Origin of the sequence: Emticicia sp. SJ17W-69 (assembly GCF_051209875.1) — a bacterium.
In the GTDB taxonomy this organism is placed as follows: domain Bacteria; phylum Bacteroidota; class Bacteroidia; order Cytophagales; family Spirosomataceae; genus Emticicia.
Map to the genome: position 1 here is coordinate 3,402,618 of NZ_JBNTQY010000001.1, position 57,671 is coordinate 3,460,288.

Here is a 57,671-nt window from a genome sequence, read left to right on the forward strand (position 1 = left end):
CCTAATCCTATCCCTAATTCCTAACACCTAATTCCTAAACCCTATCTTCTAATTCTTCAAAAATCCTCACCGTTTCAATCGCTTCTTTTACATCATGTACTCGAAGAATATTGGCTCCTTGCATTAATGCAAACATATTCAAGGCAGTTGTGCCATTAAGGGCTTCATTAGCAGTGATTCCCAAGGTTCGCCATATCATAGATTTTCTTGAAATTCCAACCAAAAGAGGTAATTCCATTATTTGAAAAGTTGTTAAATTTCGCATCATTTCAAAGCCTTGTTTGGCGTTTTTAGCAAATCCAAAACCTGGGTCGATAATAATATCTTTTACACCCAACTGACGCAATTGATAAACTTTTTGTTGCAATTCATTAATTACATCAAGCGTAAGATCTTGATAATCATTAAGTTTGTTCATCGTTTCAGGATTTCCTCTACTGTGCATCAAAATATATGGCACATTCAAATCAGCTACGGTCTGAAACATATTTTCGTCCAAATTCCCACCCGAAATATCATTGATCATACTGGCTCCCGCTTCAATTGATTTGCGAGCCACTTCGCTTCTAAAAGTATCTATTGAAATCGCTATTTGTGGGAAATTTTTGTTAAATGATTCAATCACTGGTACAACCCTATCTAATTCTTCTGCAATACTAATATCAATCGCATGTGGTCGAGTTGAATACCCTCCAATATCAATGAATGTTGCTCCTTGATCTAACAATTCCCCTGCTTTATCAATAACAGATTGCATAAGATGACCTTCAAATCTACTTTTTTCGTAAAAGGAATCAGGAGTAATATTCAAAATACCCATCACTTTTGGTATAGAAAAATCAATCAAATGTCCGTTTATATTAATACTTTTCAATGTCATTTGCTATTGGAAGCTAAGTTTTATAATTTTGCAATACAGAAGCTATTGGCTGTTAGCGATTAGCTTTTAGCTTTCAAAGCACAGACTTTTTTTTTAAAATTTATAGCTTTTGCTATTATTTTTATAAAATTCACTTCATAATAAATTTTAATATATATGCTAATAGCTAAACGCTAACAGCCAATCGATATGAATAATACAGAATTAGAATACAAACATATAATCAGGATTTGTCAAGATTTGTTCGAGAAAAAGAACAAGGATTATGGTACATCTTGGCGTATCCTTCGTTTACCAAGTATTACTGATCAAATTTTCATCAAAGCTCAACGCATCCGTACGATTCAAGACAACGGTTTTAGTAAAGTTGATGAAGGCGAAGTGCCTGAGTTTATTGGCATCATCAATTATTGTGTAATGGCTTTGATTCAAGCTGACTTAAAAGATAGTTCCGAACTGGAAATTCCATTTATAGAGCTTCAAGAAATGTACAATAAACAAGTTTCTGAAGTAATGGAGTTACTTTTCAATAAAAACCATGATTATGGTGAAGCATGGCGAGATATGCGTGTGAGCTCGATGACTGATATTATTTTGATGAAATTGTTTAGAATCAAGCAAATTGAAGATAATCAAGGTAAAACAATTGTATCTGAAGGTATCAAATCGGGTTATCAAGATATTATTAATTATGCCGTTTTCTGTTTAATTAAATTAGGACAAGCACAAGGTCAGCAGTAAAAAGTCATTTTTTTGATTAACAATCAATTAACATTTTTTAGATAATTTCAAGATTAATTTTGCCAATAAAAATCGAAAATCACTCAATAAAATATGAAATTATTTTTTCAAATCTCACGCATCATTGTTGGTATCATTTTTATTTTTTCAGGCTTTGTAAAAGTCGTTGATCCTGTGGGAACAGGCATCAAACTTGAAGAATATTTCGAGGTTTTTTCGCAAGATTTACCAGCATTAGAAGGATTTTTTATGTTTTTTGCACATAATTCGCTTATCTTGTCGTTAATTTTTTGTGCTTTAGAAGTTATTTTGGGAGTAGCTACACTCCTATCCTACCGCATGAAAGTTACTTCATGGCTTTTATTGGGCATTATTGTTTTCTTTACTTTCTTGACTTTTTATTCTGCTTATTTTAATAAAGTTACTGATTGTGGCTGCTTTGGAGATTTCTTGAAACTAAAGCCTTGGACTTCATTTGAAAAAGACATTTTCTTGACAATTTTAATTATTTTTATATTTATTTATAGAAATAAATATACTAATTCTAATCAAAACTTAGTGATGCTCGTCACCACAATTCTATCTTTTGGAATTGGTATTTATGCCATTCGTTACCTACCTCCAATAGATTTCTTGCCTTATGCAATTGGCAAAAGTATCCCAGAACAAATGAAACCTACTGGCGTAAAACCTATCATGGAGTTTACTTTTTTGAATAAAAAAACCAAAGAAGAAATAGTTGCAAAAGAGTTTTTGATGGACACACTGACTTATAAATATGTGTCGATGGTAACCTTAAATGAAGATAAATTAAAACCAAAAATCACCGATTATTCGATTAGTGACCCGCAAGGAAATAATTATACTGATTCAACTTTCATAGGAAATAAGCTCTTAGTGATTTTAAAAGGTGTCAATGGTATTGAAAATGAACAATTGGTACAGTTGAAATCTTTGATAGCAGATTCAGAAAAAAATGGTATAACACCGATGGTTTTAACATCAGTTATTCAATCTGATTATCAAAAATTTAGTGAAACCAATGGCATAAAAACTCCCTATTTCTCAGCCGATGCTACAGTATTAAAAACAATGGCACGAACAAATCCATGTGTGATTTTGTTACAAAATGGTGTAGTGAAAGGAAAATGGGGCAACCATAGTATTCCAAACAAAGAAATATTAGCTGAAAAACTAAAATAACAAACACACTTAACTCAAATAATGACTACAAATATTTTTCTAATTGGAATGCCTTCCTCTGGAAAAAGTACACTCGGGCGGCAATTGGCAAAAAGTCTTGGTTATGAATTTATTGACTTAGATGCCCGAATTGAGACAACAGAAGGAAAGAAAATAGCTGAAATTTTCGCTTTAAATGGAGAGGAATACTTTCGTAAAGTAGAGAACCAACAACTAAAAAAAATACAAAAAGATAGCAAAATGATTGTTGCTACTGGTGGGGGTGTGCCTTGTTTCTATGATGGCATGGAATATATCAAAAGTAATGGTATTAGTATATTTCTTGATGTAAAACCAGATATGTTGGTTGAGAGAATGAAAGTATCAAAAAAGAATGAGCGTCCACTATTCGATTTAGAGAGTAAAAACTTATTAGCACAAATCACAGAAAAATACAACGATAGGCTAAAGTTTTACCAACAAGCTGACATTACCATCGAAGGAGATACCGACCCAGAAAGTATCCTTTGGATTATTGATGCTGAGTTTGCAAGAAAATAAAAAAACCTGCAAGGTCTGAAAAGGCCTTGCAGGTTTTAACTACAAAATTCTTTTTTTAAAAAAACGTTCCCACTGATATTACAAAACTTGTTTGATTACTTGATAAATTTGCCGAGGCATAATTAGCTGTATTTGTCAATTCATAAGGTGTATAGGCACTTGTGAATTTATTATAAACACCCGCTAAATCAACAAAGAATTTTGAAGAACGATAGCCTACTCCACCTGACAAAAGCATTTGAGAACGATCTAAATTATCTACTTTTTGTTTGTATGGATCAGGCATAAATTTAACACCAGCACGCAAACGAATATTTTCAATACGATATTCGGCCCCAGCTTTCAAATTTACAGCATCTTTGTAATAGCTTTGTATTACACGTTTTTGATCAATACCCCAAGAATTGTCTTCTGGGTCTTTAACCCCCATTTTACTATATCCAACATACTCAGCATCGGCAGTAATAAAACCTTTTTTGCTCGGCAAAAAGAATGTTGCTCCACCGCTAGCTCTTAATGGCGTAGTAAGAGAATAGGTAAATACGTTTTCATCAGTTGTAACTGTCTTATAATCAGTTGTAAACGTATTTGGTTTTTGGTCAACCGTGATACTTGAATTATAAATTTCATTCAATGTAATCCATGTAGGCGATGTTACATTTGCACCTAAACTTATACTTTCAGTCAATTTGACAATTGCACCAGCCGAAAGATTGATCCCACCACCACGAGTAGATAAATCATCATTAAATTGAAATCCGTTGAACACTTTTCCAGTAGGAAATTGTTCATCATGATTTCCTAAATATTCGTAATTCATTCTTACAAAACCTACCGAAAAGCCTAAATAGGTTTTATCATCAAAATTTGCTCCATAACCAATGTTCCATTGACTAACGGCCCCAGTACTTGAATTTCTACCCGTTTGATTCACAGGTAAACTTTTTTCAATTTTTGTATAGGGAGCCCCACTTCCAGAAACGGGGTCAATCATAAATGCTTGATAATACATTGCTGTTGAAGTAGCTGCACTACCTGTATTGGTATTAAATTCTCCATCTAAAGTACCTGAATCAACACCTCGACGAGTTGCTTTTTCAGCAAAGAAGTCCATCATCGAGCTTTTCTTGTTTTGTCCAGCATAACTAAAATCTGATAAAAGATTTGCCTGTTTTGAATAAGTAATGGCTAAAGAAGAACGTTTTTTACGAGTGCCAGTACCACCACTACTCAAAATCAAACCCAATTGTCCAATATTGGCATTTGAGGTTTTCGTGTTTGTTGTAGAACCTATATAGTTTGAAGAAGTATTTAACGAATTAAATATCGGTGTGATACTCAATTCGGAGCGATTATAAAAGCCCAAACCTGCTGGATTAGTTGAAGCGTTAGTTGCATCAGCTCCAAGAGCTGAATACCCTCCTCCTAATGCCTGCATGCGTGCGGAGCCAGATGTTTTTGCTTGAGAATATCTAAAAGCATCTTCGCCATAAAAATGTCCGCCTAAACTCAATTGGGCGTTTGCTCCAATTCCTCCAAGAACTAAAGCACCTGCTATCAAAATTCGTGTGATTTTCATTTTAATTTACTGTTTTTTTTGAAGAATTAAAACCAGATTTTAAATAATGAATTAATTTCATTGAGTTTTGTTAATAAAATCTTTAGTCAAGTTGCTTCATAAACGAATTGATTATGCTAATAATTTAGCTTTTTTACATAGAAACCTCGCTAAACGCTATGCTTCAGCGAGGTTTCAAATTGATACATTTTATAATCTCTTTAAGAGCATGAACAATCACTTACTATCAAATCTTGAAAGATAAATTATCTTGGCCCACGGCTACTTCCACCGCCGCCTCCACCGCCACCACTTGAATGACTTGAGCTACTACTTGATGAGCTTGATGATGGAGTATAAGAAGGAGAAGAACTTCTTGACCAACTGTCAGAAGAAGAGCCTCTTGATTGTGAACTACCGCTTCCATTTGACCAGCTATCAGACGAACGGCCTGAGCTTGAACTTGTTGATGGACGGCTATAATTATATCCTCCCGAAGAATTATTTGAATTACTGCTGCTGCTTGCCCCTTCATAGCTGCCATTTCTACGAGGACGAGCATAATATTCATCATTTGAACGGCTTGAGCTTGATGAACTTCCACCTACATTTCTACTGCTATTAGTATTATAGGTATCCGAACCTGTCCAGCTTCCATTTCTTCTTGGAGTAGCATAATTTCCATTTGAACCATTAGTAGCGTTAGTGCCGTTTCCGTAAGTACGAGCATTAGCATTATTGTTCAAACCGTCATTTCTTGATCCAGCATTGGTAAATCCTTTGTTGTAAATGCTCGAACCGCTACCACCATCACGTGGACCATAAGTACGATTTTTTGCAGCAACACCATTAACTCCAGAAGTAACATTATTAGCATAATAATTATTACCATAGTAGCTGCTATATCCACCATAACGATATGGGTCATAATAACTATAATAAGAACTATAAGGGCTATACCATGACCCGTATGGACTATACCATGAACTATATGGGCTATAAAAAGCACTATATGGGCTGTACCAAGAGCTAAATGGACTATAAAAAGAATTATACCCATACATACTTCCTAAACCGAAGCCAAAACCTAAACCACCATATCCACCATAGCTTCCCCAACTATTTCCCCAAGAATTATAACCAAACGGGCTATTATAACCATATCTATTGAATGGACTGGCCCAACCTGTTGGTTGACTCCAAGCATAATCATTCCAGCCTGATTGATACCCATTAGCAAAACCAGAGGCATAGCCAGTTCCGCCATTGTTATTACGATAAACTTTGCGAGAATTTACATAGTCTTCATCATAATATTCATCACTACCAGCATTTTGTTGTGTTGGCTCTTCTGGTTGGTAGCGTTGATTTTCTGCATAGTCGGGGTTTTGATATTTATTCACTTGAGGCTTATAAACTACTTGAGGTGCATCAGCCGATGAACCATAAGTATCGTCATATTCGCCTTTGGTAGCTATTTGTTTTTGACTACAACCCCATGTACCCAAAAGCACTGCCATTGATAGATACCTGAAAGATTTGAGAGTATTCATTGTATTAATTATTAAATGTGGTTAAAACCAATAATCTATGTATAGGATGCGAATGAAAAAGAAAAGGTTGTACGTTCCAGAAAAATATTTTGCAAAACCTATTTCCAAATGACAAGCTTATGAGACAAATACGAAATTCTCACTATTAAAGTCTGAAAAGAAACATAATCTTTACAAATTTAATATAAAAACCTATCTTTGCAATCTCTTTTGAATATTAAAATTGATATTAAAGTTTCATTAAAATAATGTTCCTTTGTTCTTTTCTAAGAATAGAACGAATGTTGTAGGCATAAAATTCAAATAACTAAAACAAATTAGTCTTTAGAATGACAAATGTTCAATCATTCTTCATTCTACATTCTTCATTCTACATTAAAAATTATGAGTAAGGGTCTTCCAAAACGTAGTGAAAATTATTCGGAGTGGTACAACGAACTGGTCAAACGTGCTGATTTAGCTGAAAATTCTGCCGTGCGTGGTTGCATGGTTATCAAACCCTACGGTTTTTCGATTTGGGAAAAAATGCAACGTGCCTTAGACGATATGTTTAAAGAAACAGGTCATACAAATGCTTATTTCCCTCTATTTGTGCCTAAAAGCTTATTTGAGGCCGAAGAAAAAAATGCAGAAGGTTTTGCTAAGGAATGTGCGGTTGTTACGCATTATCGTTTAAAAGCTGACCCGAATAATAAAGGAAAATTGATTGTTGACCCAGAGGCAAAATTAGAAGAAGAATTGGTGGTAAGACCTACAAGCGAAGCTATCATTTGGAATACCTATAAAAACTGGATTCAGTCATACCGCGATTTGCCCATCTTGATTAATCAATGGGCGAATGTTGTGCGTTGGGAAATGCGTACTCGTATGTTTTTACGTACAACTGAGTTTTTGTGGCAAGAAGGGCATACTGCTCATGCTACCGAAAAAGAAGCCATGGACGAAACCAAGCAAATGCTTGAAGTTTATGCCAAATTTGCGGAAGAATGGATGTCAGTTCCTGTTATCAAAGGATTCAAAACTGCCAATGAGCGATTTGCTGGTGCAGAAGAAACACTTTGTATTGAGGCAATGATGCAAGATGGTAAAGCCTTACAAGCAGGAACTTCGCATTTCTTAGGACAAAATTTTGCTAAAGCATTTGATGTAAAATTTCAATCAAAAGAAGGTAAATTAGACCATGTATGGGGAACTTCTTGGGGAGCAAGTACACGATTGATGGGTGCTTTGATTATGGCTCATTCTGATGATTTAGGCTTGGTGCTACCTCCAAAATTAGCTCCAATTCATGTTGTTATTGTACCAATCTATAAAGGTGATGAAGATTTAGATGCAATCAAGGCAGTGATTATGCCAATTGTGAAAGAATTGAAATCTTTAGGTATTACTGTCAAATTTGATGATAATGATGCTTATCGTCCAGGTTGGAAATTTGCTGAATATGAGTTGAAAGGTGTGCCAATCAGAATGGCAATTGGTATGCGTGATTTACAAAGTGGACAAATTGAAGTGGCTCGCCGTGATACTTTGACCAAAGAAACTCGTCCGATTGAAGGCATTGTGACTTATATCAAAGATTTGTTGGATGAAATTCAAGTAGCTATTTATCAAAAAGCTTTGAATTTCCGTCAAGAAAATACGTACAAAGTTGATACTTGGGCTGAGTTTCAAGAACAAATTGAAAAAGGCGGATTCTTGCTTTGTCATTGGGATGGAAGTTCAGAGACAGAGGAAAAAATCAAAGAATTAACAAAAGCAACTATTCGTTGCATTCCTATGGATGCAGTTGAAGAAGCAGGGGTTTGTGTATATTCTGGAAATCCGTCTACCAAAAGAGTAGTTTTTGCAAGAGCATACTAAAAGAGTTATGAGTGTTGAATTATGAGTTTAATAACTCAAATCTAATATCACGAATCTTAAATTTAAAAATAAAATAATGGTAAAATCAGGCGATAATGTAGCGGTACATTATAAAGGAACGCTAACCGATGGTACGGTGTTCGACAGTTCAGAGGGGCGTGAGCCTTTAGAGTTTCAAGTAGGTAGCGGCATGGTAATCGCAGGATTTGATTCTGGGGTAACTGGAATGGTTATTGGAGAGAAAAAGACTGTTTTCATTCCAGTTGACGAGGCTTATGGCCCAGCATCCGAAGAAATGCTTTTTACATTCAATCGTTTAGATATTCCCGATGATATTCCTTTAGAAGTTGGCGGAACACTCAATATGCACAATGGACAGCAAGCCATGCCTGTTATTGTACGTGAAGTAACAGCAACTAAGGTTATCCTTGATGGAAACCATCCTTTAGCTGGACAAGATTTGATTTTTGAAATTGAATTGGTGGCTGTGAAATAAACCTAATTTTGTTACATTCCCCTGCTTCAGCAGTCCGAATTTGCTTAGTAACAATATCATGAAAAAAGCAATTTTGCTTCGAGCAGAATTGCTTTTTTCATGATTATTATTTTACGATTAACAAAAGAATATTTCCACAGGTAATATTTATGACCAACACTAACTTCCAAAAATAGAGCTAAGCTGGCAGTGTCACCTTAATCTACAAAGGCACTTTTGACTGAAAAGTAGCATTGAAAACACACATTAAACGCTATCTACATTTTTTTTCACTTTTTTATAAAAAAACTTCATTTATTTCAAAATAGTGCCGCTGAGAACAAATCATTTTGTGACCGAACCGTATAATAAAAATGGATGCAATTTCCTTGATTTACATTTACGAATAACTAAATTGCTTTACATTTCAACGACCAAAATTCAAATCGTTTGATTGGTTGTTTTAGGTTTACTAACTCGACAAAAACCTATTATTTCTATCTCCATTTGTTTCATGTTTCATTACACTTATCCAATTTGATGAAAAAGTATCTCTTTTCTTTTTGCCTCACTTATGTAATATTTGGCTATTCATCAGCTCAAAATGTTACTATTTTGCCTTCGGGTATTAGCCCAACAATAAACGGAACTTACCCAAGATTGAGCTACGATGCTCTTATTGAACTACCCATTCCACAAGTGGGTGATATTGCTTATGATACCACCTTTTTATGTCTTAGGGTGTATAATGGTAGTAAGTGGGTGTGTACCTACCAAAACCCCAGCAACTCCACTCCTAATATGGCAGCTATTGTAATAGAAGGAGGCACAAGTTTAGAAGCGGCAAAATGCATTGCCGTTGATGCCAGTGGATATATATATATCACTGGATCTTTCAGTGGAACAGCAAAATTTGGTGCTACTACCAAAACATCGGCCGGAGAAATTGATATTTTCGTAGCAAAATACAATAAAGCAGGCTCTTTAGAATGGGTACAAACAGCAGGGGGTACAGATTATGAAGAAGTAAAAGGCATTACCATAGATGCCAATGGCAATATTTATATTACTGGATATTTCGGTGGCACGACTACCTTTGATGTCAATACTAAAACAACATCTGGAGGTTACGATATTTTTGTGGCAAAATACAATAATATAGGAGATTTGCAATGGTTACAAACAGCAGGAGGAGGAGATATTGATTATGGATACGATATAGCAGCGGATGTAAACGGCAATGTGTATGTTACTGGATATTTTACTGGAACAGCAAAATTTGGTACTACTACCAAAACATCACCTGGAGGAGGTGATACGGATATATTTGTGGTAAAATATAGTACTACTGGCTCTTATCAATGGGTACAAACAGTTGGAGATGGAGCTGATGATTTTGGACTAGGTATTGCTACAGATGCCAGTGGATATGTCTATGTTACTGGTTTTTTCAATGGTACAGCCACTTTTGGAAATACCTCCAAACTCTCGGCTGGTCAAGAAGATATTTTTGTGGTAAAATATAATGATGCTGGCTCAGTACAATGGGTGCAAACAGCAGGAGGAACCAATATTGATAGAGGTGTTAGAATTACAGTAGATGGCAATGGCAATGTTTATATTATTGGCAATTTCAGTGGAACAGCAAACTTTGGTGCAACTTCCAAAACATCGGTTGGAAGTAGAGATATTTTTGTGGCAAAGTACAATAATGTAGGGACTCTGCAATGGGTAAATACTGCAGGAGGGACAAACAGTATAAGCGGAAATGGCATTGCTTTAGATGCAAGTGGCAATGTATATCTTACTGGAAATTTTAATGGCACAGCTACCTTTGGTGTTACTTCCAAAACATCGGCTGGAGATTACGATATTTTTGTGGCAAAATACAGTAATGCAGGATCTTTGCAATGGGTAAACACTGCAAACGGTGGGAGTGGAAGCGGTATTTCCACCGATGCCAGTGGCAATATATATATTACTGGAGGTTTCGGTGGAACAGTAAACTTTGGTGCTACCTCTAAAACTTCGGCTGGGAGTAGTGATATTTTTGTTGTGAGATTGCAAGACTGAGATTTATAGAAAAAGTGCAAAAAAAAGTACAAAGGAATAGAAGAAATACAAAAATAGCAAAGCGTCTCCTAAATATAAAAAAAACAGTGGTAACATGGGTTACTACTGTTTTTAATAGATTCTAAATTATTTTCTTATTCTCAAAGACTTTGAAAAACTCATCAGTTAGTTAATTTTCCGAATGAATTATCTTTCATCTTATCACATCTAAGTCAACAATTTGATCAAATTTCCTCAAAAACCCCCATTGCACAGAACTTATCAATGCGAGCATCAATTCGTTGCTGGGCGGTCATTTTTTCTAAATTTGTGATTTCATTTAAAATCCTATTTTTCAAACGATTCGACATATCATCCCAATCGAGTTGAGCCCCACCAAGTGGTTCATCAATGATGCCATCAATTAATTTATTTTGAAGCATATCTGGTGCTGTTAATTTCAAAGCTTCGGCTGCTTGCTCTTTGTAGTCCCAACTTCTCCATAGAATAGATGAACAAGATTCAGGTGAAATAACAGAATACCAAGTATTTTCGAGCATCAAAACTTTATCGCCAATTGCTATTCCTAAAGCTCCACCCGATGCTCCTTCACCTATAATTATACAAATCACTGGTACTTTCAAAAGCATCATTTCTTTCAAATTCCTTGCAATAGCTTCACCTTGTCCACGCTCTTCTGCCTCAAGTCCAGGAAATGCCCCAGGTGTATCAATCAAAGTAACGATTGGTTTATTAAACTTTTCAGCCAATTTCATCAATCTAAGAGCTTTTCTGTATCCTTCTGGATTAGGCATTCCAAAATTTCTGTGCTGTCTTTCTTTGGTTTTTCTACCTTTTTGTTGACCAATCACCATTACCGACTTGCCGTCAATAGATGCAAATCCACCAACGATAGCTGGATCATCTCGAACGGTACGGTCTCCGTGTAATTCATGAAATTCTTGACAAATACGTTCGATATAATCTAAAGTATATGGTCTATCAGGGTGACGAGAAAGTTGTACTCGTTGCCATCTGGTTAGATTAGCAAAAGTTTCTTTTTTCAAAGTTTCGATGCTATCAGTCAAGGTACGTGCAGCGGCACTAACATCGACATTATTATCAGCGGCAAGTCGCTTCATATCTTCGAGCTTCGATTCCAGCTCGGCAATGGGTTTTTCAAAATCTAAAAGTGTTCTCATATTTAAATGAATTCTGAGTTTTGAATGCTGAGATCTGAGCAAAAAACACTTTCAAACAAATCTAAGTTAACTATAAATAAATAGAAATTAGTAAAAGTTTGATAGCGAAGGCTCAGAAATCTATAACTCGTAAGTTTCTCCTTTTTCTGGGATTTCTACTTGGTTATAATCAATACCTGCAAGGGTATTTTTAAAATTTTGCATGGTATTGAGTTCACCGTGTACTAAAAAAATTTTCTTAGTTTTATTTTTATCTTGTGATTTTACAAAGTCAATCAAATCATCTAAATCACCGTGGCCTGAAAAAACATCAATTTTTTCGATATTGGCATTCACAGGCAATTTTTCACCATTAATAGACAACTCCTTTCTTTCACCATTGAGTAATTTCCATCCTAAAGTACCTTCACTGGCATAACCAACCATCAAAATGGTGGCATAAGGGTTACTAATATTGGCTTGAATATGGTGTTCGATTCGTCCACCCGTAACCATTCCTGATGCTGAAATGATGATACATGGCTCAGAATGATTTGAAACTGCCTTACTTGCCTGATTCGACTCCAAATATACTAAATTTTCAAAATCAAAAAGCGATTCATTTTCATCTCTAAATTCACGAGCAGCTTTATTCAATAATTTTGCACTTTTTTCGTAAATTCTTGTGCTTGCTTTCGCCAAAGGGCTATCAGTAAAAACTTTTATGGGTGTAAAACCTTTATCTGTATAAAGTTTATTAAGCGTAAAAAGCATCGCTTGCGTACGACCTACGCTAAAAGATGGAATAATTAAGCGTCCTGGAATATCAATACAAGCCTTTTGAATGATTTCAGCTAATAATTCTTCTGGTTTGTTTTCGCTGATGTGATGGCGGTCTCCATAAGTAGTTTCTGTGATTAAATAATCTACTTGTGGAACTGGTTGAGGGTCAATTAATAAAGGATAGTTTTTACGCCCAATATCACCTGAAAAACACAAAGTTTTCTTTTCTCCGTTTTCCCAAACCTCCAAATAAACATGGGCTGCTCCGAGCAAATGTCCTGCTGGAATAAATGTTAGATACCCATCGTCTTTAAATTTAAAACGCTGGTCAAAAGGAATCGGAACAAAATTTTCGAGAGCTTCTTTTACTTGTCTTTCCAAATAAAGTTCTCTTGAATCTATATCTTTTCGCTTTTTAGATCGTTTTTTACTATCATGAATCGCTTTAAATTTTCGTTGGTTCAAAGAAGCTGAATCGAGCAATAAAATCTCGCCCAAATCCATTGTTGCTTTGGTGCATAATACTTGTCCTTCAAAGCCTTCTTTATATAAATTTGGTATTTGCCCCGAATGGTCGATATGGGCATGTGTAAGTATGATTAAATTGATAAGTGAGGGGTCAAAAGGAAAAATTCCGTATGCTGGTTTGGTTTTCTCTTCACTATAGTCTCGCTCCAAATCAGTCCCGCAATCAATCAAAACTCTATATTCGTCGTCAAATTCGAGTAAAAACATACTACCCGAAACTTGTCTCGCTGCTCCCCAAAAAGTTAATTTCATACAAAAGTTTTCAAATTATAAAGAATGTTAACGCAAAAAGTGCTTCGCATAGCATTCATGCTACAAATTACGGAAAGAATTCTTTTTTTAACTAAACAATTATCGTTAAAATTGTAGAATGTTGGCAATTAGCTTTTAGCAATTAGCGATTAGCTTTTAAGTTTCAACTAAAAAAAGCGAAAAATTTCTATGTTTTCGGAATAAAAAGGGCATTTTTCATAACTTAATTACAAAGCTAATTGCTAAACGCTAACTGCTAAAAGCTTGAACCATGAAGTTACTTTTATTTTTTATTTTACAAATTACATCCCCGCTTGAACGACTTCAAAAACTCATTGATAGTGTTCAAAATGATGCTGATATTCGCACAGGTATAGTAGCTGCTTCTATTCGTTCGACTCAAACTGGCGAATATAAAATTCAATATAATGCTCAAAAGTCAGTAAATTCAGCCTCAACTTTGAAATTAATATCTACCGCAACAGCCTTGTCGGTTCTCAGTCCAAACTATCGTTTTCAAACATTCCTTGAACATGACGGAAACATTGTCGATAGTGTTTTACAAGGAAATCTTTATATCAGAGGTACAGGTGACCCTTCGTTTGGGTCATCAAGAGTGGGAATGAATTTTCAACAAATGACAAACTTTTTTGTTCAAAAAATAAAGAATTTTGGGATAAAAAAAATTGATGGGTTCATTTTGGGTGATGGTACGATTTTTCCTGAAAATACCTTAGCTGATTCTTGGATTTGGGGCGATGTAGGTAATTATTATGGAGCTGGTGTCAATGGTTTAAATGTGAATGAAAACCTGTATCAAGTTTATTTCAAACAAAGCAATTCAGTTGGAAATTATGCTCCCATTACAAGATTTACACCAGAATTACCTAATCTAACTTTTGTTAATAAAGTAACTACGGCAGAGCGAAATACGGGAGATAATGTGAACATTTATAATACACCATTGAGCAGTACGGTCTTATCGCAGGGAACAATTCCAGCAGGTAATGGTGAATTTTCTGTCAAAGGCTCCCTACCCGATCCACCCTATTTTTTTGCTTTTCATATTCAAAAAAACTTCATTGAAATGGGCGGCAATATTTCCAATCAAACTATATCTCTTCAAAATTATAAAACACTCAGTGGTTATTATCCTAAACAAAGATTTCAAATATTTTCTTATGATTCGCCTCCTATCTCAACTTTAGTCAAAGAATGTAATTTTCATAGCATTAATCTTTATGCCGACGCCTTACTAAAAGCTGTTGGTTATTCTATTGCAAAAGATGCCAGTTTTGAGTCTTCTGTCAATGCCACAAAGCAGATTTGGTCACAGAAAGGGGTTGATTTACAAGGCTTTATGATTAGAGATGGTAGCGGACTTTCGCCTTCGGGAGTACTAACCGCTAATAACTTAACGGATATTTTATATACCATGAAAAGCGATAGTGCTTTCAATGATTTCTATACCTCCATACCTATCGTTGGTCAAACTGGGACTGTACAAAACTTGGCAAAAGGCTCAAAAGCTGTTGGAAATATCAGAGCTAAAAGTGGCTCTATTAGTAATACTCGTGCATTTGCAGGTTATTTCACTGCTACCAACGGTGAATTAATGTCTTTTTCACTGATTGTCAATCGCTATACCGATGGTGCTGATAAAAAAGTAAGAAAGTATCTCGAAGAAATAATGAAATTGATGGTTGAAATTTAAAAGAGTTCTGAATTATGAGTTTAGAGTTCTGAGTTTTTCAAGCAAAAAAGAATATTTTATGCGGTTGCATTTTTCACTCAGAACTCATAATTTAGGACTTAGAATTAAACTTGGCGTTCATAATTTGCCCGATTTCGAGTGCTTTGCTTTTTACAAAATCGGCTCTCTCACCTGCAAATAGTGAATCAGTTGTCAGAAACCATAAGGCCAACCACTGCTCAAATCTTTCAGTAGTTAAACTATTTTTTTCATTGGCTTGCAGATGTACCCACATCATTCCGCCATTATAGCTTCCTGTTTGAAAAAGCCAATTCTCCCAAAAATTTATAACTCTTGAAATATGCGTTTGCCAATGTTCTTGTGGCATCTCAAAAACTGGAGCTAAGTTGGGTTCGTTATGTACTCTTTCGTAAAAATTATTGACCAATAATTCTATATCTTCTCGGTTTTGAATATCATCCATTTTTGTAGTAGTACCGCTTCGGCGACGGTCGGCCGCTGCCGTCCGAATTCCAAATTGTGAATTAGTGTGATTAACTATAAACTTAATTATTAGCAACAAAAGTAATATCTAACAACTAATAAAAACACATGATTTTACTCATAAAAAAATAAAAAGTAAATTTATTTTGACAATATGTAAAATATACTTTACTTTTAGTCCGTTATAATTGTCAAACACTAAACAATATTCACCTCATGGAACCAAGATTCTTATTTCCGCATCGTTACAAACTCATTGGATGGTTTATTGCACTTCCGTCACTTGTTTTAGGTTTATTTGTTCTTTTCGATGATTTTCATTTTGATTTTCTTACTATTAAAATTCCTTTTAGCTATTTATTTGCCGATGAGTTTTTGACCTCAGATGATAGAGGAAATAAATTTTCAGTTTTTAACTTTACTGATGAAGTGGCAACAATCGGGTCAATTGTCGGTCTAATGATTATTGCTTTTGCCAAAGTGAAATTTGAAGATGAATTTGTTTCTAAAATTAGATTAGAGTCATTACAATGGGCTATTTATCTTAATTTTGGGCTTTTAATAATCGCTACGATTTTTATTCATGGCATGTCATATTATAGTATTATTGTCTATAATATGTTTACCCCATTAATATTTTTTGTGATTAGGTTTCATTATATACTTTTCATTAAAAACAACGAACCGACAAAACCATGAAAAATAGAATCAGAATCGAACGTGCCATATTAGACATTACTCAAGCTGATTTGGCTGAGCGTATCAATGTGAGCCGACAAACAATCAATGCAATAGAAAGCAACAAATATGTTCCTTCAGCAGTTTTAGCAATGAAGATCGCACGGCTATTTGGGAAGTCTGTTGAAGAAGTTTTTGAGTTAGATGACAACGATTAAGCCATTATCTTCGTTATAATAAAAGGGATTCTTTAATTTTTGTTTTGAATCGTTGCTTAATTTCCTAAATTTGACTCTAAGAAATAGAAATGTAATGAAAAAAGTATTTTTTTACAGTTTTTTGGTCATTCTTGCCTCTTGTGTAAGCAATAAAAAAATCCAAAAAGCCCAACGTGAAATAGCAAAAAGTACAACACCACCACCACAAGTTGTTGCAAAGCCTACGGTTGTTGCCATCAAAAGTCGTTTTTTATTGAAAGATTCTACAATAGTTCGTGTCTTTTTGGAATTAGATATTGAAAATCTTAAACCAGAAAAAGCTTTGACTCAATTGCAAGAATATTTTCGATTTAGTTGGCTTTTGCAACCAGACTATGGTGTTAGAGACCGAATTGCTTCGGGAAAAGTCGATATTTCAAGTCAAAATGCAATATTAAATGAAGGTAAAATATTGTTAAATTTTGAGATTCCTCGGCCCAAAAATATGCCAAAAGGTTTGTTATTGACCGAGATTTTTGATGTTGAAACCAGCAAAAAATCAAACAATGATTTGATTATTGATTTCAATGGTCAGCGTTTAAACGATAGATTTGGCGTCTTTGTCAAAGATTTTTCGATGCCTACTTTCAAAAACTATATTAGTAAAAAAGATACATTTCAAATAAGAAGTGTCATTCCGCAGCCTAAGGAATTATTTTTAATCAGATATAATAATGAATTTGAAGCAGCTCAATCGCCAATGGCTACGAGTATACGCCCCGCCATCAAAAGTTTAGAGACAAAGGAAATTATTAAAATTAAAACAAATTCACCCATTTTTCTTCCGAATGAAGGCTTATACTTAGCGGTGGAAGATACAAATGCAACTAAAAATGGTTTTGGTTTTTTAATTGTTGATGATCGTTTTCCTCGATTTACTCGTCCTGAAAAATTAACAAAACCTTTGATTTATATCAGTAGTAGCCAAGAAACAAAAGCTGTTAATGACAATAAAGATGCAAAACAAGCATTGGATCGCTACTTTTTGACCATTACTGGTGGAAATCAGATGATTTCAAAGAAAATTATTAAAACTTATTACCACCGCATTGAAGATGCCAATCGTCTTTTTACGACTTATAAAGAAGGTTGGAAAACAGATAAGGGAATGGTTTACATAGTGTTGGGGCCACCAAATAAAGTGCAACGTAGTCGGGATCGTGAAGTATGGATGTATGCACAAAGTCAAAATTTTTCAGAAATAATCTTTACATTTAATAGAAAACCAAACCAATTTACGGAAAACTATTATGAACTGGTTCGTTACCCCGAATATCAGGCATATTGGTATCCGTTTGTAGAAGCATGGAGAACAGGAAACGTAGTGGAATAAATAATCGCTCATCTGAAGGTGGCTATAGAAAGTCAGAAGGTGATAAAGAAGGCGGATTTAAGAAAAAATATTTTGCCAAACCATTGCCGCCAGGCTATGAAAAACCTTCAAAACCAGATATTGTATTTGGTGTACAATCTGTTTTGGAAACCCTTAAAGGCACAAAAGAAATTGAAAAAATATTACTTCAAAGAGAATTCGGTCATGTAGAAGTCGAAAAACTGGCTCGTGAGCGAGATATTCCAGTGCAAAGAGTACCTCTTGAGAAACTCAATCGTGTAACGATGAAAGTGCATCAAGGAGTAATAGCCTTTGTTTCGGCAGTCAATTATGCAAAAATCTCAAATGTCGTTGCCGATGTTTTTGAAAAAGGAGAAGTACCTTTGATATTAGTATTAGACAGAATCACCGACGTCCGTAATTTTGGTGCAATTGCTCGTACTGCCGAATGTGCAGGTGTCAATGCGATTGTTGTAGCGGCTCGTGGTGCAGCCCAAATCAATGCCGATGCGATGAAAACTTCTTCTGGTGCATTGAATCACTTACCCGTTTGTCGTGAAAATAGCCTCTGGCAAGTTATTTCAGAATTACAACAGTCTGGTATTCAGATAGTTGCATGTACAGAAAAAGCAACAGAAGAACTTTACAGTATTGATTTCAGCTTACCAACAGCTATTTTGATGGGTTCGGAAGAAGATGGTATTTCTGAAAACCTGCTCGAACAAGCAGATTTTGCAACTAAAATTCCAATGGTTGGTAAAATCGGTTCGTTAAACGTTTCAGTGGCCACAGGTGTAATTTTATATGAGGCCGTTAGACAGCGTTTATAAATTTCCGAGCTTCGATTTATTTTCTAAAAAGCTTATAATTCGGAATTCAATTCCACTAAAAACTCTCTGATAGTCAACAACTTGGTTTTCAGAGAGTTCTTTTTTTTATTAAAATCAGTTTTGGTATTCAGCTTGCGATAAGCTCCTTTCAGTGTGAGGTTTCCTTTGGCTTTTTCATCAATAATGGTACGTAATTTTTCAATGTCCTTCATCGTGATTTTCCTATCACGCCCATGACGAATAAAATTCAGCTTAAATTCCTTTTCATAATAACGAACAGTGTGGTCTTCTATACCCAAAATTTCTGCTGCTTCGGAAGTTTTATAATACAATTTCATAAAAATATTAAGTAATTTGTGATTGAGTGATTGAGTGATTTTCATTAAAATCATGTATAAAAAAATCACACATTCACTCAATATTTTATCTTACCAAAACCTGTCTTTGTTCCAAATCTGCCACTAATTTAGAAACTTCTTTGCTTTTTTTATCAAAATTATAAAAATCATTGCCTCTAAAATATACTTTTTGCAATTTTTTCAAAGCAAGTAATTTTTCAGGAACTTCCTCAACTTTGTTATTTGTAATATCAAATTCTTCTAAATCCTTTAATTCATATACTTGTTCGGGAAAAACTTTGAAAAGATTATAACCTAAGTCAAGTAATTTCAAATTTGGTAAATTTGGCAACGAATTCAAACGATTATGATGGGCATAAAGAATTTGTAATTTAGGCATTTGAGCCATTTCATCAGGTAAATTCCAAAGTTGGTTATTTGACAAAGCCAATGTTTTTAGATTCGCTAATTTACAAACCTCTTTTGGTAAAAATTGTAAATTATTATGATACAAATCCAATTCTTCTAAATTTTGTAATTTCCCAATTGATTTTGGTAAATTACCGCTTTGAACATTATATAAATTAAGTGCTTTCAAATTTGTCATTCGCCTAAAATCTCTGTCTGCAAACTCAATTCGGTTATTTCCAAGAAACAAAATTTCTAATCTACGATTCTTTTTTAAAGATTTAGGTATTTTGGTCATGCTTGTATATTGCAGATTCAAATCCTTTAAATGTTTGTTTCTTTTGAATTTAAAATGCTCATAATCAATATAATTTCCACTTAAACTCAAAAACTTCAATTTTTTCAATTGCCAAATTTCACTTGGCACTTTTTCAATATAATTATCCGACAAATCTAACTTTTCTAAATTTTTAAATTTAAAAACTACTTGAGGAAAATTTTCAAGATATAACTTATTCAGCATCAATGATTTAACCGTATCAGGTTTGTCGCAATTTTCTGCAACTTCAATTGTTGAAATATACTTTTTACTGATTTTTCTTGGCGGATTACCTAAATTTATATTAGTCAATAAGTTAAATTTCTGATTGATTTTATAAGGTAATTGATAATTCTTGCAAAACTCTTCAGAAATTTCAATCAATTTACTTTCTTGATCTGGACTCAAACTATCTGAGAGATATTTATTTTGAGTACCATTTTGAAATCCGTAAACAAAAAAATCAATGCCTCCATCTGCATTAAACAAAAGTTGGATAGGAACAAAATGGTTAACTTTATATTCAAATTCATTAAATCTTACATTTTTACTTCGGGCAAATTTGAGAAAATCATATATCAATCTTACTTTTTCAACATCATAAAGATTCAGTGGAGCTTTCGTATCTTCTAATTTGATTAGCCCTAAAGTTGGATAACTATGCTTGGATTCTTTTATACTCATTACTTTTTCTTCAAACTCTTTGGATGAGTAAACTTTCTGTTGCCCAAACGAAGTAAAAGATACAAAAACCAAAAGAAATAATAGATTTTTCATAGTAGCAAAAGGTTTTGTTAATTAGCGTTACAAACATAACTAATCTTTTAGTTAATTATTTTATTTTTTTCAAAATTTATTATTTCTATAAAAAACACCATTGGTAGTCTGCACGCATAATATTTTTGGTTATTTTTGTTTATTCTATTCAAACCTTACACAAATGACATATCAAGACATTATTGTTGAGCGAAAAGAAGCGATTGCTATCATTTCGCTTAATCGCCCTGCTGCACTCAATGCCCTAAGCCCAAATATGATAAGAGAGTTGAAAACGGCACTTTATGGACTTTCTCAAGATAATTCTTGCAAAGTTTTGCTTTTGAAAGGTGCTGGTCGAGCATTTTCAGCGGGTGTTGACTTGAAAGCAATGAATGAATCACTGGTAGGTGGACAATTTACAGCTGATGAGATTTTACAAGATGGTATTGAGATTGCTAAAATTTTACGAACCATGCCTCAACCAGCCATCGCTCTCGTGCATGGGCATTGCTACACAGGTGCAACAGAACTCATGATGTTTTTTGATTTGATCATCGCTGCTGAAGATGCCAAAATTGGTGATACTCATGCTAAATGGGGAATTTTACCAAAATGGGGAATGTCACAACGACTGCCCAGATTAGTCGGCATATTGAAAGCAAAAGAAATGTCATTTACTTGTAAACCCATCACAGGCAAAGAGGCTGAACGTATTGGTTTGGTCAATCGAGCTGTACCTTTGGAAGATTTGGAAAAAACAGGTATGGAACTGGCAAATGAAATCCTCCAAAATTCAGCACAAACCATTGCAGCTTTCAAGCACTTATATAATGAAGGAATGAATACAACTTTGGCAGAAGGATTAAAAATTGAAAGTGATTTTTTGACTGATATAAACGACAGAACCGAGTTTTTGAGAGGCTTTGAAAAAAATAAGTAGTTGAGTGAAAAGTTATCAATGAACAAGAATTTATTAAAATTGAAAATACCTTCAATTTTTCATTTTCAATTCAAACTCCATGTCTAAAATTCCATTAAATAAAGCTGACAACTATTCAGATGATATTATTAAGGAACGCCAAAAATTTGTTGAAGAGCAAACAGGTGTTGACTTGAATCATCTCATAAATTTTTCATTTAATCCAAAGGTTTTACAAGGAAATATTGAAAACTTCATTGGTGTTGCACAAGTTCCTATTGGTTTAGCTGGACCCATTAGGGTATTGGGTGAATATGCTCAAGGTGATTTTTATATTCCAATGGCAACTACCGAAGGGACTTTGGTAGCAAGCTATAATCGAGGAATGAAGCTTTTAAGCGAGTCTGGCGGAGTCACTTGTACCGTTATGGATGATGCCATGCAAAGAGCTCCACTATTTGTTTTTGAAAATGCTCGTTATTCAAGAAATTTTGGAAAGTGGATTGACAATAATTTTGGAGCAATCAAAGCAAAAGCCGAAGAAACTACTAACTCAGGGAAATTGTTAGATATTGAACAATATATAGTTGGGAAACTTCATTGGTTACGCTTTAACTTTACTACTGGAGATGCTGCTGGACAAAATATGGTTACTAAAGCAACACACCGAGCGTGTCATTGGATGCTTGAACAAAATATTGAAGGATTGGAACATTTTTCGATGGCCGCCAATATGGATACTGATAAAAAGCATTCACACCTCAATACTCTCCAAACTCGTGGCAAAAGGGTAGTTGCTGAAGCAACAATTCCCAAACATTTACTTGAAAAAATCATGCACACAACTGGCAATGCATTATTTAAACAGCGTCAATTGTCGAATATGGGTGCGATTTTATCCAATTCTTCCAATAATGGAGCTCATTCTGCCAATGGTCTAACAGCTATGTTTATCGCAACAGGTCAAGATGTAGCCAATATTGCCGAATCTTCGGCAGCAGTGACTTATAGTGAGTTGAAAGAAAATGGCGATTATTATATGTCTATCACTATTCCTTCGCTCATAATAGCAACTTATGGCGGTGGAACTGCCCTACCTACGCAACGAGAATGTTTAGAAATCTTGGGCTGTTTTGGTGCTGATAAAGTCTATAAATTAGCCGAAATAATGGCAGCAGTTGTATTGGCTGGGGAACTATCATTAGCCTCTGCCATCGTTGCAAATGAATGGGTCAGTAGCCATGAGGCATTGGGAAGAAACAGATAGAATTAATGGTTAATGATGAGTTATTAATTATTATCAAGCAGTTGACTCATTATTTACATTATTAATTTTTCATTGATTAAAGAAACTGCAAACTTATAAATCTTAAAAATAGTGTCTGATTTTGTTTATTCACAAGCTGGAAAAGCACCTGTCAATGGTATAGAAATTTATTATGAAACTTTCGGTAATCCTCAAAATCCTGCGATATTACTAATCATGGGACTCGATGCCCAATGCCTTATGTTTGGTGAAATTTTTATTAAACCTTTGATTTCGGCTGGTTTCTATGTTATTCGATTTGATAATCGAGATATTGGGCTTTCTACGTGGATGAATGAAACTTGGCATCGAAGCAAGCCCTATACACTCGAAGATATGGCAAAAGATAGTGTGGAATTATTAGATTATTTAAATATTTCGCAAGCACATATTTTAGGCGTTTCAATGGGTGGAATGATAGCACAAAATATAGCCATTCATTATTCTGAAAAAGTACTATCCCTTACTTCCATCATGTCGTCGGGTTATACTTTAAATCCTAAAATTGCTACTAATTTCAAGCTTCGTTTGGCTATGTCGGTTCTACCATTTTTTATTAAAAGATTTTATATAAAAAATAAATATACCGAACATAGGGTCACAGTCAATCACTATGTAGCTACTTATAAAATGCTAAGTGGCAAACGTTTTCCATTTAATGAACAATATTTCAGGACAATTTTTACCGAAAGTATAGATAAAAGAAAAGGACAAAATCCAAGAGCAAGATACCAGCAATTTTGTGCCATAGTAGCGTCTGGATCAAGGCTCAAAAAGCTACACCTCATCAAAGCACCAACTTTAGTAATACATGGTACAGCCGACCCGCTTGTAAATTATAAACACGCCGAAATTTATGCACCTCTCATTCCAAATGCAAGGTTATTGACCATAGAAGGAATGGGGCATGAATTATCAAAAGAAATTTTGGATGATGTTTTACCACAAATAATCAGTCACGTAGAAAAACACAGAAGGAATGAATAGCAATAATATGGAAATAATAACGGGTAATGACTACATTAATAGTCTTCGAAATCGACAATTAAAAGTTTATCTTTTTGGTGAATTAATAGATGATATTGTAGAGCATCCAATGATTCGTCCTTCGATCAATGCCGTTGCTGAAACATTTGACTTGGCCAATTCAGAACCTGAGTTAGCTACTGCTATTTCTCCATTTACTGAAACACGAGTCAATCGTTTTCTGCATATTGCTCAAACAAAAGAAGATGTGGTGCTACAAAATAAAATGCAAAGACGTTTGGGACAATTGACTGGTACTTGCTTTCAACGTTGTGTTGGGATGGATGCTTTCAATTCACTTTTTTCTACCACTTTTGAAATTGATAAAAAGTATGCGACCGATTATCACCACAAATTCAAGGCTTTCATAGCAAAAATGCAAAGACAAAATTTGGTGATTGGTGGAGCAATGACTGATGTAAAAGGCGACCGTAGCCTTGCCCCACATCAACAAGCTGACCCTGATTTATTTGTGCATATTACCAAGCGTACTTCCGAAGGGGTCTATATTACAGGAGCAAAAGCTCATCAAACGGGGTGTTTAAATTCACATTGGTTGCTTGTGATGCCAACCATTCGTTTGACAGAACAAGATAAAGAATATGCCATTGTAGGTGCTATTCCGGTCGATGCTGAGGGAATTACCTATATTTATGGCCGTCAATCTTGCGATACACGCAGTATGGAAGGTGGCGATATTGATGTTGGAAATGCACAATATGGTGGTCAAGAAGCAATGGTAATTTTGGATAATGTTTTTATTCCCAATGAATTAATTTTTATGGATGGCGAGTTTGAATTTGCTTCCATGCTTGTCGAACGATTTACTTGCTATCATCGCCGTAGTTATGTTTGTAAAAGCGGTGTTGGTGATGTATTGATTGGAGCGGCTGCTACCATTGCTGAATATAATGGTGCTGAAAAAGCCAGTCATATAAAAGACAAATTGATTGAGATGACTCACCTCAATGAAACCATTTATGCCACAGGAATTGCCGCTTCTTATCAATCAAAAGCTACGCTTTCGGGGGCATTTATTCCTGATGATATGTTGGCCAACGTATGTAAACATCATGTAACAAAAATGCCTTACGAAATAAGTCGTTTGGCTCAAGATTTAGCAGGTGGAATTGTTGTGACTTTACCATCAGAAAAAGATTTTAAAAGCGAAACAGTGGGTCATCTGCTTGATAAATATCTCAAAGGAAAAGCCGATGTGCCAACTGAATATCGCATTAGGATCCTTCGTTTGATTGAAAATATGACAATGGGACGCAATGCTGTTGGCTATTTGACTGAATCCATGCACGGAGCAGGCAGTCCACAAGCACAAAGAATTCAGATTGCAAGACAAATGCAGTTAGATTTTAAGAAACAACTTGCAAAAACTTTGGCAGGTATCGATAAAAATCAAAAGAAAGTGCTTGTAAACGAAATAAGCGACTACTTTGGGAGAGTTTTTGATGTGAAAGTTTAACAAAATAGCCCCACCTTGAAAGTGAAGAGGGGGCAAAAAACAAATAATTTATTCTATCTCTTAAGCCCTCTCTTTCGGGGAGGGCTGGCTGGGGTTCTTTTTTCTTCAAAATCCCTTCAAAAACTCCAATTTTTAAGCTAATTTTGCCATTTGAAAATAAGCATTTGAAAATTTTGTTATTTGGAAAAGCACTTTTCTATAGAATAACCAAGGTTTTCATACATAATTTATAATTCATCATTCATAATTCTTGGTAATGACTTCGCACGAAATTCGTAAGGCTTTTTTAGATTTTTTTAAGAGTAAAGGACATTTAATTGTTCCTTCTGCACCGCTTGTGGCAAAAAATGACCCAACCCTGATGTTCAATAATTCAGGAATGGCCCAGTTCAAAGATTTTTTCTTAGGAAATGGAACGCCACCTTCAAAACGAATAGCAGATACACAAAAATGTCTTCGAGTGAGTGGTAAGCATAATGATTTGGAAGATGTTGGTTTTGATACTTATCACCATACCATGTTTGAAATGCTTGGAAACTGGTCATTTGGTGATTATTTTAAGAAAGAAGCTCTTGAATGGTCTTGGGAATTATTGACCGAAGTTTATAAACTTCCAAAAGACAGAATTTATGTATCTGTTTTTGGAGGAGATGAGAAAGATGGCGTGCCTTTCGACCAAGAAGCTTATGATATTTGGAAATCGATGGTCAGCGAAGACCGCATTATCTTGGGCAATAAAAAAGATAATTTCTGGGAAATGGGCGATACTGGGCCTTGTGGGCCTTGTTCTGAAATCCATATAGATTTACGTGACCAAGCTGAAGTAGATAAAATTGGTGGAAAAGAATTGGTGAATAATGATCATCCACAAGTTGTCGAGATTTGGAACAACGTATTTATGCAGTTTGAGCGTAAAGCTGATAAATCATTGATTCCATTGCCAGCCAAACACGTTGATACAGGTATGGGCTTTGAGCGTCTTTGTATGGCGATTCAAGGCAAGAAATCAAATTATGACACTGATGTTTTTCAAAATACAATTCAAGTAATTGAACAAATGTCAGGTAAAAAATATGGCGAAAATGGCACACTTTCATCTAATAGCTACGTTGATGTAGCCATGCGTGTCATTGCCGACCACCTTCGTGCGGTTGCTTTCACCATTGCTGATGGACAATTGCCTTCTAATGCCAAAGCGGGTTATGTTATCCGTCGTATTTTGCGTCGTGCTGTGCGTTATGGTTATTCATATTTAGGTTTCCACGAACCATTTATGAGCAAATTGGTTCCAGTTTTGGCCAACCAATTTGCCGATGTCTTCCCAGAATTAAAAGCTCAACAAGATTTTGTAACAAGAGTAGTTGAAGAAGAAGAAAAATCGTTTTTAAGAACTTTGGAAACAGGTTTGAGAAAATTGGATGACATTTTCGAACAAACAAAAGCCGCTCAACTCTCAACAATTTCGGGAGAAATCGTATTTGAATTATCAGATACTTTTGGTTTTCCATCTGATTTGACTGCTTTGATTGCTCGTGAAAAAGGTTTGAAAATTGATGAGGAAGGCTTCCAAAAAGCATTACAAGAACAAAAAGAACGTTCGAGAAAAGATTCGGCTAAAGAAGCAACTGATTGGGTTGAATTAAATGAAGGGAATGATTTTGAATTTGTTGGGTATGATGAGGTTTCTTGTGAAGCACAAATTTTAAAATATCGTAAAGTAAAAACCAAAGCTGGCGAAGAATACCACATTGTACTTGATCGTACGCCTTTTTATGCAGAAATGGGTGGACAAGTGGGCGATACAGGGCATCTTTCAATCGGTAATCATTCGGTCAACATCAAGGATACGAAGAAAGAAAACGATCTTTTCATTCATATTTCAACTGATAAAAACTTAGACGAAATTCTTCAAAATGCAACTACGGTTGTTGCTCATATTGAAGAAGATCGTCGTGATAAAATCAGAACCAACCACACCGTTACTCACTTAATGTTGGCGGCAATGCGTAAAGTTTTGGGCACGCACATTGTTCAAAAAGGTTCTTACCAAGATGATACCGTGACTCGTTTTGACTTTTCACATTTTGCTAAAGTTACTGACGAAGAATTAGGCAAAATTGAAGATATAGTCAATGAAAAAATTCGTGAAAATATTCCTTTAGAAACTAAAGTAAATATTCCGATTGCCGATGCGATTGCTTTAGGAGCAACAGCAACTTTTGGTGAAAAATATGGGGATTTTGTAAGAGTTGTCATTTTTGACCCTACATTCTCAGTTGAACTTTGTGGTGGAACGCACGCTTCTTCAACAGGGAAAATTGGTTTGTTCAAATTCATTTCCGAAGGTTCGGTTGCCGCAGGTGTTCGTCGTGTAGAGGCTATTACGGGTGGCAAAGCGATTGCTGTTATCAATGAACAGTTATCAATAAATACGCAATTAAAAGAAGTTCTCAGAAACAACGATTTAGTAAAAGCAGTAGAAAATCTCTTAGCCGAAAAAGCGGCTCTACAGAAAAAAGTCGAGGCTTTAGAAAACGAAAAATTACAAGAATTAAAGAATGAATTAGCAAAAACTGCTCAAAATATCAACGGTGTAAATGTAATTACGGCAAAAGTAAGTGTTCCATCGGCTGATGCCTTGAAACAACTTTGTTTTGATTTAAAAAACAAATTGAATAGTTTCTACGGTGTTTTAGGGGCAGAAATAGGTGGGAAACCACAAATTGCTGTAATCATTGATGAAACTGTCATGAAAGATAAAAACTTACATGCAGGAAATATCGTTAAGGAACTGGCCAAAGAAATGAAAGGCGGCGGAGGAGGCCAACCTTATTTTGCCACCGCTGGGGGCAGCGACCTGAGTGGACTTGAAAGAGCCATTGACAAAGGGAAAAGTTTTATTTAATATTGTGGGGCGAACAAAATGTTCGCCCTTTTTTATAAACAATCCCTAAACCTATGACCTTCGACCAAATCATCAACGCCCGTCGTTCAGTAAGAATATATGACGAAAATGCTCAATTTGACAGCAAAATAGTTACCAAAAGCTTGGAAAGAGCTGTTCTTTCTGCCAATAGTTCAAATATGCAGCTTTGGGAGTTTTATCAAGTTTCAAATGAAGATAAGAAAAAAGCAGTTGTAAAAGCTTGTATGCACCAATCTGCAGCCCGAACTGCTTCGGAATTAATTATCTTCGTCACTCGCCAAGACAAATGGAAAGAACGAGCCAGATGGAATTTGGCAAATATGCAAAAGCAATTTGAAGGAAAGACGCTTACTGGGAAAGATAAACGAGCATTAAACTATTATAAAAAATTAATGCCTTTATTTTATACCAATGACTTTTTGGGTATTGCCACCTTGATTAGATTTGGCATAGTTGCGTATCATACTATTATTAATAAGCCCATAATTCACCTCGTTTCACATGCCGACCAGCGTGTTTCACTACATAAATCATGTGCATTAGCTGCACAAACTTTTATGCTAAGTATGAAATCTGAAGGCTATGATACTTGCCCAATGGAGGGTTTTGACGAAAGAATGATTAAAAAAATATTGCATTTACCAGCCAATGCTGAGATTTGTATGGTAATGGCCTGTGGAATTGGCAAACCCGAAGGTATTTATTCATCACGCACCCGAGTTGATAATTCTGAAGTCATTTTTCGCATTTAAAATGTACCGTTTACTAATTTTATTTTAAAACAAATAGCTGATTATCAATAATTTACAAAAACAATAATTGTCGAATGTTAGGGATTGCTTTATACAAACAAAATAATCTTTCGTGCCAGACGTTTTCATTAGCTGTCCGATCATTTTTTGTATAAACCCTACTAACTTACTGTATGAAATTCAAAGCCGTAATTTTCGACTTCGGAAACGTTATTATTAACATTGAATTAAAACGTATTTATCAAGCTTTTGCTCAATTTACTTCCAAAAGCGAAGCTTATATTGAAAAGCAAATTACTGATAATCAACTATTTAGACGTTATGAGTCTGGTCAATTTACCGATGATGAGTTTCGTGAAATTATCAGACAAACACTTGGGTTTCCTCTGAGTGATATTGAAGTGGACAAAGCTTGGAATGCCATATTATTAGATATTCCTACTGAAAGAATTGCTTTAATAAAAAAAATTCGTCAAAATTATCCAGTATATCTATTGAGCAATACCAACAATATTCACATCAAAGCCTCCAATGATTATTTACGAAAAGCCCATAACATTAGTCACCTCGACCAGCTTTTCGACCAACTTTTTCTTTCTTATGAAATGGGTATGTGGAAACCCGATGCTGAAATTTATCATTACGTACTTAAAAAACTAAAATTGCAACCGCATGAAGTTTTGTTTTTGGATGACAATCAAAAAAATATTGAATCAGCAAATGCTATTGGCATCCAAACAATTTTAGTAGAACCACCAACTTCTATCTTAGAATATTGTAAAAACATATTTTAAGTAGTTACTTTGTGGCTTACAATAAATTAACATGAATCAAAATCGTACTCTCCTTATACAAATTGCTTTATTCGTCGTCACACTCTTAACTACCACCATTACAGGTGCAGAATGGATTTTTGGAAGACCTTTCTTTTTTGGTGAAACACCATTAGGTTGGCAGGAGTTCTTTGAAGGTTTTAAATATTCTATTCCTTTTTTGGGCGTACTCACCATCCATGAATTTGGACATTATTTTGTTGCAAAAAAACACAAAACAGAAGTAACACTCCCCTATTATATTCCTTTATGGATAGGCGGATTATCTTCTACCTTCGGCACTTTAGGAGCATTCATACGTATCAAAGAAAGAATTCAATCTCGTGTAAAATATTTTGATATTGGTATTGCAGGACCTTTGGCTGGTTTTGTGGCGGCTTTGTTTGTACTTTGGTATGGCTTCACACATTTGCCTAATCTTGATTACGTATTTAATCTTTTTCCTATATTCAAACAATATGGAAACGACTATGGGAAGTTTCTTGAAACAACTCCAGATTATATTTCTATCAAGTTAGGAGATAGCCTGCTTTTTAATTTTTTTGAACAATATGTAGCCACTGGTGAACTTCCTCACCCCTACCTTTATACCAATTATCCAATCATTTTTGCTGGTTATTTATCGCTATTCTTTACTGCATTAAACCTTTTCCCAGTTGGACAATTAGATGGCGGACATATTCTGTACGGACTGATTGGCGACCGAGCTTTTAATATTGTTTCGCCAATTTTATTTTCAATTTTTGTGTTTTATGCGGGCTTAGGATTTTTCAATGCTCATGAATTTACGACAACTGACACAAAAGCATATTTAGAATTAGTAGGTAAATTTATACTTTTCATCGGTTTCAATTATTTATGTTTCTCACGAATTACTGAAAATCAAATAAGTAATTGGCTTATTGCACTCTCAGTTGTTGCGATTCAGCTAATAATCTCGTATTTTTACCCAACAATTGAAGGATATTCAGGATTTTTAGCTTTTGGTTTAATGATTGGGCGTTTCTTGGGTGTTTATCACCCTCCTACCTACGACCGTCAACCTTTATCACTTGAAAGGAAAGTTTTAGGTTGGCTGGCACTAATCATCTTTATTTTATGCTTTAGTCCGAAACCTTTTGTAATTATTCAGAATCTTCCGAATTAAGATTTCGATATTTATTTGATTATTGGATTTTTACATTTTTAATCATTTCATTCACGCAATTTCTTTTGAAAATTATTATTCGTAAATCGTCATTCATAAATCGTTGTTCCAATGTTAAACTGGCTACTAAAAATTTGCTTTAAATTATCAGGTTGGAAAATCGTTAGTAATTTACCCCCAGATTTAAAGAAAGCTATATTTGCAGTAAGTCCGCATAACCGTACTGCCGATTTCTTTGTTGGCATTTGCACTCGTCCTACTTTAGGACTCAATATAGGTTATTTAGGTAAAGAAGAACTCTTTCGTCCTCCTTTTGGCTGGATTTTTAAACGCTTAGGAGGTACGCCTGTTTATCGCACCAAAAGCACTAATTTTGTTCAGCAAGTAGCCGAAACTTTCAATAAGCATGAGAGACTTTTGGTAGCTCTTGCACCCGAAGGAACTCGTAAAAATGTAAGTAAGCTCAAAACTGGGTTTTATTACATGGCTTATTCGGCCAAAGTTCCCATCTATATGGTGGGTTTCGACTATCCACGTAAATCGGTTATTATAGCCGAGCCATTTGATCCATCAGGAGATTTTGAAAAGGATATGCTCAAATATTTTGTTCCTTTTTTTGAAACAATTGGTGGTTTTAAAAAAGACTGGATAAAAAATTATAAAGCAGGAAAATTTGATGAATAAATAAGAGAAGTCTTAAATTTGTCAAGCAAATAATTAATAATTTAAGTTTGAAGAGATTATTATTTCTCTCAAAGAATTCGAAATAATTAGAATGAAAAAACAAACCAAATCTATAAGAATACAAACCAAACGCTCTCAATATAGAGAACATTCTACCCCTCTTTTTTTGACAAGTAGTTTTTGTTTTGATGATGCCGAGCAAGGAAAAGCTCTTTTTGACGAATCACTTGAAGGCAATATTTACACCCGTTTTTCAAATCCATCAGTACAAGAGTTTGTTGATAAAGTTTGTATGCTCGAAAATTGTGAAGAAGGCATTGCTACTGCTACAGGTATGGCAGCAGTCTTTGCAGGCTTTGCTGCACACCTCAAAGCGGGCGATCATGTAGTTGCTTCAAGAGCATTGTTTGGTTCCGCTCATCAAATATTGACACAAATATTATCTAAATGGGGAATTACACATACTTATTTAGATGCGACAGCTCCAGAAAGTGATTGGGAAGCGGCCATTCAGCCTCATACCAAAATGATTTATTTGGAAACTCCTTCCAATCCAGGTTTAGAATTAGTCGATATGGCGATGATTGGGAGAATAGCTAAAAAACATCACTTGATATATTATGTAGATAATTGTTTTGCTACACCAATCATTCATACCCCAACGGATTATGGTGCAAATTTGATTGTCCATTCAGCCACCAAATTTATGGATGGTCAGGGACGAGTCTTAGGTGGAATCATCACTGGTACTAAAGAATTGATTGCACCGATTAGATTTTTCTGTCGTCATACTGGGCCTTCAATGTCTCCATTTAATGCTTGGGTTTTATCGAAAAGTTTGGAAACACTTGAAATCAGAATGCAACGCCATTGTGAAAATGCTTTAAAATTAGCCAAAGCATTAGAAAAAATGGAAGGAGTAAAAAATGTAAAATATCCTCATTTACCTTCACATCCTCAATATGCCTTAGCTAAAAAGCAAATGGCGGCTGGTGGAGCAATGGTTACCTTTGAATTAGAAGGTGGTTTTGAGAGAGTTAATCGCTTTACTCAACTATTAAAAATTGCCTCAAATTCATCAAATTTGGGTGATTCACGTACAATTATAACGAACCCGAATACAACAACACATTCAAAATTACCAAAAGAAGATAAAGCTAAATTAGGTATCACAGAAGGTTTGATTCGTACCTCGGTGGGTTTAGAGGATATTGGAGATTTAATTGCAGATTTCAAACAAGCAGCAAAAAAATCAATTGTGAATGCATGATTTAGTGAATGTGTGATTTGTAAATGATAAAAAATAAATCACACATTCATTCAATCACCAATCACTCAATAAAAAATGTCCATTGAAGAAGCATATACTGCCCGAATTGTCAAAGAAGAAAATGAACTTTTATTCTCACGATTCAATCGTCTGAATAATGACCTATTTTCTTTCAATGCACATGCGAAAGATGAAATTTTGGCATTAAAATCGCAGGTACGTAATTTGACCAAAACAATACAAGAAAAAGACTTTGAAATAAAAAAACTTCAAGAAAGACTAAAAAAACAAGATTTTCTTGAAAAAAGTAAAGAAATTCAAAAAGAAAGTGTTAAAATTGTATCGAATAAGATTCAAAAGTCAAAAGACAGCGTAGAATTAAAGAAAACGATTGCGGAATTAATAAAAGAGATTGATGTGTGCGTTGCATTATTGGACGAATATTAGTTGGAAAAAGTAAATAGCTAAGTAAATTAATGACGAAAAGTAAAAATGGCCGAGTCTGAGAAATTAGAAATAGGGTTGAAAGTAATGAGTCGGGTCATTACTCTTCGGATTCAACCCGAAATGGAGCCTTATTTTCGTAAAGCAGCCACTTTAGTTAACCAACGTATCAATTCGTTTACCAAAAACCACAGTGGCGGGGAAATGGATTCTTGGGATTTTTTGATTACCGTTGCCATTGAAGGAATGGTAGAATCACAAAAAAATCAAGATAAATATAGACTTTTGCAACAATCACTTGATAAGAGGCTCAACGACCTTGATAATCGTCTAACTCTAAATTAATAGAAATCATTGAATAAAATATCGTAATTTTTAACTTAATAACATCAACAAACTTACGATTATTAGACTCATTTTTGATTAATATTCACTTCCAGTTTTCTCTTTTTCTCCTCATTTGTCTTGGCTTTTCGCTCGGAGACTATTGATTTTTCATTAGTTTCAAACCAAACCGCTGCTGCGGATTGTCTAAATTATTTTTAAAATTTTTAAAAAATTTTCCGAAATGTCAAATATTATACCCGTTCTTTTCGCAGCCCTACTGGCATTGGTAGTAGGTTATTTTGTGGGAAGAGCCTTACTCAAAAAAACATTCCAAAGCAAAGAAGCTGACGGAGAAATGCGTGCGAATGAACTTTTAAAAACTGCTCAACAAACGGCTGAAAACATTAAAAAAGATAAAATGTTGGAAGCAAAAGAACATTTTTTGAAACTGAAAACTGAATTTGAAGACGAGTCGAACAAACGTAAAAACATTATTTTACAAAATGAGCAACGAGTCAAACAAATGGAGCAACAAGCTGCTCAGACCAAACAACAAGCTCAGCAATTAGAACAACAGAATATTCGCCGAGAAAAAGAATTAGAATTGCTTCAAGCAAAACTTACTGAGCAAACTGAGGCTGCAACAAAACAAATAGAAGCAGCTACCAAACGTAAAGAAGAAGCTGACAAAATGCTCCAACAACAAGTGGAGCAATTAGAAAAAATAGCTAATCTGACTGCTGACCAAGCAAAACAACAATTGATTGATGCCATCAAAGGTGAGGCAGAAACGAGAGCTTCTGGTTTTATTAAACAAACTATTGAAGAAGCGAAGTTAACCGCAACAAAAGAATCTAAGAAAATTATTATTGAAACCATCCAGAGAACCGCTGCAGAACAAGCAATCGAAAACTGTGTTTCGGTATTTAATATAGAAGGTGATGAAATTAAAGGTAAAGTGATTGGACGTGAAGGGCGTAATATTCGAGCTTTAGAGGCTGCTACAGGTGTTGAAGTGATCGTAGATGATACACCAGAAGCAATTGTGATCTCAAGTTTTGATCCTGTTCGTCGTGAAATTGCACGTCTTTCTCTCCATCGTTTGGTGCAAGATGGACGTATCCACCCTGCAAGAATTGAAGAGGTGGTTGCTAAAACTAAAAAAGATATTGAGAACGAAATCAATGAAATTGGTGAACGTACAGTTATTGATTTGGGCGTACATGGTTTGCACCCGGATTTGATTCGTATGATTGGTAGAATGCGTTTCCGCTCTTCTTATGGACAAAATCTACTTCAGCACTCTCGTGAAGTTGCCAAAATGTGTGCGACAATGGCATCAGAATTAGGACTGAACGCTAAGTTAGCCAAACGTGCTGGATTGCTACATGATATTGGTAAAGTATGGCACGAAGAGCAAGAATTGCCTCATGCACTTTTAGGAATGGAATTAGCAAAAAAATACAAAGAACATCCAGAAGTTATCAATGCCATTGGTGCTCACCACGATGAAATTGAAATGACTTCGATGATTTCACCAATCATTCAGATTTGTGACTCTATTTCTGGTTCACGACCTGGTGCAAGACGTGAAATGATGGAATCTTATGTGCAACGTTTAAGAGATTTAGAGGAATTGGCTCTGGCGTTTAATGGTGTTGAAAAGTGTTACGCGATTCAAGCTGGTCGTGAATTACGTGTGATTGTAGATTCTGAAAATGTGACAGATGAAATTGCTGGAAAATTATCTTTTGATATTTCACAAAAAATAGAGAAAGAAATGCAATATCCAGGGCAGATAAAAGTAACAGTCATCCGTGAAATGAGAAGCGTAGCTTATGCTAAATAGACTCAAATAATTTTTTTAAGGCGATACTTCACAGTATCGCCTTTTTTATTGTCAAATGGTTCATAGTTTCTCATAATAGTAGATATTTAACCATTGATCGATTCTAATATTTTTCCAAATATTACAAATCCATGTTTTTTTAAGAAAAAATCAAGAAAATATTAGTGACCTTTTCAAAATTTCCATATTTTTTTTTGAAATCTCAAAATGTCTATTAAATTTGATTACTCAACAAACGCTAATACTATGAACAAGTTATCAGAAACATGGATAGTAGATGGTACTATTGATTTTGAAGTAAAAAAATATACCTTATTGGCTTATCTACAAAAAGTCAAAGAGTGTTTTGATGAAAATAAGATTTATCCTCAACTTTCCGACTTATTTTTTCACTACAATAATTTGACTTCCCTAAAGTCAAACAAAAACTACCTTAAAGAACAATTTCCTAAACGTTTAACTGGAATTCAAATTGAGAATTTAGAATTAATCTATGAAGAGATGATTGCTGATAATACTTTGATGCTTGAAATTGAAGAAATAATGCACTATGCTACTCAGAGATTTAAAAATGCCATTTCAGTAGGTAATGAAATTTGTAGTTTCGTTGAAAGTAAATTAGCAATCAATCCAATCGGCATAATGCCTCTCAAACTCGATGAAGGATATTTCTTCTTGAGTGCAGGGAAAAAGCATAGTACAAGAGTCTATTCCTACAGATTGACTCTTTTTGAAAGACATAGTGAAAAATATAGATCTCTTAGCACTACATTTATTTCAGAATGGGAACGTAATTTTGTAAATAGCTATGAAAATATCAAGCTAAATCTTATTAAAGTTCAAAAAAACATGCCTCATCCAGCCGTTTATGCCATCGAAACTGAATTGTCTTTCCCTTTGGAAGAAACATTATTGCCCGTTGCCAAACGAACTTTAGTACAACATATTAGCAAATAATTTTTTTACTATAAAAAAAGACCTTTCATTGCTGAAAGGTCTTTTTATTATCTCCTAAGTTGTTAATTACAACTTACGTTTTACTTCTTTGATTTCAAAGCTTTCAAGTGTATCACCTACTTCGATTTCATTGAAACCTTTTAAGCTCATACCACATTCAAAGCCATATTTCACTTCATTTACATCATCTTTGAAACGTTTCAATTGTTGTATTTCACCTTCATGAATAACGATCCCGTCACGTATCAATCTGACTTTGTTATTTCGTTTGAAGTTTCCATCAGTCACATAACAACCTGCGATTGTACCAACTTTAGAGATTTTGAATACTTCACGAACTTCAATTGTACCAACAATTGTTTCTTCTTCCTTCGGAGCTAATAAACCTTCCATCGCATCACGAATCTCGTTTATCGCATCATAAATGATTGAATATAAGCGAATTTCAATTTCTTCTTGGTCTGCAATCTTGCGAGCATTAGTTGAAGGGCGAACTTGGAAACCAATCACAATTGCATCAGCAGTAGAAGCAAGCAAAACATCAGATTCAGAAATTTGACCAACTCCTTTATGGATAATTGCTACTTGAACTTCATCGGTTGAAAGTTTCAATAATGAATCCGAAAGTGCCTCTACTGAACCATCCACGTCACCTTTCACAATTACGTTTAATTGATGGAATGTTCCAATAGCCTTTCTACGTCCGATTTCCTCCAATGTAATATGCTTTTTAGCACGAATACTTTGTTCACGATGAATTTGCTCACGTTTGTTTGCAATATCACGAGCTTCACGCTCAGTATCCATTACATTGAATCTATCACCTGCTTGAGGAGCACCTGGTAATCCAAGCACCTGTACTGGTGTTGATGGGCCGGCAGACTTGATTCTTGCACCAGTTGCATCAACCATTGCTTTTACACGTCCAAAATATTGACCTGCCAATATCACATCACCTACTTTTAAGGTTCCATTTTGAACCAAAACGGTTGTAACATATCCACGACCTTTATCCAAAGACGCTTCAACTACAGTTCCTACAGAAGTTCTATCTGGGTTCGCCTTCAAGTCAAGTAATTCGGCTTCAAGCAAAACTTTATCAAGCAATTCATTGATACCAATACCTTTTTTGGCAGATACTTCTTGTTCTTGATACTTACCACCCCAACTTTCAACTAAAATATTTTCTTTAGCTAAATCTTCACGAATTTTTGCAGGATTTGCACCTACTTTATCAATTTTATTGATAGCAAATACAATTGGCACGCCAGCATTTTGTGCATGGTTGATAGCCTCACGGGTTTGAGGCATCACACTATCATCGGCAGCTACTACAACTATTACAATATCAGTGACTTTCGCACCTCTGGCACGCATGGCAGTAAATGCTTCGTGACCAGGTGTATCAAGGAATGATATTTTCTTGCCTTTATTTGGACCTTCATTGATTTCAACATCATAAGCTCCGATATGCTGAGTGATACCTCCAGCCTCGCCTGAAGCTACCTTCGTACGGCGAATATAATCAAGTAATGAAGTTTTACCATGATCAACGTGACCCATAATGGTTACAATTGGAGCTCTTGGTAATAAATCTTCATCCGCATCTTCTTTTTCGATGGTATCCACTTTTATCTCTTCTTCGGCAGAGATAAACTGTACATCATAATCAAAATCAAGAGCAAGCATTTGGATTGCTTCTGCATCAAGTCTTTGGTTGATTGATACAAACATACCCATTTTCATGGCTGCAGAAATAACCTCCGTAACTGAGACATCCATCAATGAAGCCAATTCGGCAGCAGAGATAAATTCGGTTACTTTCAAGATATTGCTTTCTTCTTGCTCTTGAAGTACACGTTGTTCTTCTTGGTCGGCACGAGACTTACGTTTGTCTTTACGGTATTTTGCTCCAAAGTCAGGGCCTTTGGTTTGCATACGAGCCATCGTTTGTTTGATTTGCTCTTTTACCTGTACTTGCGAAACCTCTTCACGACGCTCTTTTTTCTTCTTAACATCAGCTTTTTTAGGTGACTCGGTAGTTTTCGCTACGCCAGTCGCTGCTGGGCCTGAAGTTTTTGGTTTATTTACTACAACATCTCCATTAGCACTATTGACTTTCTCTCCACGTTTCACACGCTTACGTTTACGCTTGCGTTTTTCTTCATTACTCAATGCTTTTTTCTCAACTGGCAATTCAATTCGACCTAAGACCTTTAAACCTTGAAGTTTTTCGCCTCTTGCTTGAATTAATTCAGGCTCGATGAAATCTTCAATGATAGGAATTTCTTTCTTAGGTGGTGGTGGTGGAACTGGTCTTTGCTCAGCTTTATGCGGAGGACGTTGGTCATTTCTTTGTTGTGGTTGTCCACCTTGTCCTTGCGGTCTCTGTTGTCCTTGACCTTGAGGTCTTTGTTGATTATCCTGCTTCTGATAAGGAGGACGATTATCTTGTCTTTGTGGTTCTTGCTGACGACGTTGTTCATTTGGTTTTTGTTCAAACTTTGGCGGCTCAACAACAACTTTTGGAACTTCTACTTTCGGCAGCTCTACAACTGGCTTTGACTCTTCAACCACTGGTTTTGGCGTTTCAGCCACAGGTTTTACTTCTTCGACAATTGCCTTTGGAGCTTCAACCACTGGTTTTGGTGCTTCAACAACAATCGGTGTTTTAGCAATTTCTACAACTGGCTCAGCTTTTACAGGTTCTTTAGGAGTTTCAACGACTACCTTTGGTTGTTCAACAACAACTGGTTTTGGCGTTTCAACTTCCGATATTTTTTGCTCAACTTTAGGAGCAACCACAACTGGTTCGACCTTCACAGGCTCAACAGGTGGAGGAGTTGGCTTTTTGTCTAAATCAATTTTGCCAAGAATAGTGACCCCTTGTAATTTGTTTTCTACACGAATTACTTCTGGTTCAGCTTGTACAATTGGCGTTTTTTCGACAACTGGTTCTACTTTTTTCTCTTCAACTTTAGATTGATCACGGAAATAAAGTATATCAGAATTACCCGATGAAGCTTTATTTTCCTCAACAGATTTAGGTGCTGTACCATCTTCAAGCAAAGAAGTATTGTTATATTCTTTTGAGAGAATATTTAACTGCTCAGAGTTGAGTTTGGCGTTTGGATTATTTTCAATACGAATTCCTTTTACGGCAAGCTTTTCGACGATAGTAACGATACCAACGTTGAGTTTCTTAGCTGCAAGGCTGAGTCGCATTTCTTTTTGTTCTGTCATAAATTGATTATAAAAATCGGTTTTTGTTATCCATTACTGGACTATTTCTTTACTAATTGTGAACGGATGAAATAGACAATCAGGAATCTATATACATCACTATTTGATAGGTTAGAAACCTATAAGTAGCAAAATTCAAACAATCGGCATTTCAGAATTTTATAATCAACTGATTATCAGGTTATTATTTTACATTCTTCATCTCGATTAGTTTTAAATTACTACTTAATAACCTTTCCAACGAATAATTTGACAGAAAGGTTTTATAAACTACACTCATTTATTCAAATTCTCTGCGTAATACTTCCATTACCTCTTCGATTGTCTCTTCTTCTAATTCAGTTCGGCGAGCAATATCTTCTTTTGAAATGGCCAAAACAGATTTAGCTGTATCAAGACCGATTTTGCGGAATTCATCCAATACCCAATCTTCGATTTCATCAGAGAATTCAGACAAATCAACATCTTCCTCGTCTTCTTCACCTTCAATGTCTCTGAATACGTCTAATTCCATCCCCACTAGTTTCCCTGCCAATTTGATATTCATACCGCCTTTACCAATTGCCAAAGAAACTTGATCTGGTTTCAAGTAAACAGCTACACGCTTACGCTCATTATCTACCTGAATATTACTAATCTTTGCAGGGCTTAATGCTCTTGAAATCAACAAGTTAAGATTATCGGTCCATTGAATAACGTCAATATTTTCGTTTTCCAATTCTCTAACAATTGTATGAATTCTTGAACCTTTCATCCCAACACAAGCTCCCACTGGATCGATACGATCATCGTAAGACTCAACTGCGACTTTGGCTCTCTCGCCTGGTTCACGAACAATTTTACGAACTGAAATAAGTCCATCCAAAATTTCTGGAATTTCTTGCTCAAACAAACGTTCCAAAAATACTGGTGAAGTTCGTGAAAGTGTAATTCTTGGTGTACCATTGTTCATTTCAACTTTATGAACAACAGCTTTGATACTTGAACCCTTTCTTGGTCTATCTTTTGGTATTTGCTCAGTTTTTGGTAAAACTAATTCGTTGCTTTCGCTATCTAAGCAAACAAATTCTTTTCCTAAAATTTGATATACTTCCACGATAATTAATTCACCAACCAAGTCCTTATACTTCAAATAAAGCATTTCTTTTTCCAAATCTTTGATTTTTTGAATCAAAGTTTGGCGAGCTGTTTGCACTACACGACGACCGAAATCTTCTAATTTAACTTCATCAGCTACTTCTTCACCAATTTCGAAATCGGGTTGAATTTTTTGAGCCTCCGAAAGCATAATTTTATCAGTATCCCAAATATCTTCCGAGTTGTCATCAACGATTTCTCTTGTACGCCACATCTCCAAGTCACCGCTATCGGCATTGATGATGACATCAAAATTATGGTCTGAGCCAAATTTTTTACGAATCATTGTGCGAAAAACGTCTTCCAACACTTTAATCATGGTTGGTCGGTCGATGTTTTTTTCACGGGCAAATTCCGAAAAGGATGCTATTAACTCTCCACTGTGCATATTTTGAATTAGTTCTGAGTTCTGAGTTTTGAGTGCTGAATGTAAAAATGCTATTTATTTCTAAATTAGCTAACATTTTTATGACCAAAAAACTCGTAAACCTCTTTATATTATTTGAATGATATAATTACTTGTGATTCTTTTATAGTATCAAACGCAATACTCATTGGTATTATTTCCTCTGTTTTCTTACGTTTTTTTTCTTCAATAATGGTAATCTTTTGGCTATCAACCTCTTCCAATTTTCCTTTAACAATCGTTCCGTTTTTGAGTGTTATTTGTAAGCTACGTCCAATATTTTTTCGATACATCCTTTCTGACTTCAACAAAACATCAACACCAGGCGACGACACTTCCAAAGTATATTTTTCAGGCATTATTTCATCTAAGCTTTCGCCTAATTGACGACTAATCGCCCGACATTCATCAATCTTAATTCCTTCATCAGAATCTAATAGAATGGTAACTTTACTATTTAATTTCGATAAAGACACTTTAATATCAACCACAAAAAACTTATCATTTTCGAGAAGTGGTTGTAAAAGTTGTTCGATTTTTGATTTAACTTCAGTATTCATATTTTGCGATAGCAATGACAAGAAAAAAAGGAGGGCTTCGCACCTCCTTTTTCACAATTCTACCGCAAATGTAGGTATTTATTTCCGTTTTTGCAAGTTTGATTACTATATTTTATTTGAATTATTAATTCAAATAGTATTCTCTGCTTTATCATTGAAAATTTCTCAATTTCTGCTTCGAATATTCATATACGATGATTGCTGGCACATAGAACGTAATATCGGCAACAATTTTAGCAAGAATGATTCCTAACCATATATCATTTACCCAAATTGGAAAATAATACATGAGCGTTGGTCGAATAAAAAGACTATCAGCAACTTCTGTAAATCCAAATTCCACAACCAAAGCTCTTATATTTTGAATGAAAGTATGAAATGAATATTTTTTATTTTTCTTTCTTAATTCCTTCTTAGCAGCGAAAATATCAGCAAGTAACATGTACCCAAAATAAACAATATTCCCAACCCACGTTCCCACCAAAGCTGTAGTCAGATGATTTTGTGTTATTTTAAATGTAAAAACCGAAGACAAAATTGTTGCCGTGCTGGAAATAATTCCAGCAGGCATATACCTCTTTGCCCATTCGATTACTTTATTTTTCATAGCACTTTTCATTGTTGTGTAAATTTCATCATCAAACAACTCATTTTTGAGTAAAGGTAATATTAAAAAAGTAATTCAAAATGAGATTCTATCGTGTATATTTCGTAATTTCAAGTTTAGGAACTATTTTTAGGCAATGATTTTGACACATCAAATTCCACTATATACATAACTCTCTTATCATCAATCAATTATCTGTATTATTATTTAGTAATACTTGTTCGGAGAGTCATTTTAATCACAAAAAATGGTATTGATTAGAAAATTTTTAAAGCGTTTTTTATTCTTAATGAATATTTTACTGGCCTTATATACTTTATTAGTATATCAGTTGAGTTATTCAGTAAGTGTAAAGCATTGGCTTGCCGGTTTTTTAATGCTTTCAATGCCATTTGTTTTGTTGGGTAACTTCTTATTTGTTTTAATTTGGATTTTTCGTAAGTCTTATCGTACATTTCTTTCTTTAGGTATTCTTATTCTGGGTTTTCCATTTATTTTAAGAACCATTTCTTGGCATAATATTGATAGTAACGATACTCGTAAAGGACTCACAATTTTGAGTTATAATCTTATGTGGTGCGATGCTTTTACTTACATTGACCAACACGATACCACCAATGCTATCAATATAGTAAAAAAAGTTGTTGATATTGATGCCGATATTAAATGTGTACAAGAGTTATATAACTGGGATGGTTTTCCGCAATTCCAAACAATTAAAAAACTTCGAGGTACACATAAATACTATACTTATGTTCATTCAACTCCTGGTAATGACAAAGGTCAGGGAGATATTGGATTAGCTATTTTTTCTAAATACCCAATCATAAGAAAACAAGAAAAACATTGGTCAATTAATCATAACGGGTTACTTTCTGCTGATATTGTTGTCAAAAGAGATACAATCCGAGTCATCAATGTTCAACTCCGCTCAATGGGTATTCGAGTACAGCGTGTAATTGCAGCAAAACAAGACAAAGAAAAAGCAAAACAAGAAGCCAAAACTATTTATCATCAATTGAAAGGTGGTTTTGAAGACCGAGGGATTCAAGTAAAAGAATTAGAAAAATGGATACAAGAAAGCCCCTACCCTTTGATTGTTTGTGGAGACTTTAATGAATTACCTTATGGTTTTGCGTATGGAAAAGTACGTAATTATTTAGAAAACGCTTTTGAAGAAGCAGGTCGAGGATTTGGATTTACTTATCACAAAAAGCCAGGTTTTATTAGAATTGATAACCAATTCTTTGATAATAAGTATTTTGAAATCAAACGTTTTAAAACATTTTCAGAAACACCATATTCCGACCATTATCCTATTTGGGGAGAATATATAATAAGAAATAAAGAATTGTGATTGTAGATTTCGGAATGAGGAATTGGAAATGTAAATTCTATACAATTTTTAAGAAAATATAGATTATCCACTTGAATAGATTTTATAAGATTTTTTTTATTTGTTTTTTATTTAAAATACCACAAACTAATATAAATTATCAACACACTTTAAGTTTATGGAAAAACTTTATCAGATTGCTTTAACGCATGTTGAAGGTGTCGGAGGAGTTTCATTTAGGCAACTAATTAGCCATTTTGGTTCAGCAGAAAATGTTTTTAAAGCAAAAACTGATAAACTTCTTAAAATTTCTGGGATTGGGCAAACAATAATCGAAGGTTTAAAAAGTAAGAATTTGCTTGCTAATGCAGAAAAACACCTACTTGAAGCTGAAAAGAAACAAATAACACTACTTTTTTCGACCGAAAAAAATTATCCTTCACGCCTAAAATTACTTTATGATGCTCCAGCCGTACTTTATTATAAAGGGAATGCTGATTTAAGCCATTTCCGAACAATAGGTATTGTTGGCACAAGACAGGCCACTGATTATGGAAAAAAAATAACTGAAGAACTTGTGCATGGAATCAAGCCATACAATCCACTGATAGTGAGTGGATTAGCTTATGGCATAGACATAGCAGCCCATAAATCTGCCCTCGAAAATAAACTTCCTACTATTGCAGTTTTAGCAAGTGGATTAGATATTATTTATCCTTCACAACACGAAAAATATATTGAGCAAATATGTCAAGAAGGTGGGATTATCTCTGAAAATCCACTTGGAATGCAACCTATACGCAATTTATTTATTGCCAGAAATCGCATTATTGCTGGTTTGAGCGATGCGTCAGTTGTGATTGAATCTGCCAGTAAAGGAGGGGCAATGGTTACTGCAGAGTATGCCAATAATTATCACCGTGAGGTTTTTGCTGTACCAGGCACTTTAGCGAGTAAATATTCGGAAGGGTGCAATAAGCTTATCAAACAAAATAAAGCTAATATTTATACAAAAGTTGATGATATTATAGAAATTTTAAATTGGAATATTGAATCGAATGTCGAAAGTCAGTCTAAAAAGACAAATAGCACTGAATTAGATTTAAGTTTATTTACAAACGAAGAAAGTCAGGTGATTGCTCATCTTCGCCAACATGGAGAAATGCAAATTGATGAATTGAGTTGGCAAACACAAATTTCCATTAATCGGGTAGCTTCACTCCTACTCAATCTTGAATTTCAAGGTATAATCAAAGCTATGCCTGGAAAAAAGTTTGGCTTAAAGTAGCATTAAAATTATTTTTTCTCAAACGTTTTATCTTGAAACTACGTTTATTTATTACGTTTCATATTTTTTAGAAGATAAATACAGATTCAAGTGAAATCACAGTTAAAATTCACATTAATATTTATTACATTTAGTGTTGTACTGGTTTCTTGTTTTAATAAATGGATTATGACAGATAAAGAGCTAAGATTACATTATGAAAATCGACTTGCCAAGCCTTTTTATCACGTTATTGAAAATGACTCCATTAAATTGCATTTTGTAACTTTCGGGTCGGATACTGCTCAACCAGTCATTTTTATTCATGGAGCCCCTGGCTCTTGGGATGGTTATCTGAATATGCTTGATGATAGCCTACTGCAACATAATTTTCATCTCATTTCGGTAGATAGACCAGGCTACGGAAAATCTCAAAAATTTGGTACATTGGGTCATCCTAAAAAAAGAACTTATTCACTCGAACAACAAGCAAAAAGCATTATTCTTGCACTAAAAAACAATCATTCGCATAAAAAAGCAATCATTATTGGTCGTTCGTATGGAGCTCCAGTAGCGGCCAAAATTGCAGCATTGTTTCCAGAAAAAATTGAAAAGATTATTTTACTTTCACCAGCAATTGACCCCGATACTGAAAAATTTTGGTGGTTTTCAAAATTCGGGAAAGTATTTTTAGTACGTTGGTTCTTACCCGAAAGAATGAATACTGCAACTGATGAAAAGTATGCTCACACAAAAGAGTTAAGAATCTTGAAAAATGACTGGCAAAAAATCAAATCTGACGTAACTGTAATGGTCGGTGGGCAAGATTGGATTGTTGATACAACAAATTTTTCTTTTGCAAAAAGGATGCTTGTTGGAAAAAATGCTAAATTTATATTTATTCCTGAATCAGGGCATTTGATTTCAAAAACAAGGCCTGATTTGGTAAAAAAAGAGTTATTTATTAATAATCAGACCACAGATATTGGTAGATAAGAAGTTATTATATCCTTGTTTTACAGTGGACACTATTGGAAAGAAATTACCTAAACTAATCATAAACCAAACTTCATCTAAAACATGAAACACCTGTTTTTATTACTCTCCTTTGTAAGTTTGAGTATTTTTGCCCAAAACTCAAAAGACAAAATGCTTGAAAGTATCAGCAAAAAAGAAATGTATTATGGCGGCATTGCCAAACAAATCTGGAACTATGCTGAAGTCGGTTATCAAGAAACTAAAAGCTCTAATTTATTACAAGAAACACTTAGCAAAGAAGGCTTTAAGATTGAAAAAGGTGTTGCAGGAATTCCCACTGCATTTACAGCAAGTTTTGGTGAAGGAAAACCAATCATAGGTATTTTGGGCGAGTTTGATGCTTTGCCAGGATTGTCACAAGATTCAACAGCCGACCAAAAATCAGTCGGTGGAATCGCTGGCCATGCTTGTGGGCATCATCTATTTGGCACTGCCTCAGCAGCTGCAGCCATTGCAGTAAAAGAGTATATGAAAGCCAATAATATCAAAGGAACGCTTCGTTTTTATGGAACACCTGCCGAAGAAGGTGGCTCTGGTAAAGTGTATATGGTGCGTGAAGGTTTATTCAATGATGTTGATGTAGTTGTTCACTGGCATCCAGGTTCTTCAAATAGTGCAAGTTTTGGTACTTCATTAGCAAATAAATCAGGAAAATTTCGTTTTCATGGTATTTCAGCTCATGCGGCTGCCTCTCCTGAAAAAGGCCGTTCGGCTTTGGATGGTGTAGAAGCAATGGATAATATGGTAAATATGTTACGTGAACATGTACCTTCTGACACTCGTATTCATTATGTAATTACTAATGGCGGAAAAGCTCCTAACGTGGTACCCGATTTTGCTGAGGTCTATTATTATGCAAGAAGTCCACGTAGAACTGATGTGATGGATGTGTGGTCTCGCATTGAAAAAGCAGCCAAAGGAGCAGCTATGGGAACCGACACACAAGTAGATTGGGAATTGACAGGTGGAACTTACGAACTTTTGCCTAATGAAACCCTTGCAAAAGTGATGCACGCAAACCTAACTAAAGTTGGTGGAATGACCTACACAGCTGAAGAAAAAGCATTTGCAGAAAAAATTTCAAAAACCTTAGGTTTAGAAAGCATAAAATATGATGATGCCACAGGTGTAAAACCATTATCGGCCGAAAAAGGTGCGGGTGGTTCAACCGATGTAGGTGATGTTAGTTGGACAGTACCAACCGTTGGACTGTCAACTGCAACTTGGGTTCCTGGAACACCAGCACATAGTTGGCAGGCCGTTGCAGCGGGTGGCATGAGTATTGGTAGAAAAGGAATGGTAATCGCTGCAAAAACTTTGGCCTTAACAGCAACTGACCTTTTTGAAAACCCACAATTGATAAAAGATGCAAAAACTGAATTTGAAAAAGCCCGTGGCACTAAAGAATTCAAGTATCAGGCGATGGTTGGTGACAGAAAACCTGCTTTGGATTATAGGAAGTAATAGCTAAAATTGAATAAATATTCTATTTTAAACAAAAAAGCATCAGGATCGAATCTGATGCTTTTTGTTTATTACCCAAATTTATTGGCCAATTCTATGAGTATCGATTATTTATCGATACTTAATATAAAAAAAATTCTGTGAGATCTGTGTATGGCACCCAAAATCTCAACCTAATTAAAGTGTAGATTTAGTTTTTTTATTTACAGTACTAAAGTAAAATTTGCTAAATACCCATTTAAAATTAGCTTTTTTCCCTTTCATAAAACTATTTTAAGATAAAATAGCAATTAGTCAGCATAAAGTCTAAACAAATAACTAAACGAAACACTCTATCTTTTTAGTGTGTATTTTAAGGCTTCAACCAATTTCACTTCAAAAAGATAATAAAAGATCGTTTATGGTTTACTTTCAAACCAAAAGGTGCAAGAATTTCAAAGCACCCTAAGGCAACAAATGACCGTTTAATAAAAATGGATAGTTAAAACCATATTTAATCTACTATTTTGAATATCGTAAAAGTTTCTCAAATATTAGAAAAATATAATTTATAAAAATTAAAACTGATCTCTGAATAATCAAAAATATGATAAAAAAACACCTACTTACCTTCTTGGTGCCTTTGCATCTTTTTACAGCATAGGTATTTCCATTATCCGAATTTAATTCTTACCATGAAAAACCACTGATAACATGATCTCCAAATAAATTCTAACTTTCAATTGGTTACAAGCTATCCTTCAAAAATTACTGGTCTGTGATAATATTTAATCTTTGCAAAATTCAAATTAAACTAATATTTAATAATGAATTTTTGCTTATTAATACCCTTTTGTTTGATATTTAAAAATAGCCTATGAATTCTTCAAATAACCTTCCAAATACCCTAGTTCACGTGGGCGGACGTAAACATGTGCAACCTGAAGAAGTAATTATACTCATTGCTGATAGTAACTACACAACTATCTTTCTCGCCAGTGGCAAAAATTTTATGGTGGCAACTAATATTGGTAAAATACAAAAAATATTGCAAGCCCATGGACAATTTATTAGAACAAACAAAGCTCAAGTCGTTAATTGGGCTTATGTCATCAGTAGCACCTATAATCAACTTTTACTTCACGATAATAAGATAGTGATATTTTCAAGAAGAAGGAGAATAAAAGTAAGACCACAATTAATATCAAATATTCATAAATGAATTCCCACCTACATTATTGTAGGCAATTCATCTTCTCAATTAAGAAATATTTTACTAATTTTTTCTAATCATTCATGCTTAAAAACTCTATTAATCATGAACAACCTTAAAACCAATGCTTTCTTTAGGAGTAAGAAGGAACTGCTTATGAAAAATTATTTTTTACTATTTTTATTATTAAGTACATTCATCTCCAAAGGTCAAATTTTTACACAAAATTTAAACGATGGTTCAATTACAATTACGCCAAAAGGGCTAAAAGGAAATACCAATAGTGGAACACTCATTAATAATGTAGCACTCGGCTCAAACGCATTGGGTTTGAATACCACAGGTCAGGCTAATACTGCAATTGGATTTTATTCTCTTTATGCTAATACTACTGGTAGCAATAATACTGCTAATGGAAATTGGTCTCTTCAAAGTAATACAATTGGTAACAATAATACTGCTAATGGGCAAGGTGCTTTAACTTTCAACAACACGGGAAGTTTTAATACGGCTGATGGCAACTTGGCACTTCACGAGAATTCAAGTGGGGTTGGAAATACGGCGACAGGAAATTCTGCACTAGAAAAAAATACAATTGGGAACTATAATACTGCAAATGGTAGTTGGGCCTTACAATTTAATACGACTGGTAATGCTAATACTGCTACTGGAAATGGGTCACTTTTAAATAACACCAATGGTTACAATAATACTGCAAATGGACAAAATGCTTTGCTAAAGAATACAACTGGGAATGCTAATACTGCATATGGGCAAGGTAGTCTTCAAAACAATACAACTGCGAACAATAATACAGCTACTGGACACATTTCGTTGAAAAACAACACAACTGGTCATGATAATACTGCAAATGGACAAGCTTCTTTGCTAAACAATACAATTGGTAATTTTAATTCTGCAACTGGGCAAGGCAGTCTTCAAGAAAATACAGAAGGAAACTCTAATACAGCAAATGGAAATTGGTCTCTACAATCAAATACCACTGGCAATGCTAATACAGCAGTAGGTGTAGGCTCTTTGATGAAAACCACAACTGGTAGCAATAATACTGCAATTGGAAATTGGTCTCTTAATGCAAATACAACAGGAAATTATAATACTGCAAATGGAGGTAGTAGTCTACAAAACAATACATTAGGTAATTCTAATACTGCTAATGGTTTTTATTCTCTTAATGCCAATACAACTGGCAATTCCAATACATCAAATGGAGTTGGCAGTTTAGAATACAATACAACTGGTAACAATAATACCGCAAATGGATTCTGGGCTCTACGAAAAAACACTACTGGAATCAATAATACTGCGAATGGTAAAAGTAGCCTTCAAGAAAACACTATTGGTTACAATAATACTGCAAATGGACAAAATGCTTTGCTAAAAAACATAACTGGTTATATGAATACTGCTGATGGGCAACAATCAGGTAATAGCATTATTACTGGTAATAACAATACATTTTTAGGCTATGCAAGTGATGCCACTGACGATTTTAGCAATGCCATGGCCATTGGTTCTAATGCTAAAGTAGATGCAAGCAATAAAGTTAGAATTGGGGATGCCTCGGTTACTGTTATTGAAGGTCAAGTACCTTTTACAACTCCATCTGACCGTCGATTAAAAGAAAACATTACAGTCAATAATCGTTTAGGATTAGATTTTATTACGCATTTAAGTCCCGTAAGTTATAATTATATTTCAGATAAAACAAAGGTTAGGCATGATGGTTTCATCGCACAGGAAGTGGAAGAAACGATGAAAAAATTAGGAGTAAGCTTTAGTGGACTGAATAAATCAAACAATGGAATGTATTCTTTGGCTTATTCTGATTTTATAATGCCTTTAGTAAATGCCGTGAAGGAACAACAAATCCAAATCAATGATTTGAAAAAACAACTGCAAGAAGCAAATGGTTTTAAACAAAAATTAGAAGATTTTGAAAAAAGAATGGCTTCATTGGAAGGATTAAAAACTGTAGGTCAGGATACTTCTAAAAAATAAGCTCTTTTCTTAATGACAAAAAGGAATATTTGATAAATCAATATTTTGTTTGATAATATGAGGATAAGCAGCGTTAAAACCTCTGATTATCAGCCAAATAGCAAGAATTGAATAAGTAATTGGAATAAGTTTTGGGAGTTTCAAGGCAAAGGTTTTTCTAAGCCATGTGGCTCCCAAACTTATACCTAACATCATAGGCAAAGTACCGAGTCCAAATAAAAACATAAATGTCATTCCGTCGGTAATGTGTTCGGTTAGAAATGCTCCGCTTAGAGCCGCATAAACCAATCCACAAGGAAGAAAACCATTTAAAAGCCCAAACAAAAACTGCGTCACAAACGAATGTTTCTTAAAAAGTGCTGATAATGAAGATTTTATAAGATTAGTAAACCTAAATATTTGAGGATTTAAGCTAATTTTATTTTGTAATGATTTGGGCAATAATACTGCCAATAAAATCAAGATTCCGAGTACAATAGAAAGCGTTTTTTGTGAAATAAAATAGCTTGTACTTTCACCAATAAAACCTACAAAAAGACCCAAAAAGCCATAAGTCAATATTCTACCGCTATTGTAAAGAATTCTTCCTGTAATAAACTTCCACTTTTTAGAAGTATCTGCTGGTAACATCATAGCAATTGGACCGCACATACCTACGCAGTGCAGACTTCCTATAAATCCCATGATGAATGCTGAGTAAAACACGTCTTTTTTAAGTTCTGAGTTCTGAGTTCTGAGTTCTGAGTTGAGTTTTTGTTAACTCATAACTCAGAACTCAACATTCAGAACTCTATAAAACCATTTTTTCTTCTTTATAATACCCTTTACCATCTTTTTTCCATGAAACTTTCACAACCCACAAACCTCTATCAAGACTTGCTACTGGAATTGATTGACTTTCAACATTGGCAATTTCAAGTTTCACGGCAAAGTCTTTTTTAGCATCGGCTGGTCTGTAAAAGTTCACTTCACCAGTTGCACCAACCGACTCTTTTGGAAAGTCAAGTTTCACTACTTGATTTTCTGGTTTGTAACCAAATTTCAATTCAGACGAAAGTTGGTTTGTATTATTCATTTGATCGATATTATCTTGATAAGCGATTTCTTTCTGATAATAGTCTTCGCTAACTAAATTAATATCTTTTTGTTGTAAACATTTCCAAACCATAAAGCCCATGAATGCTACAAAACTTAAATAAACGATTGCTATTTTTTTTCCCCAGTTCATCTTTTTTTTAATTAAGAATGGAGAATTAAAAATGATGAATTGATGAATAAAACTTTAAAAATTTAATTCTTAATTCTCCATTCTTAATTCTTAATTGATTAAACTATTCTGCTGGCCCTAAGAAATTAGTCTTTACAGTTTCGACTAAAACTTGTCCGTTGTAAACTTCAATTTTTAATGGCGTTTTTATATCAGTTACCTTATTTCTTGGCATATCCAAAAAGAAAACAGCATCTGCTCTACCTTGCATTGGTACATGAATTTTACTGCCTTGCAATCGGATAACACCTTTATTATCAGCAACTTTTAAAACTAAATCAATCGGTTCAGATGTTTTATTGACAAACTGCACATTGTATAAATTACTGATAACTCCGTTTGGTTGCTCTTGGTACATTTGCCCCGGCACACGCATAATCGTCGTTTCTACCATTGTACGACTCATTAATAAAAATGCCTCTACGCCTACTAAAAGTAACAAAACTATCGAATAAGCATAGGCTCTTGGCGACATTTTAAATGGTGTACGTTTTTCAATACTCTCTTGTGAAGCATATTTGATAAGTCCTTTAGGTTTATCAATTTTTATCATTACTTCATCACAAGCATCAATACAAGCGGTACAATTGACACATTCAAGCTGAGTGCCGTTTCTAATATCAATTCCAGTTGGACAAACTTGAACGCACAAAGCACAATCTATACAATCACCATGTTTTTGGACAGTTGATTTTTCAGGGGTTTTGCTCAATTTTCCTCTTGGCTCACCTCGAACAAAATCATACATAATTGCCATTGTACTACGTCCCATCAAAACGCCCTGCAAACGACCGTAAGGGCAAATTGCAATACAAACTTGTTCTCGTAAACGAGTAAAAACAAAGTAAAATAAACCTGTGAAAACTAAAATACCTATAAAACCAGACCAATGATATGCTGGTGAAATAGTAACGATATTAATAGTTTCTTCGATTCCAATGATATAAGCCATTGTAAAATGGGCAATTATCACAGAAAAAACGATATATATAAAATGCTTGAGTGTCTTCTTCCTAATTTTTTCAGAAGTCCATGGCCCACTATCAAGTTTTTGTTGTTGACGTGCATCTCCTTCAATCCAATATTCAATTTTACGGAAAATCATTTCCAAGAAAACTGTTTGAGGGCAAGCCCATCCACACCAAAAACGTCCATAAACTACCGTGAAGAGAATGATAAATACAAAAAAGGTAATCATTCCTATGCCAAACAACACAAAATCTTGTGGAAAGAATGGTTGTCCAAAAATCACAAACTTTCTTTCAAAAATATTCATCATCAACAAAGGCTGACCGCCAATCTTGATAAAAGGTACTGAAAAGAAGATTGCTAAAAATATAATCGTAGCAATGATTCTTTTGTTATGAAAACTCCCTTTTGGTTTCTTTGGATGTAACCAAATTCGTTTCCCATTTTTATCTACCGTGGCTATTGTGTCACGGTACTCTTCATCATAAAACTCCGAAATATTGGGTATTGTGGTAGTCATAATTTTGTACCTTCACAACCTTCTCGAAAAAAAGGTTGTGAAGGATTTTTTTATCAAAAGATAAGTATTTACTTCGTTGCAGTCGAATCAGCCGTGGCTTTGTCTCCTTGTGGAGCTTTACCATTTGGAGGATTAGTACCAGCTAAAGATACGATATAATTAGAAACGTCTTGAATTTCGTTTGGTTTCAACGTTGCTTTCCAAGAAATCATTCCTTTTTCAGGAACACCATTTTTAATGGTTTTGAAAATATCCTTGATCGTTCCGCCATGTAACCAATATTCATCGGTTAAATTTGGTCCTACGCCACCTTCACCCAAAGCTCCGTGACAAGCCACACATTTTCCAGTAAAAATTTCTTTTCCTTTCGCAACAACTTTTGAATCCGTTGCCAAAAGTTTGACAGAATTTTCATCAATACTATTGGCGTTTTTTGCTTGAAACTCTTCGATTTGTTTTTGTGCTACAGCAACTTCTTGTTGATATTCATCTTCTTGTAAAGGACTTGATTTCCAAACGTGATAATCAAGCATATAAATGATAGCAAAGACAATTGTTGCGTAGAAGAGGTATTTCCACCAAGGTGGAAGGTGATTATCCAACTCCCTGATTCCATCGTAATTGTGATTCAATAAAATCACTTCTTCTTTTTCAAGGGGAACTGCACCAGTTAGGCTTTTCCACCATACATCAAAGCTAAATGCTTCGGTTAATTTCCCGCTTCGCTCAGCATCAATTTGTTTTAATGCACGGAAAATTCCGAAAACCACAAACAAAATAACGATTGCGAAAATGACGAGAGTTACCAATACCAAGAATAGAATTAATTCATCTCCTGTTTTAAATGATAAGTTCATTTATTTCAATTTTTATGATTGATAAAATATTTTTAGTCAATGGTCGATTTTTATTATTTATCAGACCTTTATAGAAAACCTATTTTTCTTTGTCAAAAGGCAGGTTTTCCATGTATTTTACATACTTTTTATCAGCTTTAAAAACCCAAAAACCCAAAGCAGTAAAAAATACAAAAAATACAATTAATGAAAAGATGGGGAAAACTGATACGCCATCTATGCTGGATAATGCGTTTTTAAACATTGTTTTATTTGTTTTGAACCCCTCTCCAACCCTCCTTTTGAGAAGTTTTTTTACAGACTTACTCATTTTGGAGAGTTGGATGGGTTTATTTTTATTTAGCTGCTGTTTGTTCTTTTTTGATATCAGTACCCATACGCTGTAAGTAGGCAATCAAGGCGATGATTTCTCTATCAGGATTTGCTTTGATTTTAGCATCTGCTAAAGATTTCACAATACCATTGGCTTGTTCTTCTGCTTTGGCAATTGCCTCATCTTCAAAACCTTCTGGGTAAGGTACACCCAATTTACGCATGGCATTAATTTTATCTGGCAACTGATTTTTACTGTACTTATCTGATAATAACCAAGGATAAGTAGGCATAATTGAACCTGGAGACATTGTTTGTGGATCCATCATGTGGTTGTAGTGCCAACTATCAGGGTACTTTCCTCCAATACGGTGCAAATCTGGACCAGTACGTTTTGAACCCCATTGGAATGGATGGTCATAAACAAATTCTCCCGCTTTTGAATATTCTCCATAACGCTCGGTTTCCGAACGGAATGGTCGAATCATTTGTGAGTGACAAGTATAACATCCTTCACGGATATAAATATCACGACCTTCCAATTCAAGTGGAGTATAAGGTTTTACAGAAGCAATAGTCGGAATATTAGATTCGACCAACCACGTTGGAACAAATTCAACTACACCACCAATGATAACAGCAACCAAGGCTAAAATCATAAACATAACTGGTTTACGTTCTATCACTGCGTGCCAACCTTCGCCTGCAATTGTTACGTTTTTCACCAATGCTGGAGCTTCATCATATTCATCAGCTACAAAACTTCCTTGCCCTGCTGTTTTGATTAAATTATAAATCATGATGAAAGTACCAACCAAATACAACAACCCCCCAAAGGCACGCATCGCATATAAAGGAACGATTTGTGTTACAGTTTCAAGGAAGTTAGGGTAAGCCAAAAACCCTTCTTTTGTAAATTCTTTCCACATCAAACTTTGTGTAAAACCAGCCCAATACATTGGCAGCGTCCAAAACAAAATTCCAAGTGTTCCTACCCAAAAGTGTGTATTAGCTAAAGAAATGGAGTATATTTTTGTTTTCCACATTCTTGGTACCATCCAGTAAAGCATACCGAAAATCATGAATCCATTCCAACCTAAACCACCTACGTGTACGTGTGCAATTGTCCAATCGGTAAAGTGAGAGATGGCGTTTACATTTTTTAATGATAACAATGGACCTTCAAATGTAGCCATACCATAAGCAGTAACAGCCACAACAAAGAATTTTAAAACTGGGTCTTCACGAACTCTATCCCAAGCACCACGAAGTGTTAAGAGACCATTCAACATACCACCCCAAGATGGAGCAATCAGCATAATTGAGAAAACTGTACCTAAACTCTGAGCCCAATCAGGCAAAGAAGAATAAAGTAAGTGGTGAGGCCCAGCCCATATATATAGGAAAATAAGTGACCAGAAGTGAATAATCGAAAGTTTGTAAGAGAAAACTGGGCGATTAGCAGCTTTAGGCATGAAATAATACATTAAACCTAAAAATGGTGTTGTCAAGAAAAATGCAACCGCATTATGTCCATACCACCATTGTACAAGAGCATCTTGCACGCCAGCATAAAGTGAATAACTTTTTGTCCATGAAATTGGTAATTCAAATGAATTAACAATATGAAGCATGGCAACAGTAATGAAAGTAGCAATATAAAACCAAACCGCTACATACATGTGACGTTCACGACGCTTGATAATTGTACCGATCATATTGATACCAAAAACTACCCATATTAAGGCAATTGCAATATCAATCGGCCATTCTAACTCTGCATATTCTTTACCAGTTGTCAATCCTAATGGTAATGAAAGTGCAGCAGCAACGATAATTAATTGCCAACCCCAAAAATGAGTCCAACTTAAAAATCGGTTAAACATTGCGGTTTTTAATAACCTGGGCATTGAATAATAAACCCCTGCAAACATGGCATTGCCCACAAAAGCGAAAATGATTGCATTGGTATGTAGTGGGCGAATACGTCCGAAAGTTGTATATGGAATTCCGAAATTAGCCGTTGGCCAAAAAAGTTGGGTTGCAGCCGTAAGGCCTACCAACATTCCGACAACTCCAAAAATTACGGCAGCAATCATAAAGGCTTTCACTACTTTATTGTCATAGTAAAAGCCCTCTAATGACCCCCCACCCCCCGATTGAGAGTCACTATTAAAAAAAGGTTTGGCAAATAATCGCATATGATTTGGTTTATGGTAGATAGTAAAAATTCTATTAGACTGATAATGAGAGATTTACAACACTTTCAATCGTTATCATGCTGTAAAATTACAAGCAGACCCCAATCAAAAACATGATTGAGGTCTGCTAAAAATATGATAGAAATCATACTATCAATTAAGTATAGGCACTTCTTCTTGCGAAGCAATAAATTCACGGAACTTTACTTTTGTTGCTCTGTAATCTGATTCAAAATAAATCATCTCTTCATTCAGGTATTGATGATCTTTCTTTAATTCACTATCAAAAAGTTTATCATTAAGTACTCCTTGTGCAAGTTCTCGTTCAATCGCGGATAGTTCTTGAATTAAACGATTAATGAGTCGTTGGTAATGATGAAATTGATTAACAAACTCAGCAACTATCAATGACTGATGTGAATTATTTAAAGTAAGTATTTTATACTCATCCAAAATTTTTAAGAAAAAATTGGATTCTTGAGCAATACTTTCTAGTTCATTTCTCCAGAGCTTATGCTCGAAATGAGCATGATTTAATTGATATATTTTTGATGTCTTCATTGCATTATATAATTTATAAATATGAACGAGAAGCCTCAATTGATTTTGAATCTACTAATTTCCAACAGTC

General features: G+C 34.8%; 50 protein-coding genes. 31 read left to right on the forward strand and 19 right to left on the reverse strand.

Annotated elements, in window-relative coordinates; all coding sequences use genetic code 11:
- Positions 1 to 34: 34 nt before the first annotated feature.
- Positions 35 to 880: a dihydropteroate synthase gene (folP, locus tag ACQUQZ_RS13860; protein ID WP_435355594.1), complete on the reverse strand. Its 846-nt coding sequence runs from the start codon at positions 878 to 880 to the stop codon at positions 35 to 37.
- Between the two features lie 189 nt (positions 881 to 1,069).
- Between folP and ACQUQZ_RS13865 the strand changes: the two genes are divergently transcribed.
- The 3 genes from ACQUQZ_RS13865 to ACQUQZ_RS13875 all read left to right on the forward strand — a co-directional run bounded on the left by ACQUQZ_RS13865 (position 1,070) and on the right by ACQUQZ_RS13875 (position 3,364).
- Positions 1,070 to 1,621, forward strand: coding sequence for a DUF1599 domain-containing protein (locus tag ACQUQZ_RS13865; RefSeq protein ID WP_435355595.1), 552 nt, complete (start codon positions 1,070 to 1,072; stop codon positions 1,619 to 1,621).
- A 93-nt stretch (positions 1,622 to 1,714) separates the two neighbouring features.
- Positions 1,715 to 2,824, forward strand: a complete 1,110-nt coding sequence (locus tag ACQUQZ_RS13870) for a BT_3928 family protein (RefSeq protein ID WP_435355596.1) — start codon at positions 1,715 to 1,717, stop codon at positions 2,822 to 2,824.
- 21 nt (positions 2,825 to 2,845) lie between these two features.
- Positions 2,846 to 3,364, forward strand: a complete 519-nt coding sequence (locus ACQUQZ_RS13875) for a shikimate kinase (protein ID WP_435355597.1) — start codon at positions 2,846 to 2,848, stop codon at positions 3,362 to 3,364.
- Between the two features lie 55 nt (positions 3,365 to 3,419).
- On the opposite strand, the gene ACQUQZ_RS13880 is transcribed toward ACQUQZ_RS13875, so the two are convergent.
- Both ACQUQZ_RS13880 and ACQUQZ_RS13885 read right to left on the reverse strand, forming a co-directional pair.
- Positions 3,420 to 4,943: an OmpP1/FadL family transporter gene (locus ACQUQZ_RS13880; RefSeq protein WP_435355598.1), complete on the reverse strand. Its 1,524-nt coding sequence runs from the start codon at positions 4,941 to 4,943 to the stop codon at positions 3,420 to 3,422.
- Between the two features lie 245 nt (positions 4,944 to 5,188).
- Positions 5,189 to 6,475, reverse strand: coding sequence for a hypothetical protein (locus tag ACQUQZ_RS13885; RefSeq protein ID WP_435355599.1), 1,287 nt, complete (start codon positions 6,473 to 6,475; stop codon positions 5,189 to 5,191).
- A gap of 384 nt (positions 6,476 to 6,859) precedes the next feature.
- Here ACQUQZ_RS13885 and proS point away from each other — a divergent pair, with 384 nt between their 5' ends.
- From proS to ACQUQZ_RS13900, 3 genes are all read left to right on the forward strand, one after another.
- Positions 6,860 to 8,335, forward strand: a complete 1,476-nt coding sequence (gene proS, locus ACQUQZ_RS13890) for a proline--tRNA ligase (protein ID WP_435355600.1) — start codon at positions 6,860 to 6,862, stop codon at positions 8,333 to 8,335.
- Between the two features lie 76 nt (positions 8,336 to 8,411).
- On the forward strand, positions 8,412 to 8,831 hold the full coding sequence (locus tag ACQUQZ_RS13895) for an FKBP-type peptidyl-prolyl cis-trans isomerase (protein WP_435355601.1): 420 nt from the start codon (positions 8,412 to 8,414) through the stop codon (positions 8,829 to 8,831).
- Positions 8,832 to 9,350: 519 nt separating this feature from the next.
- On the forward strand, positions 9,351 to 10,883 hold the full coding sequence (locus ACQUQZ_RS13900) for an SBBP repeat-containing protein (protein WP_435355602.1): 1,533 nt from the start codon (positions 9,351 to 9,353) through the stop codon (positions 10,881 to 10,883).
- A 224-nt stretch (positions 10,884 to 11,107) separates the two neighbouring features.
- Here ACQUQZ_RS13900 and ACQUQZ_RS13905 read toward each other — a convergent pair whose 3' ends face one another.
- Entirely contained in the window at positions 11,108 to 12,064 is a 957-nt protein-coding gene (locus tag ACQUQZ_RS13905) for an acetyl-CoA carboxylase carboxyltransferase subunit alpha (RefSeq protein ID WP_435355603.1), read from the reverse strand.
- Between the two features lie 120 nt (positions 12,065 to 12,184).
- On the reverse strand, positions 12,185 to 13,606 hold the full coding sequence (locus ACQUQZ_RS13910; protein WP_435355604.1) for an MBL fold metallo-hydrolase RNA specificity domain-containing protein: 1,422 nt from the start codon (positions 13,604 to 13,606) through the stop codon (positions 12,185 to 12,187).
- A gap of 271 nt (positions 13,607 to 13,877) precedes the next feature.
- Between ACQUQZ_RS13910 and dacB the strand changes: the two genes are divergently transcribed.
- Positions 13,878 to 15,320, forward strand: coding sequence for a D-alanyl-D-alanine carboxypeptidase/D-alanyl-D-alanine endopeptidase (dacB, locus tag ACQUQZ_RS13915; protein ID WP_435355605.1), 1,443 nt, complete (start codon positions 13,878 to 13,880; stop codon positions 15,318 to 15,320).
- A 91-nt stretch (positions 15,321 to 15,411) separates the two neighbouring features.
- On the opposite strand, the gene ACQUQZ_RS13920 is transcribed toward dacB, so the two are convergent.
- Entirely contained in the window at positions 15,412 to 15,882 is a 471-nt protein-coding gene (locus ACQUQZ_RS13920) for a group III truncated hemoglobin (protein WP_435355606.1), read from the reverse strand.
- Between the two features lie 137 nt (positions 15,883 to 16,019).
- Here ACQUQZ_RS13920 and ACQUQZ_RS13925 point away from each other — a divergent pair, with 137 nt between their 5' ends.
- The 4 genes from ACQUQZ_RS13925 (at position 16,020) to rlmB (ending at position 18,901) form a co-directional block, all read left to right on the forward strand.
- Positions 16,020 to 16,502, forward strand: a complete 483-nt coding sequence (locus ACQUQZ_RS13925) for a hypothetical protein (protein WP_435355607.1) — start codon at positions 16,020 to 16,022, stop codon at positions 16,500 to 16,502.
- On the forward strand, positions 16,499 to 16,699 hold the full coding sequence (locus tag ACQUQZ_RS13930) for a helix-turn-helix transcriptional regulator (RefSeq protein WP_435355608.1): 201 nt from the start codon (positions 16,499 to 16,501) through the stop codon (positions 16,697 to 16,699). Before ACQUQZ_RS13925 ends, ACQUQZ_RS13930 begins: the two co-directional genes overlap by 4 nt.
- A 94-nt stretch (positions 16,700 to 16,793) precedes the next feature.
- Entirely contained in the window at positions 16,794 to 18,071 is a 1,278-nt protein-coding gene (locus ACQUQZ_RS13935; RefSeq protein WP_435355609.1) for a GWxTD domain-containing protein, read from the forward strand.
- Positions 18,044 to 18,901, forward strand: a complete 858-nt coding sequence (gene rlmB, locus ACQUQZ_RS13940) for a 23S rRNA (guanosine(2251)-2'-O)-methyltransferase RlmB (RefSeq protein WP_435355610.1) — start codon at positions 18,044 to 18,046, stop codon at positions 18,899 to 18,901. The genes ACQUQZ_RS13935 and rlmB overlap by 28 nt, the downstream gene beginning before the upstream one ends.
- A 32-nt stretch (positions 18,902 to 18,933) precedes the next feature.
- Here rlmB and ACQUQZ_RS13945 read toward each other — a convergent pair whose 3' ends face one another.
- Positions 18,934 to 19,239 (reverse strand): MerR family transcriptional regulator, encoded by a 306-nt coding sequence (locus tag ACQUQZ_RS13945; protein WP_435355611.1) that lies wholly within the window; start codon positions 19,237 to 19,239, stop codon positions 18,934 to 18,936.
- 85 nt (positions 19,240 to 19,324) lie between these two features.
- Positions 19,325 to 20,743, reverse strand: a complete 1,419-nt coding sequence (locus ACQUQZ_RS13950) for a leucine-rich repeat domain-containing protein (protein ID WP_435355612.1) — start codon at positions 20,741 to 20,743, stop codon at positions 19,325 to 19,327.
- 163 nt (positions 20,744 to 20,906) lie between these two features.
- Here ACQUQZ_RS13950 and ACQUQZ_RS13955 point away from each other — a divergent pair, with 163 nt between their 5' ends.
- The 14 genes from ACQUQZ_RS13955 to ACQUQZ_RS14020 all read left to right on the forward strand — a co-directional run bounded on the left by ACQUQZ_RS13955 (position 20,907) and on the right by ACQUQZ_RS14020 (position 36,642).
- Positions 20,907 to 21,665, forward strand: a complete 759-nt coding sequence (locus tag ACQUQZ_RS13955) for an enoyl-CoA hydratase/isomerase family protein (RefSeq protein WP_435355613.1) — start codon at positions 20,907 to 20,909, stop codon at positions 21,663 to 21,665.
- Positions 21,666 to 21,744: 79 nt separating this feature from the next.
- Entirely contained in the window at positions 21,745 to 22,911 is a 1,167-nt protein-coding gene (locus ACQUQZ_RS13960; RefSeq protein WP_435355614.1) for a hydroxymethylglutaryl-CoA reductase, read from the forward strand.
- A gap of 111 nt (positions 22,912 to 23,022) precedes the next feature.
- On the forward strand, positions 23,023 to 23,937 hold the full coding sequence (locus tag ACQUQZ_RS13965; RefSeq protein WP_435355615.1) for an alpha/beta fold hydrolase: 915 nt from the start codon (positions 23,023 to 23,025) through the stop codon (positions 23,935 to 23,937).
- On the forward strand, positions 23,930 to 25,453 hold the full coding sequence (locus ACQUQZ_RS13970; RefSeq protein WP_435355616.1) for a 4-hydroxyphenylacetate 3-hydroxylase family protein: 1,524 nt from the start codon (positions 23,930 to 23,932) through the stop codon (positions 25,451 to 25,453). Before ACQUQZ_RS13965 ends, ACQUQZ_RS13970 begins: the two co-directional genes overlap by 8 nt.
- 256 nt (positions 25,454 to 25,709) lie before the next feature.
- Positions 25,710 to 28,358: an alanine--tRNA ligase gene (gene alaS, locus ACQUQZ_RS13975; RefSeq protein WP_435355617.1), complete on the forward strand. Its 2,649-nt coding sequence runs from the start codon at positions 25,710 to 25,712 to the stop codon at positions 28,356 to 28,358.
- 53 nt (positions 28,359 to 28,411) lie between these two features.
- Positions 28,412 to 29,131: a nitroreductase family protein gene (locus tag ACQUQZ_RS13980; RefSeq protein WP_435355618.1), complete on the forward strand. Its 720-nt coding sequence runs from the start codon at positions 28,412 to 28,414 to the stop codon at positions 29,129 to 29,131.
- A gap of 173 nt (positions 29,132 to 29,304) precedes the next feature.
- Complete coding sequence (locus ACQUQZ_RS13985; RefSeq protein ID WP_435355619.1) at positions 29,305 to 29,925, forward strand: HAD family hydrolase; 621 nt, start codon at positions 29,305 to 29,307, stop codon at positions 29,923 to 29,925.
- Positions 29,926 to 29,956: 31 nt separating this feature from the next.
- On the forward strand, positions 29,957 to 31,111 hold the full coding sequence (locus ACQUQZ_RS13990) for a site-2 protease family protein (RefSeq protein WP_435355620.1): 1,155 nt from the start codon (positions 29,957 to 29,959) through the stop codon (positions 31,109 to 31,111).
- 111 nt (positions 31,112 to 31,222) lie between these two features.
- The gene (locus ACQUQZ_RS13995; RefSeq protein WP_435355621.1) at positions 31,223 to 31,795 is read left to right on the forward strand and encodes a 1-acyl-sn-glycerol-3-phosphate acyltransferase; all 573 of its coding nucleotides are present in this window, start codon (positions 31,223 to 31,225) and stop codon (positions 31,793 to 31,795) included.
- 91 nt (positions 31,796 to 31,886) lie between these two features.
- Positions 31,887 to 33,065, forward strand: a complete 1,179-nt coding sequence (locus ACQUQZ_RS14000) for a trans-sulfuration enzyme family protein (RefSeq protein ID WP_435355622.1) — start codon at positions 31,887 to 31,889, stop codon at positions 33,063 to 33,065.
- A 75-nt stretch (positions 33,066 to 33,140) separates the two neighbouring features.
- On the forward strand, positions 33,141 to 33,512 hold the full coding sequence (locus ACQUQZ_RS14005; RefSeq protein ID WP_435355623.1) for a hypothetical protein: 372 nt from the start codon (positions 33,141 to 33,143) through the stop codon (positions 33,510 to 33,512).
- 45 nt (positions 33,513 to 33,557) lie between these two features.
- Complete coding sequence (locus ACQUQZ_RS14010; RefSeq protein ID WP_435355624.1) at positions 33,558 to 33,854, forward strand: cell division protein ZapA; 297 nt, start codon at positions 33,558 to 33,560, stop codon at positions 33,852 to 33,854.
- A 223-nt stretch (positions 33,855 to 34,077) separates the two neighbouring features.
- Entirely contained in the window at positions 34,078 to 35,685 is a 1,608-nt protein-coding gene (gene rny, locus ACQUQZ_RS14015; protein ID WP_435355625.1) for a ribonuclease Y, read from the forward strand.
- Between the two features lie 246 nt (positions 35,686 to 35,931).
- Entirely contained in the window at positions 35,932 to 36,642 is a 711-nt protein-coding gene (locus tag ACQUQZ_RS14020; protein WP_435355626.1) for a hypothetical protein, read from the forward strand.
- Between the two features lie 66 nt (positions 36,643 to 36,708).
- Here the strand turns inward: ACQUQZ_RS14020 and infB are convergent, their stop codons facing one another.
- From infB to ACQUQZ_RS14040, 4 genes are all read right to left on the reverse strand, one after another.
- Positions 36,709 to 39,885 (reverse strand): translation initiation factor IF-2, encoded by a 3,177-nt coding sequence (gene infB / locus ACQUQZ_RS14025; protein WP_435355627.1) that lies wholly within the window; start codon positions 39,883 to 39,885, stop codon positions 36,709 to 36,711.
- A gap of 280 nt (positions 39,886 to 40,165) precedes the next feature.
- Positions 40,166 to 41,410, reverse strand: a complete 1,245-nt coding sequence (gene nusA / locus ACQUQZ_RS14030) for a transcription termination factor NusA (RefSeq protein ID WP_435355628.1) — start codon at positions 41,408 to 41,410, stop codon at positions 40,166 to 40,168.
- Between the two features lie 110 nt (positions 41,411 to 41,520).
- Positions 41,521 to 41,988, reverse strand: a complete 468-nt coding sequence (gene rimP, locus ACQUQZ_RS14035; RefSeq protein ID WP_435355629.1) for a ribosome maturation factor RimP — start codon at positions 41,986 to 41,988, stop codon at positions 41,521 to 41,523.
- 151 nt (positions 41,989 to 42,139) lie between these two features.
- Positions 42,140 to 42,595 (reverse strand): hypothetical protein, encoded by a 456-nt coding sequence (locus ACQUQZ_RS14040; RefSeq protein ID WP_435355630.1) that lies wholly within the window; start codon positions 42,593 to 42,595, stop codon positions 42,140 to 42,142.
- A 289-nt stretch (positions 42,596 to 42,884) separates the two neighbouring features.
- Here ACQUQZ_RS14040 and ACQUQZ_RS14045 point away from each other — a divergent pair, with 289 nt between their 5' ends.
- The 6 genes from ACQUQZ_RS14045 to ACQUQZ_RS14070 all read left to right on the forward strand — a co-directional run bounded on the left by ACQUQZ_RS14045 (position 42,885) and on the right by ACQUQZ_RS14070 (position 50,914).
- A complete protein-coding gene (locus tag ACQUQZ_RS14045; RefSeq protein ID WP_435355631.1) occupies positions 42,885 to 43,952 on the forward strand; it encodes an endonuclease/exonuclease/phosphatase family protein in 1,068 nt (355 codons plus the stop codon).
- Positions 43,953 to 44,109: 157 nt separating this feature from the next.
- Positions 44,110 to 45,219 carry a DNA-processing protein DprA gene (gene dprA, locus ACQUQZ_RS14050; protein ID WP_435355632.1) on the forward strand — a complete coding sequence of 370 codons (1,110 nt, stop codon included), beginning with the start codon at positions 44,110 to 44,112 and terminating at the stop codon, positions 45,217 to 45,219.
- A gap of 168 nt (positions 45,220 to 45,387) precedes the next feature.
- Positions 45,388 to 46,194 (forward strand): alpha/beta fold hydrolase, encoded by an 807-nt coding sequence (locus ACQUQZ_RS14055; protein WP_435355633.1) that lies wholly within the window; start codon positions 45,388 to 45,390, stop codon positions 46,192 to 46,194.
- An 84-nt stretch (positions 46,195 to 46,278) separates the two neighbouring features.
- Positions 46,279 to 47,700, forward strand: a complete 1,422-nt coding sequence (locus tag ACQUQZ_RS14060; protein WP_435355634.1) for an amidohydrolase — start codon at positions 46,279 to 46,281, stop codon at positions 47,698 to 47,700.
- An 856-nt stretch (positions 47,701 to 48,556) separates the two neighbouring features.
- Positions 48,557 to 48,901, forward strand: a complete 345-nt coding sequence (locus ACQUQZ_RS14065; RefSeq protein WP_435355635.1) for a LytTR family transcriptional regulator DNA-binding domain-containing protein — start codon at positions 48,557 to 48,559, stop codon at positions 48,899 to 48,901.
- A gap of 96 nt (positions 48,902 to 48,997) precedes the next feature.
- A complete protein-coding gene (locus tag ACQUQZ_RS14070; protein ID WP_435355636.1) occupies positions 48,998 to 50,914 on the forward strand; it encodes a tail fiber domain-containing protein in 1,917 nt (638 codons plus the stop codon).
- 9 nt (positions 50,915 to 50,923) lie between these two features.
- Here ACQUQZ_RS14070 and ACQUQZ_RS14075 read toward each other — a convergent pair whose 3' ends face one another.
- From ACQUQZ_RS14075 to ACQUQZ_RS14105, 7 genes are all read right to left on the reverse strand, one after another.
- Entirely contained in the window at positions 50,924 to 51,619 is a 696-nt protein-coding gene (locus tag ACQUQZ_RS14075; RefSeq protein WP_435355637.1) for a sulfite exporter TauE/SafE family protein, read from the reverse strand.
- 85 nt (positions 51,620 to 51,704) lie between these two features.
- Complete coding sequence (locus ACQUQZ_RS14080; RefSeq protein ID WP_435355638.1) at positions 51,705 to 52,142, reverse strand: FixH family protein; 438 nt, start codon at positions 52,140 to 52,142, stop codon at positions 51,705 to 51,707.
- A gap of 103 nt (positions 52,143 to 52,245) precedes the next feature.
- Entirely contained in the window at positions 52,246 to 53,670 is a 1,425-nt protein-coding gene (ccoG, locus tag ACQUQZ_RS14085) for a cytochrome c oxidase accessory protein CcoG (RefSeq protein ID WP_435355639.1), read from the reverse strand.
- 68 nt (positions 53,671 to 53,738) lie between these two features.
- The gene (locus ACQUQZ_RS14090; protein WP_435355640.1) at positions 53,739 to 54,527 is read right to left on the reverse strand and encodes a cbb3-type cytochrome c oxidase N-terminal domain-containing protein; all 789 of its coding nucleotides are present in this window, start codon (positions 54,525 to 54,527) and stop codon (positions 53,739 to 53,741) included.
- Positions 54,528 to 54,606: 79 nt separating this feature from the next.
- Positions 54,607 to 54,771, reverse strand: coding sequence for a CcoQ/FixQ family Cbb3-type cytochrome c oxidase assembly chaperone (locus ACQUQZ_RS14095; RefSeq protein WP_435355641.1), 165 nt, complete (start codon positions 54,769 to 54,771; stop codon positions 54,607 to 54,609).
- Positions 54,772 to 54,862: 91 nt separating this feature from the next.
- Positions 54,863 to 57,040, reverse strand: coding sequence for a cytochrome-c oxidase, cbb3-type subunit I (ccoN, locus tag ACQUQZ_RS14100; RefSeq protein WP_435355642.1), 2,178 nt, complete (start codon positions 57,038 to 57,040; stop codon positions 54,863 to 54,865).
- 153 nt (positions 57,041 to 57,193) lie between these two features.
- Positions 57,194 to 57,601 (reverse strand): hypothetical protein, encoded by a 408-nt coding sequence (locus ACQUQZ_RS14105; protein ID WP_435355643.1) that lies wholly within the window; start codon positions 57,599 to 57,601, stop codon positions 57,194 to 57,196.
- Between the last annotated feature and the right edge of the window lie 70 nt (positions 57,602 to 57,671).

Bases quoted from the DNA above. Each gene is read 5' to 3' on its own strand.
- ccoG (WP_435355639.1), bottom strand. From the start codon at position 53,670: ATGACTACCACAATACCCAATATTTCGGAGTTTTATGATGAAGAGTAC.
- ACQUQZ_RS14045 (WP_435355631.1), top strand. From the start codon at position 42,885: ATGAATATTTTACTGGCCTTATATACTTTATTAGTATATCAGTTGAGT.
- ACQUQZ_RS13930 (WP_435355608.1), top strand. From the start codon at position 16,499: ATGAAAAATAGAATCAGAATCGAACGTGCCATATTAGACATTACTCAA.
- ACQUQZ_RS13990 (WP_435355620.1), top strand. From the start codon at position 29,957: ATGAATCAAAATCGTACTCTCCTTATACAAATTGCTTTATTCGTCGTC.
- ACQUQZ_RS14055 (WP_435355633.1), top strand. From the start codon at position 45,388: ATGACAGATAAAGAGCTAAGATTACATTATGAAAATCGACTTGCCAAG.
- ACQUQZ_RS14090 (WP_435355640.1), bottom strand. From the start codon at position 54,527: ATGAACTTATCATTTAAAACAGGAGATGAATTAATTCTATTCTTGGTA.
- ACQUQZ_RS14105 (WP_435355643.1), bottom strand. From the start codon at position 57,601: ATGAAGACATCAAAAATATATCAATTAAATCATGCTCATTTCGAGCAT.
- ACQUQZ_RS13925 (WP_435355607.1), top strand. From the start codon at position 16,020: ATGGAACCAAGATTCTTATTTCCGCATCGTTACAAACTCATTGGATGG.
- rny (WP_435355625.1), top strand. From the start codon at position 34,078: ATGTCAAATATTATACCCGTTCTTTTCGCAGCCCTACTGGCATTGGTA.
- ACQUQZ_RS13980 (WP_435355618.1), top strand. From the start codon at position 28,412: ATGACCTTCGACCAAATCATCAACGCCCGTCGTTCAGTAAGAATATAT.
- ACQUQZ_RS13935 (WP_435355609.1), top strand. From the start codon at position 16,794: ATGAAAAAAGTATTTTTTTACAGTTTTTTGGTCATTCTTGCCTCTTGT.
- ACQUQZ_RS14060 (WP_435355634.1), top strand. From the start codon at position 46,279: ATGAAACACCTGTTTTTATTACTCTCCTTTGTAAGTTTGAGTATTTTT.
- rimP (WP_435355629.1), bottom strand. From the start codon at position 41,988: ATGAATACTGAAGTTAAATCAAAAATCGAACAACTTTTACAACCACTT.
- ACQUQZ_RS14020 (WP_435355626.1), top strand. From the start codon at position 35,932: ATGAACAAGTTATCAGAAACATGGATAGTAGATGGTACTATTGATTTT.
- ACQUQZ_RS13945 (WP_435355611.1), bottom strand. From the start codon at position 19,239: ATGAAATTGTATTATAAAACTTCCGAAGCAGCAGAAATTTTGGGTATA.
- ACQUQZ_RS13905 (WP_435355603.1), bottom strand. From the start codon at position 12,064: ATGAGAACACTTTTAGATTTTGAAAAACCCATTGCCGAGCTGGAATCG.
- ACQUQZ_RS13900 (WP_435355602.1), top strand. From the start codon at position 9,351: ATGAAAAAGTATCTCTTTTCTTTTTGCCTCACTTATGTAATATTTGGC.
- ACQUQZ_RS13895 (WP_435355601.1), top strand. From the start codon at position 8,412: ATGGTAAAATCAGGCGATAATGTAGCGGTACATTATAAAGGAACGCTA.
- proS (WP_435355600.1), top strand. From the start codon at position 6,860: ATGAGTAAGGGTCTTCCAAAACGTAGTGAAAATTATTCGGAGTGGTAC.
- ACQUQZ_RS13960 (WP_435355614.1), top strand. From the start codon at position 21,745: ATGTCTAAAATTCCATTAAATAAAGCTGACAACTATTCAGATGATATT.
- ACQUQZ_RS14095 (WP_435355641.1), bottom strand. From the start codon at position 54,771: ATGTTTAAAAACGCATTATCCAGCATAGATGGCGTATCAGTTTTCCCC.
- ACQUQZ_RS13885 (WP_435355599.1), bottom strand. From the start codon at position 6,475: ATGAATACTCTCAAATCTTTCAGGTATCTATCAATGGCAGTGCTTTTG.
- ACQUQZ_RS13910 (WP_435355604.1), bottom strand. From the start codon at position 13,606: ATGAAATTAACTTTTTGGGGAGCAGCGAGACAAGTTTCGGGTAGTATG.
- ccoN (WP_435355642.1), bottom strand. From the start codon at position 57,040: ATGCGATTATTTGCCAAACCTTTTTTTAATAGTGACTCTCAATCGGGG.
- ACQUQZ_RS14080 (WP_435355638.1), bottom strand. From the start codon at position 52,142: ATGAACTGGGGAAAAAAAATAGCAATCGTTTATTTAAGTTTTGTAGCA.
- ACQUQZ_RS13995 (WP_435355621.1), top strand. From the start codon at position 31,223: ATGTTAAACTGGCTACTAAAAATTTGCTTTAAATTATCAGGTTGGAAA.
- infB (WP_435355627.1), bottom strand. From the start codon at position 39,885: ATGACAGAACAAAAAGAAATGCGACTCAGCCTTGCAGCTAAGAAACTC.
- ACQUQZ_RS13870 (WP_435355596.1), top strand. From the start codon at position 1,715: ATGAAATTATTTTTTCAAATCTCACGCATCATTGTTGGTATCATTTTT.
- rlmB (WP_435355610.1), top strand. From the start codon at position 18,044: ATGGAGAACAGGAAACGTAGTGGAATAAATAATCGCTCATCTGAAGGT.
- ACQUQZ_RS13970 (WP_435355616.1), top strand. From the start codon at position 23,930: ATGAATAGCAATAATATGGAAATAATAACGGGTAATGACTACATTAAT.
- ACQUQZ_RS14070 (WP_435355636.1), top strand. From the start codon at position 48,998: ATGAACAACCTTAAAACCAATGCTTTCTTTAGGAGTAAGAAGGAACTG.
- ACQUQZ_RS13985 (WP_435355619.1), top strand. From the start codon at position 29,305: ATGAAATTCAAAGCCGTAATTTTCGACTTCGGAAACGTTATTATTAAC.
- dprA (WP_435355632.1), top strand. From the start codon at position 44,110: ATGGAAAAACTTTATCAGATTGCTTTAACGCATGTTGAAGGTGTCGGA.
- ACQUQZ_RS13865 (WP_435355595.1), top strand. From the start codon at position 1,070: ATGAATAATACAGAATTAGAATACAAACATATAATCAGGATTTGTCAA.
- alaS (WP_435355617.1), top strand. From the start codon at position 25,710: ATGACTTCGCACGAAATTCGTAAGGCTTTTTTAGATTTTTTTAAGAGT.
- ACQUQZ_RS14040 (WP_435355630.1), bottom strand. From the start codon at position 42,595: ATGAAAAATAAAGTAATCGAATGGGCAAAGAGGTATATGCCTGCTGGA.
- ACQUQZ_RS14005 (WP_435355623.1), top strand. From the start codon at position 33,141: ATGTCCATTGAAGAAGCATATACTGCCCGAATTGTCAAAGAAGAAAAT.
- folP (WP_435355594.1), bottom strand. From the start codon at position 880: ATGACATTGAAAAGTATTAATATAAACGGACATTTGATTGATTTTTCT.
- ACQUQZ_RS13880 (WP_435355598.1), bottom strand. From the start codon at position 4,943: ATGAAAATCACACGAATTTTGATAGCAGGTGCTTTAGTTCTTGGAGGA.
- ACQUQZ_RS13950 (WP_435355612.1), bottom strand. From the start codon at position 20,743: ATGAAAAATCTATTATTTCTTTTGGTTTTTGTATCTTTTACTTCGTTT.
- nusA (WP_435355628.1), bottom strand. From the start codon at position 41,410: ATGCACAGTGGAGAGTTAATAGCATCCTTTTCGGAATTTGCCCGTGAA.
- dacB (WP_435355605.1), top strand. From the start codon at position 13,878: ATGAAGTTACTTTTATTTTTTATTTTACAAATTACATCCCCGCTTGAA.
- ACQUQZ_RS14000 (WP_435355622.1), top strand. From the start codon at position 31,887: ATGAAAAAACAAACCAAATCTATAAGAATACAAACCAAACGCTCTCAA.
- ACQUQZ_RS14010 (WP_435355624.1), top strand. From the start codon at position 33,558: ATGGCCGAGTCTGAGAAATTAGAAATAGGGTTGAAAGTAATGAGTCGG.
- ACQUQZ_RS13875 (WP_435355597.1), top strand. From the start codon at position 2,846: ATGACTACAAATATTTTTCTAATTGGAATGCCTTCCTCTGGAAAAAGT.
- ACQUQZ_RS13955 (WP_435355613.1), top strand. From the start codon at position 20,907: ATGACATATCAAGACATTATTGTTGAGCGAAAAGAAGCGATTGCTATC.
- ACQUQZ_RS14065 (WP_435355635.1), top strand. From the start codon at position 48,557: ATGAATTCTTCAAATAACCTTCCAAATACCCTAGTTCACGTGGGCGGA.